At 64.6% G+C, this 56380-nt stretch carries 56 protein-coding genes and 2 pseudogenes (2 of these 58 running past the window's edge); 28 read left to right on the top strand and 30 right to left on the bottom strand.

Translation table 11 applies throughout. From position 1 onward, the window contains the following. Nucleotides 1-711: the end of a translational GTPase TypA gene (gene typA, locus EP376_RS03910; protein ID WP_127654217.1), read on the top strand. Its footprint begins 1110 nt before the window's first position; the window shows 711 of its 1821 coding nt (coding positions 1111-1821); its start codon lies beyond the left edge, outside the window; its stop codon occupies nt 709-711. Nucleotides 712-767: 56 nt separating this feature from the next. Here typA and EP376_RS03905 read toward each other — a convergent pair whose 3' ends face one another. From EP376_RS03905 to recA, 3 genes are all read right to left on the bottom strand, one after another. After that, the gene (locus EP376_RS03905) at nt 768-1055 is read right to left on the bottom strand and encodes a DUF1330 domain-containing protein (protein ID WP_127654216.1); all 288 of its coding nucleotides are present in this window, start codon (nt 1053-1055) and stop codon (nt 768-770) included. Then, a complete protein-coding gene (gene alaS / locus EP376_RS03900; RefSeq protein ID WP_127654215.1) occupies nt 1056-3713 on the bottom strand; it encodes an alanine--tRNA ligase in 2658 nt (885 codons plus the stop codon). Nucleotides 3714-3851: 138 nt separating this feature from the next. Continuing rightward, nucleotides 3852-4937, bottom strand: coding sequence for a recombinase RecA (recA, locus tag EP376_RS03895; protein ID WP_127654214.1), 1086 nt, complete (start codon nt 4935-4937; stop codon nt 3852-3854). A 191-nt stretch (nt 4938-5128) separates the two neighbouring features. On the opposite strand from recA, the gene EP376_RS03890 reads away from it, so the two are divergent. Continuing rightward, complete coding sequence (locus EP376_RS03890) at nt 5129-5725, top strand: sulfotransferase family protein (RefSeq protein WP_127654213.1); 597 nt, start codon at nt 5129-5131, stop codon at nt 5723-5725. 30 nt (nt 5726-5755) lie between these two features. On the opposite strand, the gene iolB is transcribed toward EP376_RS03890, so the two are convergent. The 12 genes from iolB to EP376_RS03830 form a co-directional block, all read right to left on the bottom strand. After that, entirely contained in the window at nt 5756-6562 is an 807-nt protein-coding gene (gene iolB, locus EP376_RS03885) for a 5-deoxy-glucuronate isomerase (protein WP_127654212.1), read from the bottom strand. After that, nucleotides 6555-6776 (bottom strand): hypothetical protein, encoded by a 222-nt coding sequence (locus EP376_RS03880; RefSeq protein ID WP_127654211.1) that lies wholly within the window; start codon nt 6774-6776, stop codon nt 6555-6557. The genes iolB and EP376_RS03880 overlap by 8 nt, the downstream gene beginning before the upstream one ends. Further along, a complete protein-coding gene (gene iolE / locus EP376_RS03875; protein WP_127654210.1) occupies nt 6769-7674 on the bottom strand; it encodes a myo-inosose-2 dehydratase in 906 nt (301 codons plus the stop codon). Before iolE ends, EP376_RS03880 begins: the two co-directional genes overlap by 8 nt. 11 nt (nt 7675-7685) lie before the next feature. Next, nucleotides 7686-9518, bottom strand: coding sequence for a 3D-(3,5/4)-trihydroxycyclohexane-1,2-dione acylhydrolase (decyclizing) (gene iolD, locus EP376_RS03870; RefSeq protein ID WP_127654209.1), 1833 nt, complete (start codon nt 9516-9518; stop codon nt 7686-7688). A 4-nt stretch (nt 9519-9522) separates the two neighbouring features. Then, nucleotides 9523-11436, bottom strand: a complete 1914-nt coding sequence (locus EP376_RS03865; RefSeq protein ID WP_127654208.1) for a bifunctional 5-dehydro-2-deoxygluconokinase/5-dehydro-2-deoxyphosphogluconate aldolase — start codon at nt 11434-11436, stop codon at nt 9523-9525. Nucleotides 11437-11439: 3 nt separating this feature from the next. Continuing rightward, nucleotides 11440-12444, bottom strand: a complete 1005-nt coding sequence (gene iolG / locus EP376_RS03860) for an inositol 2-dehydrogenase (RefSeq protein WP_127654207.1) — start codon at nt 12442-12444, stop codon at nt 11440-11442. 99 nt (nt 12445-12543) lie between these two features. Then, nucleotides 12544-13338, bottom strand: coding sequence for a 3-methyl-2-oxobutanoate hydroxymethyltransferase (locus tag EP376_RS03855; protein WP_127654206.1), 795 nt, complete (start codon nt 13336-13338; stop codon nt 12544-12546). 28 nt (nt 13339-13366) lie between these two features. Next, nucleotides 13367-14146 (bottom strand): ATP-binding cassette domain-containing protein, encoded by a 780-nt coding sequence (locus EP376_RS03850; RefSeq protein WP_127654205.1) that lies wholly within the window; start codon nt 14144-14146, stop codon nt 13367-13369. Between the two features lie 17 nt (nt 14147-14163). Continuing rightward, nucleotides 14164-15246 (bottom strand): ABC transporter permease, encoded by a 1083-nt coding sequence (locus EP376_RS03845; RefSeq protein WP_127654204.1) that lies wholly within the window; start codon nt 15244-15246, stop codon nt 14164-14166. Nucleotides 15247-15346: 100 nt separating this feature from the next. Continuing rightward, nucleotides 15347-16291, bottom strand: coding sequence for a sugar ABC transporter substrate-binding protein (locus EP376_RS03840; RefSeq protein ID WP_127654203.1), 945 nt, complete (start codon nt 16289-16291; stop codon nt 15347-15349). 87 nt (nt 16292-16378) lie between these two features. After that, complete coding sequence (locus EP376_RS03835; protein ID WP_127654202.1) at nt 16379-17197, bottom strand: TIM barrel protein; 819 nt, start codon at nt 17195-17197, stop codon at nt 16379-16381. A gap of 158 nt (nt 17198-17355) precedes the next feature. Beyond that, the gene (locus EP376_RS03830; protein ID WP_127654201.1) at nt 17356-18387 is read right to left on the bottom strand and encodes a LacI family DNA-binding transcriptional regulator; all 1032 of its coding nucleotides are present in this window, start codon (nt 18385-18387) and stop codon (nt 17356-17358) included. Between the two features lie 148 nt (nt 18388-18535). Between EP376_RS03830 and EP376_RS03825 the strand changes: the two genes are divergently transcribed. Together EP376_RS03825 and EP376_RS03820 are read left to right on the top strand one after the other, a co-directional pair. After that, nucleotides 18536-19630: a fatty acid desaturase family protein gene (locus tag EP376_RS03825; RefSeq protein ID WP_127654200.1), complete on the top strand. Its 1095-nt coding sequence runs from the start codon at nt 18536-18538 to the stop codon at nt 19628-19630. Between the two features lie 55 nt (nt 19631-19685). Further along, nucleotides 19686-20696, top strand: coding sequence for a LacI family DNA-binding transcriptional regulator (locus EP376_RS03820; RefSeq protein WP_127654199.1), 1011 nt, complete (start codon nt 19686-19688; stop codon nt 20694-20696). 60 nt (nt 20697-20756) lie between these two features. On the opposite strand, the gene EP376_RS03815 is transcribed toward EP376_RS03820, so the two are convergent. The 3 genes from EP376_RS03815 to EP376_RS03805 are packed head-to-tail and all read right to left on the bottom strand — an operon-like array spanning nt 20757 to nt 23958. Beyond that, nucleotides 20757-21914 (bottom strand): Gfo/Idh/MocA family protein, encoded by a 1158-nt coding sequence (locus EP376_RS03815; RefSeq protein ID WP_127654198.1) that lies wholly within the window; start codon nt 21912-21914, stop codon nt 20757-20759. 45 nt (nt 21915-21959) lie between these two features. Then, entirely contained in the window at nt 21960-22850 is an 891-nt protein-coding gene (locus EP376_RS03810) for a TIM barrel protein (protein WP_127654716.1), read from the bottom strand. Nucleotide 22851: 1 nt separating this feature from the next. Beyond that, nucleotides 22852-23958, bottom strand: a complete 1107-nt coding sequence (locus EP376_RS03805) for a Gfo/Idh/MocA family protein (protein ID WP_127654197.1) — start codon at nt 23956-23958, stop codon at nt 22852-22854. Nucleotides 23959-24067: 109 nt separating this feature from the next. On the opposite strand from EP376_RS03805, the gene iolC reads away from it, so the two are divergent. From iolC to EP376_RS03770, 7 genes are read left to right on the top strand one after another with little or no spacing between them, the layout of a single operon-like run. Beyond that, a complete protein-coding gene (gene iolC, locus EP376_RS03800; RefSeq protein WP_127654196.1) occupies nt 24068-25033 on the top strand; it encodes a 5-dehydro-2-deoxygluconokinase in 966 nt (321 codons plus the stop codon). A gap of 18 nt (nt 25034-25051) precedes the next feature. Beyond that, nucleotides 25052-25894, top strand: a complete 843-nt coding sequence (locus tag EP376_RS03795) for a 5-deoxy-glucuronate isomerase (protein ID WP_127654195.1) — start codon at nt 25052-25054, stop codon at nt 25892-25894. After that, a complete protein-coding gene (locus tag EP376_RS03790; protein WP_127654194.1) occupies nt 25891-26718 on the top strand; it encodes a class II fructose-bisphosphate aldolase in 828 nt (275 codons plus the stop codon). Before EP376_RS03795 ends, EP376_RS03790 begins: the two co-directional genes overlap by 4 nt. A 45-nt stretch (nt 26719-26763) precedes the next feature. Then, nucleotides 26764-27261, top strand: a complete 498-nt coding sequence (locus EP376_RS03785) for a sulfopyruvate decarboxylase subunit alpha (RefSeq protein ID WP_127654193.1) — start codon at nt 26764-26766, stop codon at nt 27259-27261. A gap of 1 nt (nt 27262) precedes the next feature. Next, nucleotides 27263-27817, top strand: coding sequence for a sulfopyruvate decarboxylase subunit beta (gene comE / locus EP376_RS03780; protein WP_127654192.1), 555 nt, complete (start codon nt 27263-27265; stop codon nt 27815-27817). Between the two features lie 7 nt (nt 27818-27824). Then, nucleotides 27825-28859 carry a pyridoxal-phosphate dependent enzyme gene (locus EP376_RS03775; protein WP_127654191.1) on the top strand — a complete coding sequence of 345 codons (1035 nt, stop codon included), beginning with the start codon at nt 27825-27827 and terminating at the stop codon, nt 28857-28859. After that, nucleotides 28856-30016, top strand: coding sequence for a M24 family metallopeptidase (locus EP376_RS03770; protein WP_127654190.1), 1161 nt, complete (start codon nt 28856-28858; stop codon nt 30014-30016). The genes EP376_RS03775 and EP376_RS03770 overlap by 4 nt, the downstream gene beginning before the upstream one ends. 7 nt (nt 30017-30023) lie before the next feature. Here the strand turns inward: EP376_RS03770 and EP376_RS03765 are convergent, their stop codons facing one another. After that, entirely contained in the window at nt 30024-30869 is an 846-nt protein-coding gene (locus tag EP376_RS03765) for a fumarylacetoacetate hydrolase family protein (RefSeq protein ID WP_127654189.1), read from the bottom strand. 150 nt (nt 30870-31019) lie between these two features. Here EP376_RS03765 and EP376_RS03760 point away from each other — a divergent pair, with 150 nt between their 5' ends. Both EP376_RS03760 and EP376_RS03755 read left to right on the top strand, forming a co-directional pair. Beyond that, nucleotides 31020-31352, top strand: coding sequence for a TfoX/Sxy family protein (locus EP376_RS03760; protein WP_127654188.1), 333 nt, complete (start codon nt 31020-31022; stop codon nt 31350-31352). Next, nucleotides 31349-31849, top strand: coding sequence for a transglycosylase SLT domain-containing protein (locus tag EP376_RS03755; protein ID WP_127654187.1), 501 nt, complete (start codon nt 31349-31351; stop codon nt 31847-31849). The genes EP376_RS03760 and EP376_RS03755 overlap by 4 nt, the downstream gene beginning before the upstream one ends. Nucleotides 31850-31924: 75 nt before the next feature. Here EP376_RS03755 and ndk read toward each other — a convergent pair whose 3' ends face one another. Then, complete coding sequence (ndk, locus tag EP376_RS03750) at nt 31925-32347, bottom strand: nucleoside-diphosphate kinase (RefSeq protein WP_127654186.1); 423 nt, start codon at nt 32345-32347, stop codon at nt 31925-31927. A gap of 184 nt (nt 32348-32531) precedes the next feature. Between ndk and EP376_RS03745 the strand changes: the two genes are divergently transcribed. After that, nucleotides 32532-32969, top strand: coding sequence for a VOC family protein (locus EP376_RS03745; protein WP_127654185.1), 438 nt, complete (start codon nt 32532-32534; stop codon nt 32967-32969). A gap of 38 nt (nt 32970-33007) precedes the next feature. Continuing rightward, on the top strand, nt 33008-34855 hold the full coding sequence (locus tag EP376_RS03740; RefSeq protein WP_127654184.1) for an ABC-F family ATP-binding cassette domain-containing protein: 1848 nt from the start codon (nt 33008-33010) through the stop codon (nt 34853-34855). A 79-nt stretch (nt 34856-34934) separates the two neighbouring features. Here EP376_RS03740 and EP376_RS03735 read toward each other — a convergent pair whose 3' ends face one another. Beyond that, a complete protein-coding gene (locus EP376_RS03735) occupies nt 34935-35423 on the bottom strand; it encodes a hypothetical protein (protein WP_127654183.1) in 489 nt (162 codons plus the stop codon). An 899-nt stretch (nt 35424-36322) separates the two neighbouring features. On the opposite strand from EP376_RS03735, the gene EP376_RS03730 reads away from it, so the two are divergent. From EP376_RS03730 to EP376_RS03720, 3 genes are all read left to right on the top strand, one after another. Next, nucleotides 36323-36925, top strand: a complete 603-nt coding sequence (locus EP376_RS03730) for a hypothetical protein (RefSeq protein ID WP_127654182.1) — start codon at nt 36323-36325, stop codon at nt 36923-36925. 211 nt (nt 36926-37136) lie between these two features. Next, nucleotides 37137-37760, top strand: coding sequence for a MarC family protein (locus tag EP376_RS03725; protein WP_127654181.1), 624 nt, complete (start codon nt 37137-37139; stop codon nt 37758-37760). A 16-nt stretch (nt 37761-37776) separates the two neighbouring features. Continuing rightward, nucleotides 37777-38355, top strand: coding sequence for a retropepsin-like aspartic protease family protein (locus EP376_RS03720; protein WP_127654180.1), 579 nt, complete (start codon nt 37777-37779; stop codon nt 38353-38355). An 8-nt stretch (nt 38356-38363) separates the two neighbouring features. Here the strand turns inward: EP376_RS03720 and EP376_RS03715 are convergent, their stop codons facing one another. Further along, on the bottom strand, nt 38364-38831 hold the full coding sequence (locus EP376_RS03715; RefSeq protein ID WP_127654179.1) for a DNA polymerase III subunit chi: 468 nt from the start codon (nt 38829-38831) through the stop codon (nt 38364-38366). A gap of 123 nt (nt 38832-38954) precedes the next feature. Here EP376_RS03715 and lptF point away from each other — a divergent pair, with 123 nt between their 5' ends. The 8 genes and pseudogenes from lptF (at nt 38955) to rsmA (ending at nt 46412) form a co-directional block, all read left to right on the top strand. Then, complete coding sequence (gene lptF, locus EP376_RS03710; protein WP_127654178.1) at nt 38955-40082, top strand: LPS export ABC transporter permease LptF; 1128 nt, start codon at nt 38955-38957, stop codon at nt 40080-40082. Next, a complete protein-coding gene (gene lptG, locus EP376_RS03705; RefSeq protein WP_127654177.1) occupies nt 40079-41173 on the top strand; it encodes an LPS export ABC transporter permease LptG in 1095 nt (364 codons plus the stop codon). The genes lptF and lptG overlap by 4 nt, the downstream gene beginning before the upstream one ends. After that, a pseudogene (locus EP376_RS03700) lies at nt 41170-42504 on the top strand (LPS-assembly protein LptD); the annotation flags it as partial. The gene lptG and the pseudogene EP376_RS03700, both read left to right, overlap by 4 nt. 55 nt (nt 42505-42559) lie before the next feature. Then, a pseudogene (lptD, locus tag EP376_RS23610) lies at nt 42560-42940 on the top strand (LPS assembly protein LptD); the annotation flags it as partial. Between the two features lie 93 nt (nt 42941-43033). Then, the gene (locus EP376_RS23175) at nt 43034-43300 is read left to right on the top strand and encodes a hypothetical protein (protein ID WP_206074782.1); all 267 of its coding nucleotides are present in this window, start codon (nt 43034-43036) and stop codon (nt 43298-43300) included. Between the two features lie 56 nt (nt 43301-43356). Beyond that, complete coding sequence (locus EP376_RS03690; protein WP_127654174.1) at nt 43357-44589, top strand: peptidylprolyl isomerase; 1233 nt, start codon at nt 43357-43359, stop codon at nt 44587-44589. A 6-nt stretch (nt 44590-44595) separates the two neighbouring features. After that, nucleotides 44596-45564, top strand: coding sequence for a 4-hydroxythreonine-4-phosphate dehydrogenase PdxA (pdxA, locus tag EP376_RS03685; protein WP_127654173.1), 969 nt, complete (start codon nt 44596-44598; stop codon nt 45562-45564). Then, complete coding sequence (gene rsmA / locus EP376_RS03680; protein WP_127654172.1) at nt 45561-46412, top strand: 16S rRNA (adenine(1518)-N(6)/adenine(1519)-N(6))-dimethyltransferase RsmA; 852 nt, start codon at nt 45561-45563, stop codon at nt 46410-46412. The genes pdxA and rsmA overlap by 4 nt, the downstream gene beginning before the upstream one ends. 4 nt (nt 46413-46416) lie before the next feature. Here rsmA and EP376_RS03675 read toward each other — a convergent pair whose 3' ends face one another. From EP376_RS03675 to EP376_RS03645, 7 genes are all read right to left on the bottom strand, one after another. Continuing rightward, a complete protein-coding gene (locus EP376_RS03675) occupies nt 46417-47097 on the bottom strand; it encodes a DUF4167 domain-containing protein (RefSeq protein WP_127654171.1) in 681 nt (226 codons plus the stop codon). A gap of 273 nt (nt 47098-47370) precedes the next feature. Further along, nucleotides 47371-48219 carry a peptide chain release factor N(5)-glutamine methyltransferase gene (gene prmC, locus EP376_RS03670; protein WP_127654170.1) on the bottom strand — a complete coding sequence of 283 codons (849 nt, stop codon included), beginning with the start codon at nt 48217-48219 and terminating at the stop codon, nt 47371-47373. Further along, nucleotides 48216-49271: a peptide chain release factor 1 gene (gene prfA, locus EP376_RS03665; RefSeq protein WP_127654169.1), complete on the bottom strand. Its 1056-nt coding sequence runs from the start codon at nt 49269-49271 to the stop codon at nt 48216-48218. Before prfA ends, prmC begins: the two co-directional genes overlap by 4 nt. Nucleotides 49272-49302: 31 nt before the next feature. Further along, entirely contained in the window at nt 49303-49773 is a 471-nt protein-coding gene (locus EP376_RS03660) for a DUF1499 domain-containing protein (protein ID WP_127654168.1), read from the bottom strand. After that, on the bottom strand, nt 49770-50729 hold the full coding sequence (gene speB / locus EP376_RS03655) for an agmatinase (protein WP_127654167.1): 960 nt from the start codon (nt 50727-50729) through the stop codon (nt 49770-49772). Before speB ends, EP376_RS03660 begins: the two co-directional genes overlap by 4 nt. Next, entirely contained in the window at nt 50729-52102 is a 1374-nt protein-coding gene (locus EP376_RS03650; RefSeq protein WP_127654166.1) for an aminotransferase, read from the bottom strand. Before EP376_RS03650 ends, speB begins: the two co-directional genes overlap by 1 nt. A 40-nt stretch (nt 52103-52142) precedes the next feature. Continuing rightward, complete coding sequence (locus EP376_RS03645) at nt 52143-53300, bottom strand: M20 aminoacylase family protein (protein ID WP_127654165.1); 1158 nt, start codon at nt 53298-53300, stop codon at nt 52143-52145. 62 nt (nt 53301-53362) lie between these two features. Between EP376_RS03645 and mazG the strand changes: the two genes are divergently transcribed. Together mazG and EP376_RS03635 are read left to right on the top strand one after the other, a co-directional pair. Beyond that, a complete protein-coding gene (gene mazG / locus EP376_RS03640) occupies nt 53363-54208 on the top strand; it encodes a nucleoside triphosphate pyrophosphohydrolase (RefSeq protein ID WP_127654164.1) in 846 nt (281 codons plus the stop codon). A 79-nt stretch (nt 54209-54287) separates the two neighbouring features. Continuing rightward, on the top strand, nt 54288-55292 hold the full coding sequence (locus tag EP376_RS03635; protein WP_127654163.1) for a Fe(3+) ABC transporter substrate-binding protein: 1005 nt from the start codon (nt 54288-54290) through the stop codon (nt 55290-55292). A 46-nt stretch (nt 55293-55338) separates the two neighbouring features. Here EP376_RS03635 and EP376_RS03630 read toward each other — a convergent pair whose 3' ends face one another. Continuing rightward, nucleotides 55339-56380 carry the 3' portion of an ABC-F family ATP-binding cassette domain-containing protein gene (locus EP376_RS03630; RefSeq protein ID WP_127654162.1) on the bottom strand. 773 nt of this gene lie beyond the right edge of the window, so 1042 of the gene's 1815 nt are visible here — the last part of the coding sequence; the start codon falls outside the window, past its right edge; it ends in the stop codon at nt 55339-55341.

The following is a 56380-nucleotide window of genomic DNA, read 5'->3' as shown; positions in this document are numbered from 1 at the left end:
ATCGAGAACATGCGTCGCGAAGGGTTCGAACTGTCGATCTCGCGCCCGCAGGTCATCCTGCGCGAAGAGAACGGCCAGAAGCTGGAGCCCATCGAGGAAGTCACGATCGACGTCGATGACGATTATGCCGGCGCCGTGATCGAGAAGCTGACCGGCCCGCGCAAGGGAGAGCTGACCGAGATGAAGCCCGCAGGCGCCGGCAAGACCCGGATCGTGGCGCTTGTCCCCTCACGCGGCCTGATCGGCTATCACGGCGAATTCATGACCGATACCCGCGGATCGGGCGTGCTGAACCGCATCTTCCACGGCTGGGCCCCGCACAAGGGCGCGATCCAGGGTCGGCGTCAGGGTGTCCTGATCTCGATGGAGAACGGCACGGCGGTCGCCTATGCGCTGTGGAACCTCGAAGATCGCGGCAAGATGTTCATCAACCCGCAGGATGCCGTCTACGAGGGCATGATCATCGGCGAACATGCGCGTGACAACGATCTCGAGGTGAACCCGCTCAAGGGCAAGAAGCTCACCAACGTGCGCGCCTCGGGCACCGATGAAGCCGTGCGCCTGACCCCGCCCGTTCAGATGAGCCTCGAACAGGCGATCGCCTATATCGACGATGACGAGCTGGTCGAAGTCACGCCGAACGCGGTGCGCCTGCGCAAGCGGCATCTCGATCCGCATGAGCGCAAGCGCGAAGCCCGCAAGGCGGGCTGAGCCCAAAATTTCCAAATTTTGGGGCCAGACCAAAATTCGTCAGAATTTTGGTCGCCCTATTCCGAGGTTTCGACAATCACCAGGTCGCGTTCGGCCGCGCCACGGGCGTGGCTGAGAGCTTCCTGGTATTCGGGGCTGTGATAACAGGCCTCTGCCGCCTCGACGCTGGGGAATTTCGCCACGACATTGCGCGCTCGGTCATTGCCTTCGAGCTGGACGTAACGTCCGGCGCGCGCAATGAAATACCCCCCGTGCTTGTTGATCGCGGGCCCCGCGAGTTCTGCGTACTTCCCGTACGATTCGGGATCGGTGACCTTCGCATGAGCGATCCATAGTGCAGGCATTCAACCCTCCTCCAGTTTTGCCCGGACCGCGGCGATCGCGGCCCCTGAATTCTCGGCCGATGCCGCGCCACCCTGGGCCATGTCCGGACGGCCTCCGCCGCCCTTGCCGCCCAGCGTTTCAACCGCGAGCCGCAGCAGGGCGACCGCATCGAACCGACCGGCCAGATCCTTGGTGACACCCACCGCCACCGCCGCCTTGCCGCCGGTATCCGCGATCAGGAGCGCGACGCCGCTGTCGCCCTGCCCCTTGAACTGATCGACGATCGGCGGCAGGTCCTTGCCGGTCACGCCCTCAAGCCGCTGACCAAGGAAACGGATTCCGTTGACCTGCTCTTCGCGGGGTCCGGCCCCGCCCGCGCCGCCGCCCATCGCCATATCGCGTCGCAGATCGGCCAGTTCGGCCTGCAGCGCCTTGCGCTCATCCAGTAGCGCGCGCACCCGCTCGGGCACCTCGTTGGCCTGCGCCTTGAGAACCGAGGCTGTCTCGCTCAACAGACGTTCGCGCCCGGCGAGGTAATCCAGCGCCGCCTGACCCGTCAGTGCCTCCACTCGGCGCACACCCGCACTCGAGGCGCTGTCACCCAGCGCCACGAAGGCGCCGATATCGCCGGTCTGGCGGACATGCGTACCGCCGCAAAGCTCGATCGAGTAGGTCCGGCCATCGGTCCCCTTGCCCGTATCGGCCTCGCCCATCGACACGACCCGAACCTCGTCGCCATATTTCTCACCGAAAAGCGCCTGCGCGCCGATGGCGCGGGCGTCATCGGGCGTCATGATCCGGGTCGACACCTGGCTGTTCTGCCGGATCATCGCGTTGACCTCGGCTTCGACGCGGGCCAGCTCCTCCGCAGAGAGCGCCTTGCCATGGCTGAAGTCGAACCGCAGCCGGTCGGGCGCATTCAGCGAGCCGCGCTGCGCCACATGTTCGCCAAGCGCACCGCGCAGGGCCTCGTGCAAGAGGTGGGTGGCCGAATGGTTGGCGCGGATCGCCGTGCGGCGCGCATGGCTCACATCCAGCTTGGCCGGCTGGCCGCGCAGGATCGAGCCTTCGCGCACAGTGGCAAAATGGATGAACACGCCCGCGACCTTTCGGGTCTCCGTCACCTCGGCGAGGCCCGTATCCGTCCGGATAAAGCCCGTGTCGCCGACCTGGCCACCGGCCTCGGCATAGAACGGGGTCTGGTTGACGACGATCTGGACTGTTTCACCCTCGGAGGCCTCGCCAAGCGTGGCGCCATCCCGGACGAGTTCCTGAATCTGGCCCTCGGCACTTTCGGTCTCGTAGCCTAGGAATTCGGTCGTGCCGCGATTTTCCGCGATGTCGAACCAGACCGGCGAATCCGCGGCCTCTCCCGATCCGGACCATGCGGCACGGGCCTTGGCCTTTTGTTCCTGCATCGCGTGGTCGAACCCGGCGACATCAACCAGGCGGCCCTTTTCGCGGAGCGCATCCTGCGTCAGATCAAGCGGGAAGCCGAAGGTGTCATAAAGCTTGAACGCCGTCTCGCCCGGAAGGTCGGCATCGTCCGGCAGCCCGTCGAGCGCCTCGTCCAACAGGCGAAGCCCCCGGTCGAGTGTCTGCTTGAACCGGGTTTCCTCGGCCATGAGCGTCTCTTCCATCAGGGCCTTGGCCTGCCCGAGTTCGGGATAGGCACCACCCATCTGGCGGATCAGTTCGGGGACCAGCCGGTGCATCACCGGATCCTTGGCGCCCAGCAGATGCGCATGACGCATCGCGCGGCGCATGATCCGGCGCAGCACGTAGCCCCGGCCCTCGTTCGAGGGCAGCACGCCTTCGGCGATCAGGAAGGACGAGGTTCTCAGGTGGTCGGCCATGACGCGCAGATGGGGCAATGTATCGCCCTCGGGATCGCGGTTCGTCACATGGGCCGCGGCCTCGACGATGGAGCGCAGAAGATCGGTCTCGAACAGGTTGTTGGTGCCCTGCATCAGCGCCGCGAACCGCTCGAGCCCCATGCCGGTGTCGATCGACTGCATATCAAGGGGGCGCATCGTGCCATCCTCGAACTGCTCGTTCTGCATGAAGACCACGTTCCAGATCTCGATGAAGCGGTCGCCATCCTCCTCGGCGCTGCCCGGAGGGCCGCCCCAGATGTGGGGGCCGTGGTCATAGAAGATCTCGGTGCAAGGGCCACAGGGGCCGGTCGGGCCCATGCGCCAGAAATTGTCATCCGTGGCAATGCGGATGATCCGCTCGTCGGGGACACCGATCTTGTTCCAGATGGCCGCGGCCTCGTCATCGGTGTGATAGACCGTGACGTGAAGCTTCGATTTGTCGAGGCCGAAATCCTTGGTCAGAAGCTCCCATGCAAAGGGGATCGCCTCGTCCTTGAAATAATCCCCGAACGAGAAATTCCCCAGCATCTCGAAAAACGTCAGGTGCCGCGCCGTATAGCCCACGTTGTCGAGGTCGTTGTGCTTGCCGCCGGCACGCACGCATTTCTGAGACGTGGTCGCGCGGGCATAATCGCGATGTTCCAGCCCGGTGAAGAGGTTCTTGAACTGAACCATCCCGGAATTAGTGAACATCAACGTCGGATCGTTGCGCGGAACCAGCGGCGAGGAGGACACGATCTCGTGCCCCTGCCGGGCGAAATAGTCGAGGAAGGTCGAGCGGATATCGGCAAGCGAAGTCATGAGCGTCTTTCGCGTGATGGGTTGACGGATGCGAGGAATAGCCCCGCCCCGGGCAGGTGTCCACAGCAGCCGCGCCACGCAACAAAAAAGGGCGGCACCGCGAAGCGGACCGCCCTCGTCTGGCGCCCGGATCGGCGCCTACATCTCGACGAGGTCATCGCCCCCGTCGGATTCGCCGTCACCGGCACTCATCTCGAAATCGAGACCATGGGCCGCGCGGATCTTGTCCTCGATCTCCATGGCCATCTCGGGATGTTCCTTGAGGAAAGTCTTGGAGTTTTCCCGGCCCTGCCCGATCCGCTCGTCCCCGTAGGAGAACCAGGCCCCGGACTTCTCGACCACGCCTGCCTTGACGCCGAGATCGAGCAACTCACCGGTCTTGGAAATGCCCTCACCATACATGATGTCGAATTCGACCTGCTTGAAGGGCGGGGCAACCTTGTTCTTGACCACCTTCACCCGGGTCGAGTTGCCCACAGTTTCGTCCCGGTCCTTGACCGAGCCGATGCGGCGGATATCCAGGCGGACAGACGCGTAGAACTTCAGGGCGTTGCCGCCCGTCGTGGTTTCCGGACTTCCGAACATCACGCCGATCTTCATCCGGATCTGGTTGATGAAGATCACCATGCAGTTCGACCGCGAGATCGAGGAGGTCAGCTTGCGCATCGCCTGGCTCATCAGGCGGGCATGCACACCGACCGAGCTGTCGCCCATATCGCCCTCAAGCTCGGAGCGCGGCGTCAGGGCAGCGACGGAATCGACCACGACAAGGCTCACCGCGCCGGAGCGCACAAGCGTATCCACGATCTCAAGCGCCTGTTCCCCGGTATCGGGCTGCGAGATCAGCAGCTCGTCAAGGTTCACGCCCAGCTTCTTGGCATATTGCGGATCAAGTGCGTGTTCGGCGTCGACAAAGGCGCAAACGCCGCCTTTTTTCTGTTCTTCGGCCACCACATGCAGCGTCAGCGTCGTCTTGCCGGAGCTTTCCGGGCCATAGATTTCGATCACACGCCCCTTGGGCAGGCCACCGATCCCCAGCGCGATATCAAGACCCAGCGAACCGGTCGACGTCGCCTCGATATCGGGCATCTGGTTCTGGCCGCCGAGCTTCATGATCGAGCCCTTGCCGAACTGGCGTTCGATCTGCGCAAGCGCCGAATCGAGGGCCTTCTGCTTGTCCGCCGTCTTCTTGCTGGTCATGTTCAGGAGATCTGCCGTTGCCATGTTTCCCATCCTTATTTCATACCCGCCGGAGGGCGGCAATTACTGCTTTGTTCACCTCTTGTTCCGCCGTTGATAGCGGACAAAACGGGAACATTTCAAGTCAATTCTCACCTATCAACGTTGGGTCAGATTGGTTAATTAGTGGTTTACCATCTTCGGGGCAGTCTCCTCGCTGTGGTCGGGAGGTCTATGTGCTTGTTTTCTGGAAGGAACGTCTGGTCTTTCTGGCTGTGCCCAAGACCGGAACCACCGCGATCGAGGGCGCACTGGCCCCGCGCGCCGGCATGGTTCTGCGCGATCCGCCGCATCTGAAGCATTCGCCGGTCTATCGTTACCGGCGATTCCTTGCCCCGTTCTTCGAGAAGGCCGGCGGCCAGGAGATGGAGACCGTCGCGGTGATCCGGCATCCCGTCGACTGGCTGTCGAGCTGGTATCGATACAGGCGGCGCGATGATCTGGATGGCCGCCCCAACAGCACCAAGGGCATGACCTTCGACGCCTTCGTAGGCGAATACACCCGCGGCAAGCCCGCGCCGTTCGCCAATGTCGGCAGCCAGGCGAAGTTCGTCTCCGATGCGGATGGCGTGATCGCGGTCGATCACCTGTTCCGCTACGAACAACAGGACAAGCTAATCGCCTTCCTGTCGGACCGCCTGTCGCTCCGGATCGATCTGCCCCGGCTCAACGTCTCTCCGACGATGGACGTTTCGCTGACCCCGCAGACCGAGGCCAAGCTGAGGCGCAAATGCGCGGCGGAATTCGAGGTCTGGGAGGCGGCGGGCAGATAGGCCCGCATTCCTCTGGGCGAAAATGCGCGATCAGGCGTCGCGTTCCATGATCCATTCGACCTCGGGCGCCGGGACAAAGCGCCATTTGCGCAGCGGCCCGGCCATCACGTTGAGGTAATACATCTCGAATCCATAGGGCGCGCCGCAGGGATGGTGTCCGCGCGGCACCAGAACGACATCGCCATCGCTGACGGCCATCGTCTCGTCCAGCGCGCCGTCATCGGTATAGACCCTCTGGATACCAAAACCCGACGCCGGGTTGAGCCGGTGGTAATAGGTCTCTTCCAGATAGGTGATGCGGGGGAAATCATCCTCGTCGTGGCGGTGGCTGGGGTAGGACGACCAATGGCCCGCCGGGGTGAAGACCTCGGTCACCAGAAGGCTGTCGGCAAAATCCTCGGCCTCCATCGCGATGTTGTTGATCAGGCGGGTGTTGGTGCCGCGGCCACGTTCGGTCAGCGTGATCCCGTCGGGCCCGATGCGCCGGGCGGCGTGGCCGCCCTTGCCGGGTGCGGAACAGACGGCGATGACGCAGTCGGTCTCGGCCACGGCCTCCCACGCCTCGTCGTTCGGGACATAGAGGCAATGGGGCGGCGTCTTTTCGAACACGTCCATCCGGTCGCCCAGAACGCCCCAATCCTGACCCGCCGCACGGATCGCGGCCTTGCCCTCGACCATGACGAGGATGACTTCGCGGTCGCCCGTGGCCTCGGCCGCCGTCTCGCCCGCGCGCAGGCGATACAGCGAGAAACCGACATAGCGCCAGCCCGCGCTTTCGGGCGTGATCTGGTGGACCTTGCCGTGGGTCCCGAAGGGTTTGTGCAGAAGGTCAGTCATCTTTCTTCTCCTTGTAGTTCTCGGGGTCGAAGACCACGAAGAACTCGTATCCGCACCACGCCGCCGCCGCGCCGAAGATCATCGCCCAGCCGGCATTGCCCGACGCCAGTTCGAGCATCGCCCAACCGCCCGTCACAACGACCACCGCCAACCGGCGCCCGACAGGCAGAAAGAACGGATGGCGGACGTTGAAGAAATCCCTGCGATCAGCCATCGATCGTGATCCCCGCGCGGGCACAGATATCGACGATGTGGTCATAGCCCATTTTCGAATAGGCCTTGGGATCGGCGCGGGACGGATCCTGTTCCGCCTCGACCACGATCCAGCCCTCGTAGTCCATCGCGCGGAGCCTGTCGGCCACCGCCTGAAAATCGATCGATCCTTCGGGATCACCCGGCACGGTGAAGGCGCCCGCGATCACCGCATCGAGGAAGCTGCGGTTCTCGGCGCGCATCCGGGCCGTCACCTCGGCGCGGACATCCTTGAAATGGACATGGCTGATCCGGTCGCCCCAGCGATCGAGCACGCCCATCACATCCGCGCCCCCGAACCGCAGGTGGCCCGTGTCATAAAGGAGCGTGACCTCTGGTCCCGTGGTCTCCATCAGCCAGTCTATATCCTCGCCATCCTCGATCATCGAGCCCATGTGGTGGTGATAGGCCAGCGTCATCCCCTGATCCGCCATCCAGCGGGCCACTTCGGTCAGCTTGGCGCCGTAGCCCGCGATCTCGTCCCGGGTCAGCTTGGGCCGATGGGACACGGGCGTCGCGATATCGCCCTGAACCGTGTTGGAGCATTCGGCATAAACAAGGCAGGGCGCGCCCAGCGCCACGAATTGCGCGACCTGCTGGCCGACGTTGGCGATCTCGGTCGCCACGTCATCGGCCATCAGGTTACCCGAACACCAGCCACCGCACAGCGCGATGTCATAGGTCCGCAGGTAGTCGCGCAGACCCTCGGTGTCATGCGGCATTCGCCGGCCCCGCTCGACGCCGGAGTAACCGATCTCGCGGGCCTCGGAGAGGGCCTGCTCCATCGTATAGGCGGCGGTCAGGTCCGGCAGATCGTCGTTCTGCCAGGCGATGGGAGATATCCCGATCTTCACGGCCATGGGGGCGGCTCCTAATCTGCGCGCTGCGTCTTCTTGTTTTCGACAAAGGCGGCGCGGGCGTCGTGGACCTGCGGCCTGTCCGACACCTCGGGCACGCCGACTTCCCACCATGTGCCACCATATTCGGTGCTGGGATAGGGGTCGGTGTCGATCACGACGACATAGGGCCCCTTGACCTCGCCCCGCTTGGCGAGCGCCTCTTCCAGCTCGGCGATGGAGCCCACCTTGACGCTTGTCGCCCCCATGGAGCCCGCATGCGCCGCGAAATCGATGGCAGAGGGAACCTCGTGGACGGTATGATCCAGAAGGCAATTGAACTCCGCCCCGCCGGTGCCCATCTGCAGCCGGTTGATGCAGCCGAAGCCGCGGTTGTCGGTCACGACCACGGTGAAGGAAATGCCCATCATCGCCGCCGTCGCCATCTCGGAATTGGCCATCATGTAGGTGCCGTCGCCCGTAAAGCAGATCACGTCGGCCTCGGGCTCGGCCATCTTGATGCCGATGGCGCCGGGGATTTCATAGCCCATGCAGGAAAAGCCGTATTCCATGTGGTAGGACCCCGGGCGGCCCGCCTTCCACAGCTTGTGCAGCTCTCCGGGCATGGTGCCTGCGGCGCACATGACGACGGTCTTGTCGTTTGCCTGCCGCTGGACGGCCCCCACGACCTGCATGTCGGTGGGCAGAGCGTTCCCGTCGCCGGGGGCAGCGGTCAGCGGATCGACCTTGGCAAACCAGTCGGGCTTGGCCCCGGCCGCGGGCGGCTCGGGCGCATAGCCGGCCAGTTCGATCGCCAGTTCCGTCAGACCCGCCTTGGCATCCGCCTGAACCGGCAGGGCCCCATGCTTCATTGCGTCATGCGCCTGCACGTTGAGCGAGATGATCCGGCGGTCGGGATTGCGGAACAGACCCCACGACCCGGTCGTGAAGTCCTGAAACCGCGTCCCGATGCCAAGGATCAGATCGGCCTCCGCGCAGCGGTCATTGGCGGGCTCCCCCCCCGTCACGCCAATCGGCCCGAGGTTCAGCGGATGATCCCAGGGCAGCGCGGATTTGCCAGCCTGCGTTTCGGTCACGGGGATGTTGTGCGCCTCTGCGAAAAGACGCAGGTCCTCGGTCGCGCCCGAGTAATGCACGCCGCCGCCCGCGACGATCACCGGCCGCTTGGCCGCGCGGATCACCTCGATGGCGCGGTGCAGTTCGTGCGGATCGGGATGGATCCGGCGCTGGTGCCAGACGCGCGGCTCGAAAAAGCTTTCGGGATAATCATAGGCCTCGGCCTGAACGTCCTGACAGAAGGCCAGCGTGACCGGCCCGCAATCGGCGGGATCGGTCAGGACACGCATCGCGCGCGGCAGCGCGGTCAGGATATGTTCGGGCCGGCTGATCCGGTCGAAATAGCGGCTGACAGGGCGGAAGCAGTCGTTCGCGCTCACCGTTCCATCGGTGAAATCCTCGATCTGCTGGAGAACCGGATCGGGCCCGCGATTGGCAAAGACATCGCCCGGGATCAACAGGACCGGCAGCCGGTTGGCATGCGCCAGCGCAGCGGCGGTCACCATGTTGGTGGCCCCCGGCCCGATCGACGAGGTCACCGCCATGGCACGGTTGCGGCGCATCTGCTTGGCATAGGCGATGGCGGCATGCGCCATGGTCTGTTCGTTGTGGCCACGCCATGTGGGCAGCTTGTCCTGCATCGGTTGCAGCGCCTCGCCCAGCCCCGCCACGTTGCCGTGGCCGAAGATAGCCCAGACACCAGCGATATAGGTCTCGCCCTCTTCGTTGAGCTGTGCCGCCAGCCAGCGCACCATGGCCTGAGCCGCGGTCAGTCGGATCGTCTTGCCCATCGGATCACTCCTTTCCTGCACGGGTCCCGGCCCGTGCCTTGTCCCATATCGCGCAGAGCCGCGCATAGCGCTCTGCCATCTGTTCAACCGCCTCGGCATCGCTCATGTCGCCCGCGAACCAGCGCCGCGCCGCATCGCCAAAGATCGTGCGCCCCACGGCAAATCCCTTGACCAGCGGTTGCCGCGCCGCCAGCGCAAAGCTTTCGGCCAGTTCGGCCTCCGGCGCATCAAGCCCCAGCACCACGATGCCGCGTGTGCGCGGATCGTTGCGGGTGATGGCGGCCGTGGCATTGGTCCAGGCGGCCTCGGTCCGGAACGGCTCCAGCTTCCACCAGTCGGGGAAGACCCCCGCGTCATAGAAGGTCTGGATCAGCGTGGCGGTCGTCGTATCGTCGACCGGGCCGACCTTCGAGGGGATCACCTCGAGCAGGAATTCCAGCCCGTTGCGCCGCGCAGCCGTGAACAGCCGCTTGACCCGCGCCACCTGCATCTTGGCCGTCTTGTAATCATCATCCGCGTGGCAGAAGACCAGCAGCTTCACCACGTTTTCCCGCGCCCATTCGCCCAGGCCGCCGAGATCCGCACCCAACTCGGGCTCGAACTCGATGGGGCGCGAGCCGGGTAGCTCCGTCGGCCGCCCGATCCAGAGCCCCGAACCGGAGGCCCGGTGCAAGGCCGACCGCCCGATCCGGTTGTCGCACAGGATGCCATAGCCGGCCTGCCCGTCTGCCACGCGCAGCGCGGCATCGAGGCACAGCTCTTTGAAGGCCGCGCCCTTGTCGGGGCAGTAGCCCGCCATCTCTTCAAGCTGGGATCTGTGATCGAAGGCAAAGGTCCGCAAGGTGGACCAATCCCCTGCCCTGTTCGTCGCCCAGTGGACCTGCTCCAGTTCCGCATCGTTGCGCAGATCGGGGCGCTTGATCCCGCGTTCAAAGAAGAATTGCAGCTCCTCCCAGCTGGGATAGGCGGGCGTACAGCCGTGGCGCGATACCGCGAAGGCGCCGCAGGCATTCGCGTATTTGAGCGCGGTCGGCCAATCCTCCCCGTCGAGCCAGCCCTTCAGAAGGCCCGACATGAAGCCGTCGCCCGCGCCCAGCACGTTGAAGACCTCGATCGGGAAGCCGGGGCCTGCCTCGCCGTCATCAAGGCTGTCGGGGATCGCGCCGGTGAAGGCGACGGCCCCCGCAGCTCCCCGTTTGCACACGAGCGTCGCATCCGACACCGCCCGCACGGCGCGCAGGGCGGCAACGGTATCCGTGGTGCCGCCGGCGATGTGAAACTCCTCTTCGGTGCCGACGATCAGATCGAAGTAATGCAGCGTCGATTGCAGCTTGGCGGTGACCTTCTCGCTTTCGACAAACCGGCTTTCGCCGTCGCCGTGGCCCGCCACGCCCCAAAGGTTGGGGCGGTAGTCGATATCGAGCGCCGTCTGAAGCCCCGCCTCGCGCGCGATGCCCAGCGCCTTGAGGGTCGCGGCCTCGACCTGCGGATGCGACAGGTGGGTGCCGGTGGCCACCACGGCCCGCGCGCGGCGGATGAAGGCCGGGTCGATATCAGCCTCCGTCAGGCCCATATCGGCGCAATTCTCGCGGTAGAAGATCAGCGGAAAGCTTTCCTGATCGCGGATCCCCAGCAGCACAAGCGCCGTCAACCGATCGGGATCGGTCTTTACGCCCTCGGTATTCACGCCCTCGCGGGCCAGCTGTTCGCGGATGAACCGCCCCATATGTTCGTCGCCCACCCCCGTGATGACGGCCGAGCGCAGGCCCAGCCGTGCCGTGCCGCAGGCGATGTTGGTGGGCGAGCCGCCGATATACTTGTCGAACGAGCCCATATCCTCCAGCCGCCCGCCGATCTGCGCGCCGTAGAGATCGACCGACGACCGGCCAATGGTGATCACGTCAAGGCTGTCGGACATGTCTCAGTCTCCTGTCTGCGACACGCGGACGGCGCGGCCCTCCTTGGCGGATGTCACCGCGGCATCGGCCAGGATCAGCGCCATCAGCCCGTCATGGCCGGTGGTGGGCGTCTCCGTCCCGTCCTCGACCGCAGCGACGAAGGCGTCGATCTCGGCGGCATAGGCCTCGGTATAGCGATCCATGAAGAAATTCAGAAGCGGCGCGCGGATGAAGCCCCCAGCCCCGGCAATCTCGATCCCCACCTCGTGGCGGTTCTGCGCCGAGGCCATGCCGCGCGAGCCCAGAACTTCGACCCGCTGGTCATAGCCATAGGTGGCGCGGCGTGAATTGGTGATGATCGCCTGCTTGCCCGAGGCTGTGCGCAGGATGATGTTCGCGCTGTCGTAATCGCCCAGATCGGCGATCGCGGGATCGGTCAGGACAGAGCCCTGCGCCATCACCGTCTCGACCTCTTCACCCAACAGCCAGCGGGCCACGTCGAAATCGTGGATCGTCATGTCGCGGAAGATCCCGCCCGAGCGTTTGATGTAATCGGCGGGCGGGGCGCCTGGGTCGCGGCTGATGATCGTGACCATCTCGACCTCGCCCAGCCGACCGCTGTCGACCTCGGCCTTGACGGCGCGGAAGTCGGGATCGAAGCGGCGGTTGAACCCCACCATGAGCGTGGCGCCCGTCTCGTCCACCACCTTCAGACAGTCGCGCACGCGGTCCACGCTCAGATCGATGGGCTTTTCGCAGAACACCGCCTTGCCCTTGCGGGCGAACAGCTCGATCAGGTCGGCGTGGGTGTCGGTTGGCGTGCAGATCGCGACGGCATCCACATCGGCGCTGTCGGCAATCTCGTCGATCTCGCGGATGTCGCAGCCATATTGCGCGGCAAGCTCCTGTGCCGCGGCCTCGACCGGGTCGGCGATCGCCACGAGCCGCGCCCGCGCACTGCCCGCAATCGCGCGGGCATGGGTCCGGCCGATCCGGCCCGCACCCAGAATGGCGAAACCTGTAGTCATTGCTGTCGTCCTTTCTGACGGGCGGCGCACCGCCCTGAGTGGTCATCTGAAAATCCTGGCTGCGGATCGCGGCCCGTCATGCGCCGAGCCGCCTGGAGGCTAGCCGGGCCGGGTCTCGATCCCCGCCATGAAGGCCGCGAACTCACCATCCTCGATGGGCACGACATGTTCGGCACCCGGATAGGTTCCGCGTTCCACATCGGCGCGAAACTCTCCGAAGGCCGCGATCCTCTCGTGTTGCAGACGATCCAGTTCGGCCCGGAAATTACGGTAGGTCTTGGCGTGGCGTGGCTTGTGGCCCCGGGTATAGCCCAGCACATCCTCGGCAAAGAGGTATTGCGCATCCGCCCCGCTTCCCGCACCCATGCCCAGCATGATCAGCGAGGTGCGCCTGGTGATCTCGGCCGACACCCGGTCGGGCACGACCTCCAGTTCGGCACCGAAACAGCCAGCCGCCTCGAGCGCCTTCACGTCTTCCCAGACCTTGAGCGCGCTGACAGCATCCTTGCCCACCGCGCGGAACCCTCCTGTCCATGTGTTCTTGGACGGGATCAGGCCCACATGCCCCACCACGGGAATGCCCTCGGCCGCCAGAGCGCGGATCGTGGGCAGGCCCGCCGCGCAATAGCAGCTGTCACCGCCGATGCGGATCGCGGCATGGGTCGCGCGAAGGTAATCCTCGGTGGTGACTTGATCGCCGGGCACGAACCCCACCTGCACGAAGCAATCGCCCGCCGCCTCGCGCATCTCGGGCGTCCAGACGTGATCGACGATCGACAGCATGTCGATCCCCGCAGCCGCCGCCGCGGCCTCGTCGAGCGTGTCGACGAACAGCATCGACAGCTGACGCTTGCCCTTGAGGGCCCGGATATCCGCAACGGTGGGACGCGCCATGATCTGGTCCTTTATCGGGGGATCGCCGTCAGGCGACCCCTTCCACGTCATACTCGGGCTGGGTCTTGGCGCCGGTGATATAGGCGACGACATCCTGCCCGTCGGTCTCGTTCTTGTTGAGGTTGGCAACGATCCGACCCCGGCGGAAGACGATAATCCGGTCCACCAGGTCCATCACCTGCCGCATGTTGTGGCTGATCAGGACAAGCGGTTCGCCCTGGTCCTTCAGGGTGCGAATGATGTTTTCCACCTGCGCGGTTTCCTGCACACCCAAGGCCGCCGTCGGCTCGTCCATGATGGTCAGCTTGGAATGAAAACTGGCCGTGCGCGCGATCGCCACACATTGGCGCTGACCGCCCGACATGTTCTGGATCGTGTTGCGGATGTTGGGGATCTTGACCCCCGTCTTTTCCAGCGCGGCCAGCGTATCCTCGCGCATCGCCTTGTAATCCAGAAGCCGAAACGGGCCGAGCCAGTCGAACTTGGTCTTTTCCCGCCCAAGGAACAGGTTGTCCGGCACGTCGAGGTGATCGGCCAGAGCCAGCGTCTGGAACACCGCCTCGATCCCCGCCTCGCGGGCATCGAGCGGGCCGGAGAAGTTCACCGGCTTGCCATCGAAGATGATCTCGCCGCGCGTGCGCTGCTCGACCCCGGTGATCTGGCGCACGAAGGTGGATTTACCCGCCCCGTTGTCGCCCATGATCGCCACATGTTCTCCGTTGCGCAGGACGAAATTGGCACCTTCCAGCGCGTGGACCCCGCCGTAATGCTTGGTCAGGTCGCGGGTTTCGAGGATAATGTCGCTCATGTCTCTCTCCTCCCTTGTCAGGACCGTGATGCGGCGCGTTGCTGCCGCCACTGGTCCAGAACAACGGCGCTGATGATGATGAAGCCCATGGCCATGATCTGGAAATAGGCGTCCAGCTTCACATAGGTGAACCCGGACTGGATCACGCCAAAGACCATCGCGCCCAGAACCGTGCCGATGATCGAGCCGCGTCCGCCCTGAAGGCTGACACCGCCGATGACCGCCATGGCGATGGCGTAAAGCTCGTAGAAAAGGCCCATGCCCGACTGCGCCGTCAGGTTCTTAGAGCTTAGGACGATCGCTGCAAAGGCGGCCAGCATCGACGCGATCATGTAGACCATGACCTTGTGCCGCTTGACGTTAATGCCCGACATGCGAGCCGCATCCTCGTTCGAGCCGATGGCATAGGTGTGCTTGCCATAAACCGTGTAGCGCAGAAGCACGTGGCACAGGATCGCCAGCAGCACGAACCAGATGACGGGCATCATGCCCGAGCCGAGCCAGGCGTAGCCTTCCGTCGGGAACGACACGGGCTGGCCGCGGGTCCACCACTGCGCGATGCCGCGGCAGATCAGGAACATGCCCAGCGTGGCGATGAAGGGCGGAATGCGTGTGAACGCGATCAGCGAGCCGTTGATGCTGCCGATGAAGGCGCCGAAACACAGACCCACGATCACGGGGACGATCACCGGCAGGTCCATGGCCCAGGGGCCGAAGACGGCGGCGGGGTTGGGGTTGCCGTTGACCAGTTCGGTCTGGGCGAAGGACATCACGATCATCGCCGTCGCCGCGGTCAGCGGCCCCGATGACAGGTCGATCCCACCCGAGATGATCACCTGCGTCACGCCCAGCGAAATGATCCCGATAATCGCGACCTGAAGGATGATGATCCGAAGGCGCGCCTCGTTGAAGATCGTGTCGAACCGGTCGTTCGTATCGAAGAGAAAGCTCTGACCATCCATGTAGGGCAGGATCTGCCCGAGCGCCTCGAACACCGCGACGATAAGGACCAGCGCGATGAAGATGTTCATTTCGTTGGGCCAGGCCCGCTTGGACCGGTCATATTTCAGACCGCCGATACCGTCAGCATGATCCGCCATGCGTCGCTCCCCTGTTGGTTTTCACCTTATTGCCGCGCCACGAGGGCAGCGGAATGGGCAGGGCGCGCGCGGCGCCCTGCCCGTTTGCACGCGTTCAGGATCAGTTGCGATCGAGGAAGTTCTCGAGGTTGTCCATGGTGACGAGCTGGAACGGAATGTAGACCTTCTGCTCCACTTCTTCCCCACGGGCCAACGCCAGGGCCGCATCGACCGAGCCTTCGCCCTGACCGAAGGCGTCCTGGAAGACGGTGGCGTCAAGATCGCCCGCCTGCATCGCCAGAAGCGCGTCCTGGGTGGCGTCGACGCCGACCACGACCACGTCTTCCATGGAAATGCCGGCCGCTTTCATCGCCTGGATCGCACCGATGGCCATTTCGTCGTTGTTGGCGAACACGACCTGGAATTCCTCACCGGAGGAGAGCCAGTTGGTCATGAGGTCCTGCGCTTCGTCGCGCGACCAGTTGGCGGTCTGGCGGTCGATGAGCGAGATGAAGTTGCACATGTCCATGCCGATGACGTCGTCGACGTCCTTGGTGCGCTGAACGGCGGCCTGGTTGGACAGCTGACCCATCATCAGATAGCCCGAGGCACCTCCGGCATAGCCCATGGCCCGCAGCATCTTGCAGGCCTCGAAGGCGGCCAGAGTGCCGGATTCGATTTCGTTGGACGCAACGAACGCCTGGTTGTCGGGCAGCACATCGACGTTGATCGGCTCGCGGTTGACATACACCAGCGGAATGCCCGCGGATTCCGCGGCGGCGGTCATCGCCTGGGTGGCCGAGGTGTCGACGGCATTGACGATGATCGCATCCACGCCGGAGGCGATGAAGTTGTTGATCTGGTCAAGCTGGCGGGCCACGTCGTCCTGCGCGTCCTCGACCTGCAAATCCACGCCATCGAGGCTGTCGGCGTATTCGACCATGCCATTGCGCATGACGGTCAGGAAGTTGTCGTCAAAGCGCGCGATCGAGGCACCGATCGTTTCGGCCATCGCGGTGGTGCCAAGCAACGTCGCCAGACCGGCAGCAATAAGAGTTTTCTTCATTGTGTTCCTCCCAGAACGGGTGCCGGCTCACCCAGTCATCTCACGCCGGTGCGCCCCGGATCGGGGCTTTGACTCATCCCCGTATCGTCATGCCACTTCCGCGGCGATCTGATCGCGGATGAATTCGAAAGACCCGGCAAGCTCGCCCGCCGGATCCGCGCTCTCGTGAACGGCAGGGGCAAAGGCCTCCACCGAAATCGGCCCCTCGTATCCGCCACGGATGAGGGTCGAAATCTGTTCGATATTTCCAAGCCGGTCGCGCGCATCCACGTGGATACGGTGCGCATCCGTCATCTCGCCGACCGAGAGCGTCGGATCTTTCACGCCCGAGATATGCACGATGCCCGTCATCTCGGGGAAGACCTCGGTCTCGCCGGCCAGATGATGATGGAACGTGTCGTGGACAAGGCGGAACCTGTCGGCATGGCCAAGCGCGGTGATCGCGTCGACCGCCTCGGACTTCAGCCTGAGCGACGAGATCTCGAAGCCCAGAGGCTCGACCAGACCCATCAGATCATACTGGGCAAGCATCGGACCCAACTCCCGCAGGGCGACGCGAAGATTGGCCTGCCTCTCCCCGTTGCCACGCCCGCCGCCATCGTTGCGCGGGATCAGGGCGATGGCCTCGGCGCCGCAGGATGTTGCGATCTGCATCAGCGCTTCGGCCTCGCGGGCCTTGTCGTCCGACCAGATGTTGAAGGATTTCACCTCGGCCAGCGCCAGAATGCGCAACCCGCGATCCGCGGCCGCCTGTCCCACCTCGGCGGGATCAGCCCCGTCGAAAAGAGCGCCCGGCAGATCGTTGCGAAACTCGACACCGATACAGTCCAAATCCGCCGCCATATCCAGAAGGCCGTCGAAACGGGCCCGCGGAACGGTCATGTGGTTGATCGCGAAGCGCAGCACTTCAATATCCTCCCAGGTGCCGGCATGGCCGGCCGGGACCGCCCTCCCCGGCGATCCGCTGCGCCAATCTGTCTGCTATCCCCCCCTTCGGTCAATCGCAGCGGATCGCATTCTGTCAAATCATGATAGATCTCGATCATAAAGATGATGGTTTTCCATCATACCGATTCCGGCAGGTAAAGTCGCGGCTCGAGGAAGTATTGCCCCGTGAGATCGACAAAGCCCGACCGCGCCGTAGCGATCATCATCTCCATCGTGTCGCGGCAGACCTCGCCCAATGGAGTGCCGATCACCATCGAGACGAACCGGTCGGACAACCCGGCCCGCGACTCCGGCGTGAGTTCGTTCACGACCAGCGCCACAGCCCCCGGCTCGCGCGCTTCGCGCAGGGCGGCGATCGCGCCCTCCATGCCGCCGCCCGCAACATAGATGCCCCGCAGATCCGCGTGGCGTGCCAGCAGATCGAGCGTCGCCTCGTAGGTCAGCTGCCGGGTTTCGAGATTGACGAGCGTATCAAGGACACTGAATTCGGGCGCATATTCCCGGAAATAGCTTCGGAAACCTGTCTCGCGCAGCTCATGACCATGCCAGCGATGGCCGCCGACGAAGACCGCCAGCTTGCCGCTCCGGGTCGCGGATTTGTGGACCATGTAGCCAGCAATTCGTCCTATTTTCAGGTTGTTAAGCCCGATATAGGCCTGTCTCACTCCTTGGGCGAAATCATTCAGAAGCGCAAAGACCGGGGTGCCTGCCTCCTGCAATTCGATGACGGCATCGGTAATGGAATGATGGGTGATCGCAGAGGCCGCAATCCCGTCGACCTCGTCCGCGATGGCCCGCATCTCGGCGATGAAATCGGCCGGACTCTGCGAGGCGGAGAACCGGATCACGGGCTCCACATGGGCGGTCGTGATCGATTGGGCGGCCTCTTCGATGGCCTGCCGGAACTGGCGGTAAAAGGCCTGCTTTTCCTTGTGCAGCACGAAGCCCAGCCGCATCCGTTCAACGTCGGGCGCCAGCCGTTGCGCGATCAGACCGGCGGCGTGATAGCCGACCTCGCGCGCGGCCTCCAGCACCCGGCGCGCCGTCTCCTCGCGGACACGGGATCGTCCGTTCAGCACCCGGTCGACGGTCGCCACGCTGACGCCTGCCACCCGGGCCACATCCGTGATGGTCGGCCGTTTTCCCATCACACACCCTCCTGTTCTTGCCCGAAATGACGAAATTCCATCATTCATGATGGCCCGAGTTGATGGATTTTGACAAGAACCCTCCGACACCCTCTTATTGCAGGGCGAGGCTGGCCCTAATCTGGGCCGCGTCACAGGGAGGATCGAGATGACGAAACGTGACTACAGTCTCCTCGGGCTCGATGGCGAACGCGCGATCGAGACCGGCCTTGCCACGGCCGAGTGGTATCATTCGGACATCTCCCGCAAGGAGATGAAAGCCTTGATGAAACGCGAGGATGGGCCCGCGACTCGCGACACGATCATCTGGATCGGCGCGATGGTCGTCCTTGCCGGGATCGGGATCGCGCTTTGGCCGTCGTGGTGGTCGGCCCCGTTCTGGATCGCCTACGGGGTGCTTTATGGTTCGGCCTCTGATTCGCGCTGGCATGAATGCGGTCACGGCACGGCCTTCAAGACGCGCTGGATGAACGACGTGGTCTACCAGATCGCCTGCTTCATGATCGTGCGCAATCCGCATACCTGGCGCTGGTCCCATGCACGCCATCATACCGACACCTACATCGTCGGCCGCGACCCCGAGATCGCGATCATGCGCCCGCCGGATTTGGCGCGTGTGATCCTCAACCTGATCGGGCTTCTGGGGCCGATCATGGGGTGGAAACAGATGCTCTTCAACGCGACCGGGCAACTGAGCACCGAAGAGAAATCCTACATCCCGGAAACCGAACAATCGAAGGTGATCCGCGTGGCGCGGATCTGGACGGCGATCTATGCCGCGGTGATCGTGCTCGCGCTGGCCATGGGGTCGATCCTGCCGCTGATGGTGATCGGTCTGCCCAGCATCTATGGCGCCTGGCATTATGTGCTGGTGGGGCTTCTGCAGCATGGCGCGCTCGCCGACAACGTGATCGATCACAGGCTCAACACGCGCACCGTCTACATCAACCCGATCAGCCGGTTCATCTACTGGAACATGAGCTTTCACATCGAACACCACATGTTCCCGATGGTGCCCTATCACCGGCTGCCCGAGCTGCATGCCCGGATCAAGGATGACTTGCCCGAGCCGACCCCCTCGATCCTTGCAGGCTACCGGGAGATGGTGCCCGTCCTGCTGCGTCAGCTGAAGAACGAAGAGGTCTATCTGCGCCGCACCCTGCCCGGCACGGCCCGGCCCTACCGCGAGGACCTTCACGAAGCGGCCCTCGGGGGCGCCCCCCTCGCCCAGCCCGCCGAGTAGGACTTGCCCCCCTGCGCGTGCCGGATCATTCTGGCGCGCGACAGAAGGAGCGGGCATGTCGGTGACCCTGAAAGACGTGGCAGAACGGGCGGGCGTATCACGCTCGGCCGTGTCGCGCACCTTCACCGCCGGGGCCTCGGTCTCGCCCCGGATGCGGGCGCGCGTCGAAAAGGCCGCACAGGAGCTGGGCTACAGCCCCAACCTGATCGCCCGCAGCCTGACGACCCGCCGGACCGAGTTGATCGGGCTGGTGGCGGACAACTTCCGCAACCCGATCTTTCTCGAGGTTTTCGATCTGTTCACCAGCGGCTTGCAGGCGCGCGGGCTGAGGCCGCTTCTCGTCAACCTGTCGAGCGAGACCGACCCAAGCGGTTCCCTCGAAATGCTGCGCGCCTATTCGGTGGATGGCGTCGTCGTGGCCTCCTCGACGCTGCCCCCGACATTCGCCGAGGCCTTCAGCGCGGCCGGCGTCCCGGTCGTGCATGCCTTCGGCCGGGCCTCGGCGCGGCCCACGGTCCCGGTCGTGGGGATCGACAATAGAGATTGCGGCCGGCTTGCCGTCGAGACATTGGTCGCGCGCGGCTACAGGCGGCTGGGCTTTCTTGGCGGCCCCGAGGCGGCCAGTTCAACGCAGGATCGACTGGCGGGGTTCCGCGAAGCGCTCGAGAGGCACACGTCAGTGACGGCGCAAATCCACTTCGCCCGTGCCTACAGCTTTGCCGCCGGGCGCGAAGAGATGGCCCGGCTTCTGCCCCTTGGGCCGGCGGAGGCCTATTTCTGCGGCGATGACGTGTTGTCGATCGGCGCGCTCTCGGCGGTGCGGGAGGCGGGCCTCGACGTGCCGGGGGACATCGGCCTTCTGGGCCTCAACGACATGGAGATGGCGGGTTGGCAGAACATCGCGCTGACCACGATCCGCCAGCCGATCGCGCGCATCGTCGATGCCGCGATCGAACGCATGGCGCTCTTGCTGGAGGCGCCGGAGACGCCGCCCGATGTGCGGCTCTTCGCCTGCGATGTGGTCGAACGCGGGACACTGCGGCCACAAAATTCCAGAATTTTGTGAGCCCCCGGTGCCGGACCTGTCCGGCACCGGGGCAACAAATTTGGCCAAATTTGTTGCGCCTCACCGGAACATCGGCGGACGCGCATCGACCCAGGCCCCGTCGGACTTGCCCGATTGGGCGACGGCAAAGACCGCTGCCATCGAGCGCAGACCATCCTCGGCCCGGGGATAAAGGTCGGCCGCGGGATCGCAGGGCCGATCTTCGTTTCGGGCGCGGATCGCCTCGGCCAGATCGCTGTAGATATTGGCGAAGGCCAGCGGCATGCCCTCGGCATGACCCACTGTCACCCGGCTCGTCCGGTCGGCCTCGGGCGACAGGTTGCCCTCGCCCCGTTCGATCACCTGAAGGCGCTCACCCAGCGGCATCCAGTACAGCTGGTTCGGCTGTTCCTGCGCCCAGCGAAGGCCACCCTTCTCACCAAAGACCTGAAGCGTCAGGCCATGCTGATTGCCAAGCGCGATGGACGAGGTCCAGAGCCGGCCAACGACGCCGCCCGACATCCGGAAATTGACCATCGCGTCGTCTTCAAGCTCCCGGCTCTCGATCGCGCTGACCGTGTCGGCCGAAAGACGCTCGACCTCCTGCCCCGTGACGAAGCTGGCCATATGCATGGCATGGATCCCGCAATCGGCGAATTGCGCCGAGACACCGGCCTGCGCCGGATCATAGCGCCAGCGCACGCGCGGATTATCGGCGTCAGCGGCATTCGCATGGTGGCCATGGGCAAATTCCGCCTTCACGACCCGGATCTTGCCCAGGTCACCGCGCGCCACCATGGCGCGCATGTGACGCACGAGGCTATAGCCCGAATAGCCGTAATTGACGGCACAGATCCGACCCGTCTCGCGCGCCAGGCCCACGATCTCTTCAGCCTCCTCGACGGTCATCGTCATCGGCTTTTCGCACAGAACGTGGAAGCCCTTGGAGAGGAAGGCCTTCGTGATCTCGAAATGGGTGGCGTTGGGCGTGGCCACTGTCACCAGGTCGATCCGATCGTCGCGGCCGGCCTCGCCCTCCAGCATCTCGCGCCAGTCGCCATAGGCGCGGTCGGGCGCAAGGCCCAGCCGCTGGCCATAGTCGCGCCCGGCCTCGGCCCTGTGGTCCAGCGCGCCGGCCACGAAATCGAATGCCCCGTCCAGCCCCGCACCCAAGCGATGCGCCGGGCCGATCTGGCTGCCTTCGCCGCCGCCGATCATGCCCCAGTTCAGTTTCGTCATGATATCCTCCCGGGCCGGCCTACGCCGGCAGTGACCCAGATGTGGTTAGAACCCGATGCTTTCGAGATAGGCCCGGTTGGCCTTCGCATCGTCAAGCGGCGCCACGTCGAGCGTGGGATCGCAATCCTGTTCGACCGTGCACCAGCCCTCGAACCCGGCACCGACCAGAAGGCTCCGGACCGCCTCGAAATCGACCGCGCCATCGCCGAGATTGCAGAAGATACCCTGCCCGCACGCGTCATAGAATCCGGTCCGGTTCTCGACGACCGTGGCCTTCACCGCCGGATCGATATCCTTGAAATGCATGTAGGAGATCCGGCTCATGTGCCGTTTCATGAAGGCGAGCGGATCATAGCCCGCATAGACGTGGTGCCCGGTATCGAGGCAAATCTTCAGAGTGCCCGCATCGGTCTCGTCCAGCAGACGTTCCAGCTCGGGCTCGAAATCGATGAACCCGCCCGCATGGGCGTGGATCGACACGGTCAGCCCGTAATCCTCGGCTCCCATCTTGGCGACGGTGGCGATCCTGTCGCGGAAGGCGGCCCATTCGGCCTCGTCCATCTGTTCCGCCTCGTCGGGGCGCCCGGCGGTCGGGGCGCGCCGGGGCGAGATGGAATCGATCAGCACGAGGTGCTTGGCCCCATGCGCCACGAGCGACCGACAGGTGCGCACCGCGCCATCCATCACCTCGTCCCAGGCGCCCGCGTCGTGGAACGGCCGGAAGACGACCCCGCCGATCAGCGTCAGCCCCTCCTGGGCCAGCGCTTCGCCCAGAATGCCCGGGTCTTCGGGCATGAAGCCCACGGGCCCCAGTTCGATCCCCGAATATCCTGCGGCCGCGCATTCGCGCAGAACCTCCCGCCAGGACGGGTTGCGCGGGTCATCCGCGAATTCGACGCCCCAGGAACAGGGCGCATTTCCCACTTTTATCATGATGTTATCCCAAGAAGTTCGAAGGACTTTGCCAGCTTCGTGTATTGTCCGAGGCGCGGGCCGCGGCGATGACGGACTGCACCTCCAGCCCGTCCCTGAAGGTCGGCCAGACCGGCGCGCCGCCATCGATGGCACGCAGGAAATCATGCGCCTCGATGATGATCTGATCCTGGTAGCCGGTGCCGTGCCCGGGCCCCTGGCAGAACGGCAGGTAATCGGGGTGGGCGGGGCCGGTCAGGATCTTGCGAAACCCGCGTTCGGCCAGCGGTGCATCGGCATGATATAGCCAGATCGCGTTCTGATCTTCCTGATCGAAACGGATCGCGCCTTTCGTGCCGAAGACCTCGTAGGCATAGCCCATCTTGCGCCCCGTCGCGACACGGCTGGCCGCGATATGGCCATGCACGCCCGTCGCGAACCGGACCATCATCTGAACCTGATCATCGTTGGTGACCTGCACGCCGTCGCGTTCGGGGATCACCGTCTCCATCACGGCGTTGACCTCGGCGATCGGGCCCATCAGCGCCAGCGCGGCGTTGATCGGATGCGGCGCAAGGTCGCCCAAACAGCCATTGGCCGCCCCCTGATAACGCCACGCGGCAAGGCCCGCCTCAGTTGCGAAATCTTCCATATGCTCGCAGCGAAAGCCCGTCACCTGCCCGATCCGGCCCTCGGCGATCAGTTTTCGCGCGAACTGGGTCGCAGGCGTGCGGCTGTAATTATAGGCCACCATGTTGGCCACCCCGGCGGCCTCGGCGGCGGCGACCATCTGCGCGGCCTCCGTCACATCAAGGCCCATCGGCTTTTCGCACAGAACGGGCTTTCCGAGGGCAAGCGCGGCCTGAGCGATCTCGAGATGGGTCGACTGGGGCGAAGCGATGATCACCGCCTCGACGGCCGGGTCCTCCACGAGGCTGCGCCAATCGCCGGTGCCGCGGGCAAATCCGAAGGCGCGTGCATAGCGCTCGGCGCTGGCGTCAGAGCTTGCGGCGATGACCTGAAGACGCGGGCGCAGACGGGTTTCGAAGACCGCACCGACGGCCGCCATGGCCACGGAATGCGCCTTGCCCATATAGCCGCCGCCAACCACGCCGATCCCGATCTCGGTCATCGCGTCCTCCCGTCAGATTCGATTTGCAACCGGTTGCAAAATTCGTATCGTTCGCCGCGAACCCACGCAAGCGCCCAATGCGGCGTGCGAGTAAAAAGGGCACCATGTCATGCATGAGATTCGTGGAAACAGGTTTCTCGTCATCGGCCGGGCCGGCATGGATCTCTATGCCGATCCGCCCGGCACGACGATCGAGGCGGCCACGCAATTCACCGCGACGCTTGGCGGATCATCGGCCAATATCGCAGCCGGTCTCGTGCGACAGGGGGCGCAGGCGGCGCTCCTGACGCCGGTGTCGGACGATGCGGTGGGCCGGTTCGCGCAGGCCCAGCTGCGCGCCTACGGCGTCGACGACAGCCATGTGACGGCGGTGGGCGGCGAGGCGCGCAATTCGCTCGCCGTGGTCGAGACGCGGCTCGAAAACACCCAATCGGTCATCTATCGCAACGGCGCGGCCGATTTTGAACTGACCGAAGAAATGGTGGCCGGTGTCGATTTCTCGGGCTTCGATGCCGTGGTCACCACGGGCACCGTCTTCGCCGCCGGGCCGTCGCGCGGCGCGGCGTTCCGCGCCTTCGAGACCGCGCGCCATCACGCAATCCCCGTGATTTTCGACATCGACTATCGGCCGTACAGCTGGTCGTCCCCGCGCGAGGCCGAACTGACCTATTCCCGCGCCGCCGAGATGGCCGACATCATCGTCGGCAACGATGTGGAATTCGGCTTTCTTGCGGGTGACTATGACAAGGGCCTCGATGCCGCCCGGAGCCTTGCACGTACCCGTGACCGGATCGTTGTTTACAAGATGGGTGAAGAAGGCGCGATAACCATTTGTGATCGCGAGGAATTCAGAACCGGAATCTACCGGACCGAAGCCTTGAAGCCGACGGGCGCGGGCGACGCGTTCATGGCGTCGTTCCTCGCGGCACTCGCCTCTGGCCGGGCGCTGAAGGAGGCGGTCCTGCGCGGCTCTGCCGCCGCGGCCATCGTGGTCGCCCGCGTCGGATGCGCACCCGCGATGCCGACCGAGACCGAACTCACCCAGTTTCTTGCCACTCACGACGCCCCGATCTGACCCCCGAAAGGACAGGCCATGCATATCCCCCCCTTCGACAACCAGAACAAACCCATCGTGGATGCGGGCGACACGACGGTGCCGCTCAATTACTTCAACATCGTCAAGCTGTCCCGCGATCAGGCCTTCGACTACCAGGTGCCGGGCTACGAGACCTGCATCGTGCCCGCGACGGGCACCGTCGACGTGGAGGTCGAAGGCGAAAGCTGGCAGGCCATCGGCGGACGCGGCGTCGATGTCTGGGACGGGGAGCCCGAGGGCGTCTATGTCCCGTCCGGCGCCAAGGCCCGCATGATCTGCACCAGCGACACGGCGGAAGTCTTTGTGGCCGGGGCGAAATTCGATGAGACCCTGACCCCCTTCGCGGTGCGCGCGGATGAACTCGACCTTGTACAATACGGCTCTGACGACACCAAGACGCATCGCAAGATCAAGCATATCCTTGGCCAGAAGCAGGCCGACCGCGTCGGCCGGCTCCTTGTCAGCGAGTTGTTCACGGTGGGCGCAGGCGGCTGGTCCGGCTTTCCCAGCCACAAGCACGACACCGACCGCCTGCCCGATGAGACGCGCCACGACGAGACATATAATTTCCGCTTCCGTCCGAACCACGGCTCCGGGCTACAGATGCTCCAGCGGGAGGATGGCAAACCGGGCGATGCCTATCATATCGTCGACGGCTCCACGATCTGCATCGACAACGGCTATCACCCCTGTGCGGCCCTACCGGGATACGAGATGTATTACTTCACCATCCTTGGTGGGCTGAGCCAGCGCAGCCTTGTGCAATATTTCCAGCCGACCCACGCCTACCAGATCGAAACGATCCCGGGCATCAAGGACATGATCGCGAAATTCAAATGACACTCGTGACGTTACGCGACGTTCTTAAACCAGCACTTGAAGAAGGCCGCGCCGTCGCGGGCCTTGTCTGCCTGGGGTGGGAGGATGCCCGCGCCTATGCGATGGCGGCGCAGGACGAGGGCCTGCCCGTCATCCTTCAGGCGGGTCCAGGGGCGCGGGCGCACATGCCGATCCCCGTCTGGGGCGCGACGCTGCGTAATCTTGCCGAAGAGGTCGATGTGCCGGTTGTCATCCATCTCGACCATGGCAAGTCGGCTGACGAGGCCCGCGCAGCGATCGATGCCGGTTTCACCAGCATCATGTATGACGGCTCCCTCGACCCCTTGGACAAGAACATCGAGGATACCGCCCGCATCGCCGAGATGGCCCATGCGGCGGGCCTGTCCTGCGAGGGTGAGCTTGGCGTCGTGGGCTATGTCGACGGCGCGCCCTCGCGCGGCACCGACCCCGACGAGGCCGCCCGTTTCGCCGCAGCGACGGGGGTGGACGCACTCGCCATTTCGGTCGGGAACGTGCACCTTCAGACCGAGGCGGCACAGGGCCTCGACCGCGCGCGGATCGACGCCATCGCCGCGCGCACCTCCCTGCCTCTGGTCATTCATGGCGGATCGGGCGTCCCCGCCGCCGAGCGCCTGCGCCTGGCCCGGGAGACACCGATCACCAAGTTCAACATCGGAACAGAGCTTCGCCAGACCTTCGGGCGCGCCCTGCGCAACCGTCTGGAGCAGGACCCCGACACCTTCGACCGCATCGCGATCCTGGGCGGGATCGAGCCCGACCTTCGCGCGGCGGCGCGTGCGGTCTTGCGCGGGCTTGCGGGCTAGGCATTCATCGCGTTTAGTCGGGGACGACATCCCGAAAGGCCGCCCATGTCCATCCATGCCCAGATCGTCGATGACCTGATCTCGCGCGAGATCGGCTTCATCACGACGGTTCCCTGCAAACAGCTGGCCGGCGTCATCGCCGAGATCGAGGATCGCGACGGGATCCGCCACGTGCCCGCGAACAAGGAAGACGAAGGCATGGGCCTGTGCGCCGGGGCCTGGCTTGGCGGGGTGCGGCCCTGCATCATCATGCAGAACACCGCCCTTGGCGTGACCATCAATGCGCTGGCAACCCTGATCCAGTTCTACCGGATGCCGTTGCCGATGCTGATTTCCTACCGGGGCGAGGTCGGCGAACCGGTCGCCTGCCAGGTGGAAATGGCGGTCCATACCAAGGCGTTGCTGTCCCAACTTCACATCCAGACATACCATTTCCACAGGCGCGAAGACGCCGAGGAGCTGCCTCGGATCCTCGATCATACGTTCATGAGCAGCAAACCCGTGGCGATCCTGACGGATGCGACATTCTGGGGGGATTACTGACATGATCCGGGCCGAGATCCTGCGCGAGATCGCGCCCCTGCTGCGCGAAGCGCTTGTCGTGTGCAACATCGGCATTCCCAGCCAGGAACTTTACGCAATCGACGACCGGGACGGCAATTTCTACATGCTCGGCACGATGGGCCTTGCCTCGTCGATCGGGCTGGGGCTTGCGCTGTCGCAGCCGAAACCGGTGATCGCCATCGACGGCGACGGCTCGATCCTGACAAATCTGGGCACCTTGCCCACGATCGCGAACAACCCCGCGCCGAATTTCATCCTCCTGATCATCGACAACGGCGCCTATGGCTCGACCGGGGATCAGCCGACCTACACCGGCGCGCGCACATCGCTGGCGCGCGTGGCCGAGGCCTGCGGTTGCGACCGGGTGATCGAATGCATGGGCGAGGAAACGGGCGAGGTTCTGCGCGAGGCGCTGGATTGCGGCGAGATGACGATCATCGTCGCCAAATGTGACAGCGGAAACGAGAAGATGCCCGTCATCCCGCTTGATCCGGTGGTGATCCGCGAAAGGTTCATGAAAGCGGTGCGACGGTGACAAGCCCATGAACCTCCTTACCAACCCCTATCGCGGCATGGGTCTGAACCATCCCGATCTGGATCCGATGCCATGGCCCAGCACCGATGCGGCCCGGCCGCGTGCTTTGCTCGACCGTTGCCCCGAGGCCCGCAAGACGCCGCTTGTCCAGGCACCGCAACTGGCAAGCCGCGCAGGCGTCGCCCGGTTCGACATCAAGGACGAGAGAGGCCGCATGGGCCTCGGTTCGTTCAAGGCGCTTGGCGCCGCTTATGTGATCGCGCGCGACGCCGAGGAAGGTCGCGCAAAAGGCGCGACCTATGTTGCGGCAAGCGCGGGCAATCACGGCCTGTCGGTCGCCGCGGGGGCCCGCGTCTTTGGCGCGCGCGCCGTGATCTACCTCGCCCGGACGGTGCCCGAGGCCTTTGCCGCGCGGCTCAGGTCCGAAGGGGCGGAGGTCGTCCGCGAGGGCGAGATCTACGAGGCCAGCATGGAAGCCGCGGCCCGCGCGGCCGAGGTCAATGGCTGGTGTCTTCTTAGCGACAGTTCCTGGCCCGGCTATTACGAACGGCCGCATGTCCTGATGGAAGGCTATCTCGCCCTCATGGAAGAGACCATCGCGGCGCTTGAGGCTCCGCCGACCCACATCTTCCTTCAGGCCGGTGTCGGCGGTCTGGCAGCCGCCGCGGCGGCGCTGGCGCGGGTGGCATGGGGCGATGCGCCTCAGATCATTGTCGTTGAGCCAGAGGCCGCCCCCGCGCTTTTTGCGTCGATCATGGCAGGCGGGCCCGTGGTGGCCGACGGGCCGGTTTCGGCGATGGGCCGGCTGGATTGCAAGGAGCCGTCGCTGATCGCGCTGAAGGGGCTTGCCCGCGATGCCGACATCTTCATGACGATCTCCGAAGAGGAGGCCGCATCGGGCCTTGCCGAGACCGAGGCTGCCGGTCTGCCCTCGACGCCGTCGGGGGCGGCGGGGATCGCGGGCTGCCTTTCCGGGGCCGGTGAGTTGGGTCTTGGCCCCGGGGCACGGGTATTGTGCATCCTCAGCGAGGGGCCGGAATGACCGATCCGTCGGGCTTTGCGCCGACGGAATATCAGGCACGTTGCGACGCGGCGCAGCAGATGATGGACGCGGCAGGCCTCGACGCGCTGTTGCTGACGACCGAGGCCGATCTGCGGTATTTCAGCGGCTTCCTGACCCGGTTCTGGGAAAGCCCGACGCGGCCGTGGTTCCTGATCCTGCCCGCGCAAGGAAAACCCGTGGCCGTGATCCCCGAGATCGGCGCGCATCTGATGGGGCGGACGTGGATCGACGACATCCGCACATGGCGCGCGCCCGATTATTCCGATGACGGGGTGAGCCTGCTGGCAGGCACCTTGCACGAACTGGCGGGGCCGCGCGGGCGCATCGGCCTGCCCTCGGGGATGGAAAGTCATCTGGGCATGCCGCTGGCCGATTTCCGCAGGCTGGAACGGGAGCTTCCGGATGCCAGCCTGACCGACGACGCGGGCATCCTGCGCGCGCTGCGCCTGATCAAGTCCCCGGCGGAAATGGCGCGGATCGAAGAGGCCTGCGCCATCGGCGACCGGGCCTTTTCGAGGGTGCCCGAGATCGCCGGACGCGGCGTGCCCCTGTCGAAAATCTTCCGCGATTTCCAGCGTCTCTGCCTCGAGGAAGGGGCGGATTTCGTGCCCTATCTGGCGGGTGGCGCGGGCCAGACGGGGTATGGTGATGTGATATCGCCCGCCACGGACCTGCCGCTGGAGCATGGCGATATGCTGATGCTGGATACCGGGCTGATCCGGGCCGGGTATTTCTGCGACTTCAACCGCAACTTCTGTGTCGGCCCCTGCCCTGCACCGCTCCAATCCGCGCATGATCGCCTGATCGACGCGGTCACAGCCGGGGCCGAGGCCGCCCGTCCCGGTGCCCTTGCCTCGGATATCTTTGCCGCGATGGATGCGGTTCTGACCGGTGGCAGCGGCGATCCCGGGGCCGGGCGCTATGGCCACGGCTTGGGGATGCAACTGACGGAATGGCCCTCGATCCTGCCTGCCGACCGGACCGGGTTGCGCCCGGGCATGGTCCTGACGCTGGAGCCGTCGATCGCGACCGGCCCCGGCACCTTGCTGGTGCATGAAGAGGTGATTGCCGTCACCGACGGCGCGGCGCGGTTTCTGACCGCGAGGATGGAAGGGCCGGTCCCGGCCCTTCCATAAGCTGGCCTTACGTATCGGCGATGACGTCCTGCCGCTGTTCGCCCAGACCGTCGATTCCCAGAGTGACCACGTCACCCGGCTTGAGATAGCGCTGCGGCTTCATGCCCATGCCGACGCCCGGAGGCGTGCCCGTCGAGATCACGTCGCCGGGGTGCAGCGTCATGAAGTTGCTGAGATAGGAGACGAGGTGCTTGACGCCATAGACCATGGTCTTGGTCGAGCCGTCCTGCATCCGTTCGCCGTTCACGGCGCACCACATCGCGAGGTCCTGAGGATCGGCGACCTCGTCGCGTGTCACGAGCCACGGGCCGATCTGGCCGAAGTTGTCGCAGCTTTTGCCCTTGGTCCAGTTGCCCGCACGTTCGATCTGGTATTCACGCTCGGACACGTCGTTGGTCAGCGCATAGCCCGCGACGTAATCCAGCGCGTCCTCTTCGCTGACATACTTGGCAGGCTTGCCGATGATGACGGCAAGTTCGACTTCCCAGTCGGTCTTGACCGACCCGCGCGGCACGATGATCGGATCGTTCGGGCCGCAGATCGCCGAATTGGCCTTCATGAAGATCACGGGCTCGGGCGGAACCTCCATCCCGGATTCGGCGGCGTGATCGGCATAGTTCAGGCCGATGCAGATGAATTTCGTCATGCCTGCAACGCAGGCACCCAGCCGGGGCGAACCATCGACGACCGGCAGGGTCTCGGGGTCGATCGCGGCAAGTTTCGCAAGGCCTTCGTCGAAAAGAACCTCGCCCGCGATATCGTCCACATGGCCGCTCAGGTCACGGATGTTTCCCTCCGCATCCAACATTCCGGGCTTCTCGGCCCCGCGCTCACCAAATCTGAGAAGTTTCATGTCTCAAGTCTCCCTCAATTCCGTTGCACTTTCTATATCGCCCGATTTTTCCTTCTGACAGCCCCGTTTTCGCCCCCGTCGTCGGCGGATCGACGCGCGTGCCCGTCGTGCCGCGTGGACCGGCTGCACGTCGCCGGGTAATCTGACGGCATGAGTTCGATCGACACGATTCCCAATCTCGGGCCCGCCAGCGTCGCGCAATTCGCCCGCGCCGGCATCCATACCGCCGAAGAGCTGCGCGATCTGGGCGCGGACGCCGCCTATGCGCAGCTGTTGCAGGCGGGCGTCCGGCCCCATTTCATAGGCTATTACGCCCTGGTGATGGGTCTTCAGGGGCGGCCATGGAACGATTGCCGCGGCCCCGAGAAAGACGCCCTCCGCCGAAGGTTCGACGCTTTGCGGTCGGACAATTCGGATCAGGGCCGGTCCGAACTCGAGGCCTTCCTCAACCGGATCGGCGTTGTCGAAGGGGCGCGCGCATGATCCGGGCTGCGATGATGGTTCTGACCCTCGGGCTTGCGGCCTGCTCGAATACCTCAGAACGGGCCGCGGTGAGCGACGATACCTTTGCCGACGTCGGGCTCTTTCCCAATGAAACGCCCGAACTGCGTGCGCTGATCAACGAATACGCGGAATTTCACCAGATCCCGTCAGAGCTGATCCACCGCGTCATCCAGCGCGAAAGCGATTACCGGCCCGAGGCGCGCAACGGGCCTTATTGGGGCATGATGCAAATCCTGCCTCAGACGGCCGCGCAGATGGGTCATGACGGCCCCCCGTCGCAACTCCTCGATCCCGAGGTGACGCTTCGCTATGCGGGCAAATACCTGCGCGGCGCGTGGCTCGTCTCGGGCGGCGATATCGACGAGGCGGTCATGTGGTATGCGCGCGGCTATTACTACGAGGCACGCGACAATTGCCTTCTGATCGAGACGGGCCTTCTCGAGCGCGAAGTCGCGCGTCATTGCCGCGAGGCCTGATTACCGGCTGACCCCAATGAAAAGGGCCGCCCCGGTTTCCCGGGACGGCCCTTTCGATTCGCGGGATCGGTAGGCTTAGCCGACCAGTTCGAGACCCGAGAAGAAGAAGGCGATCTCTTCTTTCGCGGTTTCCGGCGCGTCGGAGCCGTGGACCGAATTTTCGCCAACGCTCTCGGCGAACTCGGCGCGGATCGTGCCGGGGGCCGCATCGGCGGGGTTCGTGGCGCCCATGACGTCACGATTCTTGAGGATGGCGCCTTCGCCTTCGAGAACCTGAACGACGACCGGCTCGGAGGCCATGAACTCGCACAGCTCGTCATAGAACGGACGCTCGGAATGGACGGCATAGAACTGGCCGGCCTGCGCCTTGGTCAGGTGAATGCGCTTCTGCGCGACGATGCGAAGGCCCGCATCCTCGAACTTGGCATTGATCTTGCCGGTCAGGTTGCGGCGGGTGGCATCGGGTTTGATGATGGAAAGCGTGCGTTCGGTCGCCATGGGACTTGCCTCGTTGCTGAATTGCGCGGGCGCCTTGGCCCGCCGGAAAATGATGCGCGCCCCCTAGCATGGGGTCGGGGTGAAGGAAAGAAGCGAAAGCAGGCCCGGTTGCCCGGCCCGAGTTGATGCGCGGCAGGATCCGTGCTTGTCTGTCCTAAATCGATTTAGAGAGCCGAGGCCCGCCATGACCGCATCATCACCCCCCTTCACCCTCGCCGGTCTGGATCACGTGGTCTTTCTGGTCGACGACATGAACAGGGCGCTGGCCTTCTATGGCGAGGTGCTGGGCTGTGTGCCAGGCTATTCCTACCCCGCGCTGGGGATGGAGCAGGTCTGGTGCGGCAACGCGCTGATCGTGCTGTGGGACACCACACATGAGGGCGCGGGCAATGCCATCCCGCCGGTGGCGGGGGGCCGCAACGTCGATCACGTCTGCATCGCCACCTCGCCCTTCGAGCCCGCGGCCATGCGCGCCCATCTGGCAGCCCATGGCGTGACGATCGAACGCGAGGCCACCCACGGCGGCGCCCGCGGCGTGGGCCTGTCGTTCTACATCCGCGACCCGTTCGGAAACCTGCTGGAGGTGAAGGGCCCGGCGGAATACGCGGACGGGCGCGGCTGAGCCTTTCCCCTGCCCCGGCGCTCTGCTAAGCGCGCCTCATGCTTAAGATCCGCAACATAGGTTACTCGGTCGAAGGCCGCTCGCTTCTCGAGGATGCCTCCGCCACCATTCCCACCGGCCACAAGGTCGGCGTCGTGGGCCGCAACGGCACGGGCAAGACCACGCTGTTCCGCCTGATCCGGGGCGAATTGACCCTTGATACCGGGACGATCGAACTGCCCCGCGGCGCCCGGATCGGCGGCGTCAGCCAGGAGGTTCCGGGCAACGAGGTTTCGCTGATCGACACGGTTCTGGCCGCCGACACCGAACGCGCCGACCTTCTGGCCGAGGCCGAGACGGCGCAGGATCCGAACCGCATCGCCGATATCCAGACGCGGCTGTCCGATATCGACGCCTGGTCGGCCGAGGCGCGGGCCGCCTCGATCCTGCGGGGCCTGGGCTTCACGCCCGATGAACAGCTGATGCCGTGTTCCGCCTTCTCGGGCGGCTGGCGTATGCGGGTCGCGCTGGCGGCGGTCCTGTTCTCGGAACCTGACCTGCTGCTCCTCGACGAGCCCACCAACTACCTCGATCTCGAAGGCGCGCTCTGGCTGGAAAGCTATCTTACGCGCTATCCGCATACCGTGCTGATCGTCAGCCATGACCGCGAGTTGCTGAACCGGTCGGTGGGCGCGATCCTGCATCTCAACGATCGCAAGATCACGCTTTATTCCGGCGGCTACGACAGCTTTGCCCGGCAGCGGCGGGAACAGGCCGCCCTCCTGGCCTCGGCCGCCGCCAAGCAGGACGCCAAACGCCAGCACCTTCAGGCATTCGTCGATCGCTTCAAGGCCAAGGCCTCAAAGGCCAAGCAGGCGCAAAGCCGGGTCAAGATGCTGGAAAAGATGGAAACGATCCGGGTGCCCGAGGATGCCGCCCGCACCGTCTTCACCTTTCCCAAACCCGAGGAGCTGTCGCCCCCCATCGTCGCGGTCGAGAACGGATCCGTGGGCTATGGCGAGGTGACGGTTCTGTCGGGGCTGAACCTGCGCATCGATCAGGACGACCGCATCGCGCTTCTGGGCCGCAACGGCGAGGGCAAGTCGACGCTGGCCAAGATGCTGTGCGGCAAGCTCGATCTCTTTACCGGCCGCATCACGCAATCGTCCAAGCTGCGCATCGGCTTCTTCGCCCAGCACCAGGTCGAGGAGCTGCGCGTCGACGAAACGCCGCTCCAGCACATCATCCGCGAACGCCCCGGCGAGCAGCAATCGAAACTGCGCGCGCGCCTTGCGGGGTTCGGCCTGATGGCCGCCCAGGTCGAGACCGAGGTGGGCCGCCTGTCGGGCGGACAGAAGGCCCGGCTGTCGCTTCTGCTGGCGACGCTCGATGCGCCGCATCTGCTGATCCTCGATGAACCGACCAACCACCTCGATATCGAAAGCCGCGAGGCGCTGGTCGAGGCGCTGACGGCCTATTCCGGCGCGGTGATCCTTGTCAGCCACGACATGCACCTGCTGAGCCTCGTGGCCGAACGGCTCTGGCTTGTGAAGGATGGCCGCGTCGCGCCCTATGACGAGGACCTCGCCGCCTATCGCCGGATGCTTCTGGGGCAGGACAAGCCCGCCGACAAGGAGAAGTCCAAACCCAAGCCCAAGAAGGCCACCCGGGACGAGATCACGGCCCTGCGCTCCGAGGTCCGCAAGGGCGAGGCCCGCGTCGCCAAGATCTCCGAGATGCGCGACAAACTCGCCACCAAGCTCGCCGACCCTGCCCTCTACGAAGACGGTCGCGCGGGCGAGTTGGAGACATGGAACAAGAAATACGCCGAGGTCATGGACGGCCTCCACCGCGCCGAAGCCCTCTGGATGGCCGCGCTTGAGAAGCTGGAAGCGGCGGAGGGATAGGCAGCGACGTGCCTGACGTTCGGCCTCGGAGACACGGATGGGGCGTCCTGCCTCCGTCATGTCTGGTCAACGCGTTTCCCTAGGCGCGGACATTCCCGTTTCTGCGGGTCACGTTCGGGTAGGTCTCCACGATCCGGCTGTCCACCCGCAGGGCGATCGGCATGCCGGTCTTGTCGCTCCAGGCTTCGACACGATGGACCGAGCCATCCAGCAGGCGATCAATTGCCCGATTGTAATGGATCGGCGCCAGCCAGACAGCCTCTGACCCCTCGGGGAGGACTCTCGCGAGGTATGTGGTTGTGTCGCCGTCGTCATGCATCTTGACGGAAACCTGAACCGGCCTTGGGTCACGACTTCGGATGATCCACCTCAAACGCAGGGCATGTCGCAGACCCGCAAGTGAACTGGCTGTCAGGATGAGACCGGCGACGCCTGCAATTCCACGAACGAACGCAGGCACCGTTTCGTCCGGGAAGAACGCAGGAAGGCTGTCCGGGGCGACCGCGATCCAGAGACCCAGAACGCCAGACGGCAGGATCACGAAGAAACTGAACAAGATATGGACCATAGTGCCCCGAGCCGTCGGAGGAATATGGACCTTTCCTACCACGGGAATATGTTCCCATTTGGACGACGACCCAAAGGCCGCGGGAACATCGGGAAGGCCCTGGAGAGGGTCGGGCAGAGGTCGGAGATTGGCGAGATTGCGGCCCTCGGGTCCGAGGCCCGCAAGAGCGAGGACCACGTCGCCAGGATCATCCAGATGCACGACAGACTTCCCACCCCGCCCTTCGGGAAGACGGCCGCGCGGGCAAACTGGAGACATGGAACAGGAAATACACCGAAGTGATGGACGGCCTCCACCGCACCGAAGCGCTGTGGACGGCCGCGCTTGAAAAGCTGGAGGGGGCCTTTTGGAGGTTTCCGGGGCAAGCCCCAAGGCAGCTCTCGGCCCTTAGCGGTTCCTCATGTTACTTGCGGCCAAGGTCCAGTTTGACTGCAGTCTACCAGTTCGTCCGGGTGCAGCAAACGGCCACTCCCACGACCAGCCAAAGACGTGCCAAAACCACATCGGCTTTGCCTTTCGGGTCTGCCTTGGTCAACCTTTTGACAAAGCGGCAGTGCGCCAGACGGTTCCGAAACGACCGGTATTTTCTGATCTCGTGTCGAAAATGACTTAGAAGCCTAGCATAGATACCGGTATCGTCAGAATAATCCTAGCACACTATACTTCATTCGTACGTAACAGCTGTGGCACTGACGGATGACCTGCAAACTAGAGATTGGACTATGTGGTATCGTCGGAGGATAGTCTGGGTAGGTGGAGCTCTGGCCGGCGCTGCTCTATCGATATTCGTTGGCCCATTTTTTGCACCATTTCAGCATTTGGGCGCGCCCCTTTCCTACCCTGGATGTGCACTGATTAATGGTCTTCACAGTGAGAAGCTCGGGAACCCAGAAGTATTGATGACTGCATATCAGACCACCAATCGCCAGGCCGATGCAGTGGAGAATGATTTACAGCTTAACCGCTCTTGGGTACGTGACCACGAGCGCAGTTTGCAAGAAGAGCCAATACGCTTCGACGAAAGAATCAGAAACTACCACGAGCGGATAGAGTATTGTTCGAGCCTATCACTCCCAATATCAGTGGAAGAATACGAGCGCCTCACAGCGAGACAGTTGGAAGTCTGGACAGAGTGGCGGGATATCCGCCTAGGGCGTTGGCCGCAAGACAGAACCATAGAGGAACGTAACCAGAGATTTTTTGAACTAGACGAGTTGCTTGGTGAAATAAACGAGCAGACGGGCGAATTTTCCGATGTAAGAAGCGCCATCCAAGACTGTGAAAGTGATCCACCAGAACCACCACTCCAATCCAGTCTTGAAAGGAGACTAGCGTTTCTCGAAAGTGATTTGGACGAGCGTCGCGAAATAGTCTCAAAACTAGAAACCGAATTTGAAGAGCTTGCAGAAGCGCGGAGTGATCTTTTTCGCGATCTTGAAGCAAGGAGAGGGCTACGCGAAAATTTGCCCGGGGTCTGCAAGCAATACTTCCCACCGTTTTGAAAAATACCTCCAGCTCAAAGAATGAAATAGCTCCGTGGAGATTGCAGTTTTGTCCCATCCTCGCGGAAGCCGACGTTCGTAGAACGGCAGCTTTGCCCGCCCGGAAGACCTTTGTGCAAGTCTCAGCGACCGTCCGCTCCGCGCAGGGACCGCCCCAGCGAGCGCCAGCCCCCCCTTGCTCCGCTCGCCTTCCCGGTCCATCACGGGCTCCATGGATCTCGTCACCCTCATCCCTGCCTTCACGGCGCTGTTCGTGATCGTCGATCCGATCGGGCTGACGCCGATCTTCATCGCGCTCACGCAGGATATGACGCCTGTGCAGCGCCGGCGGGTGGGCGTCCGGGCGGTGGCGGTGGCGGCGGGATTGATGCTCGTTTTTCTGCTGGCCGGAGAGGCGGTTCTGGCATTCCTCGGCATCTCGATGCCCGCGTTCCGGGTCGCGGGGGGCGTGCTGTTGTTCCTCACGGCACTCGAGATGCTGTTCCAGAAGCGACAGGCGCGGCGGCAATCCAATGCCGATGACGGGTCGGAGCCGGATCACGACCCTTCGGTCTTCCCGCTCGCCCTGCCCCTGATCGTCGGGCCCGGCGCGATCACCACCGTGATTCTGTTGACCGGCGAGGCAGAGGGCCCGGCCGAGGTGGCGGCGATCGGCGGCGTGGTGCTGACGATCCTCTTGATCGTGCTGGTGGCCTTCCTGTCGGCGGGGCTGATCGCGCGGGCGCTTGGCCGAGTGGGGATCAACGTGGTGACCCGGGTTCTGGGGATGCTGCTGGCCGCGCTGGCGGTTCAGTTCATCATCGACGGGCTGCGCTCTTCCGGCTTTGGCGTCTGATCCCTATATCGGGGTCATGAGCGGAGACAACATAGCACAACTGGCCTATCTCGGCCTTCTCGGCGCGGCGGTGGCGGGATGGTTCTTTGCCGCCAACCGCGAGTCGCTGGGCAAGGTGACGCAACAGGCGATCGTCTGGGTCCTGATCTTTCTGGGCGTGATCGCGGCGGCGGGCCTGTGGTCCGACATCCGGCGCGACGTGACGCCCACGCAGGCGGTGCTCACCGATGGTCGGATCGAGGTGCCGGTGGGCCGCGACGGCCATTACCACCTGACGCTCGAGGTGAACGGCACGCCCATCGATTTCGTGGTCGACACCGGGGCGAGCCAGATCGTTCTCACGCAGGATGACGCCCGGCGGGTCGGTATCGATCCCGCAACGCTCGCCTACGTGGGCCGCGCACTGACGGCCAACGGTCCGGTTGGCACCGCCAATGTCTGGCTGGACGAGGTCCGCCTCGGCGGCTGGTCCGAACAGGGGGTGCGGGCCGTGGTGAACGAGGGCGATCTGTTCCAGTCGCTTCTGGGGATGACCTATCTCAGCCGCATGGCCCGGATCGAGATCGTCGAGGGGCGCCTGATCCTGACGCCCTGATCCGCGTTTCAGCCGCCCGATTCCGCATTTTTCATCCAGCGGCCACCCTCTTGCGCCCAGTATTGCGCGACCACACCCGCGCCGGTCAGGTCGCGCCATTGGCTGCGCGCCTGCTGCACGGCCTCCGGGTCATGCCCGTCGAAGAGGATGCACACCCGCTCGAGCGCGGCGCATTCACCGGGCGTGACCCCTGCGCCGCCCACGGCCATGAGACAGGCCGGCGTATTTGCGGCCACCTGGCCTTCGACGCACAGGAGAACGGGTTGAAGCGCATCATAGGGGCCGCCTGCGCGGCTATGCGGCAGGAACATGTCGTCGATCCCCGTCCACAGGTGTTCGTCGAGACGGTCGAGCAGCCCGGCCTCCCTGCCCCGGACCTCGACCATCCAGCCCGCCGCGCGCGCCTTGCCGATCAGGGCCGGCAGCGTCGCCTCCAACGGCTGTTCCGTCAGATGATAGAAATAGGCCGCACCCATGAACTGCCCTCCTTTGGCATTGGCCTAGCGCGCCACGCGCCGCTTGGCCAGATTGCGGTTCAATCCCCTGTCGCGATGGGATAGGCTCGGGCAGGTTTCGGCGCCCAGTAAGAGGACGGCAGAGTGTCGCGCATCGACCGGTATTTCCTGGCGCAGCTTCTGGTGGCGTTCGGCTTTTTCTCTCTCGTCCTGATCCTTGTCTATTGGGTCAACCGCGCGGTCATCCTCTTTGATCAGCTGATCGGCGACGGCCAGTCGATGGCGACCTTCCTTCTGTTCTCAGCGCTCGCGCTTCCCAGCCTGATCAGCATCGTCCTGCCGATCGCGGCCTTTGCGGCGGGGGTCTATGTGGCCAACCGCATGACCTCGGACAGCGAATTGATCGTGCTGCGGGCAACGGGCACCTCGTCCTTCAGGATGGCGCGCCCGGTCCTGGTCTTCGGCCTGATCGTCGGCGTGCTGATGTCGGCGCTCGTGCATGTGCTTGTCCCGGCCGCCGCGACCGAGCTTGACCGGCAGCGCGCCGAGATCGCGCAGAACGCGACCGCGCGGCTGCTTCAGGACGGACAGTTCCTGTCGCCCACCGATGGCGTCACCTTCTATGTGCGCGAGATCACGGATGCGGGCGAGTTGCGCAACATCTTCCTGTCGGACAATCGCGGCTCGGGCGGGGAACAGATTTTCACCGCAAGCAGCGCCTACCTGATCCGGACCGATACCGGACCACAGCTGGTGATGATCGACGGTATGATCCAGTCGTTGAATGCCGAGACATCGCGCCTCTCGACCACGGCATTCGGCGAGCTGTCCTACGACATCGGCACGATCATGCGTCTGCCCGACACCACCCGCCGACAATCGCGCGAAGTGCCCACGCTGGAATTGCTGCGCCCGACCGAGGCGCTCGCGACCGAGACCGGCCGGTCCGCCGAGCGGCTGTTCGCCGAGGCGCATGAACGCGTGGCGCAAAGCCTCTTGCCGGTGATCGGTGCGCTGATCGGCTTTGCCGCTCTTCTTGTCGGGCAGTTCAGCCGGTTTGGCGTCTGGCGCCAGATCATCGGTGCGATCCTTCTGGTGATCATCGTCAAAGGCATGGAAAGCGCGGCCGCCGCCCAGCTGGCGACGCAGCCGGGCCTATGGCCGCTGGCCTATGTGCCGTCGCTCACCGGTGCGGTCTTCGTGACGGGGCTTGTGGTCTGGTCGATGCGTCCCCGGTTCCTGCGCCGCGCCCTCAGAAGGGCCACGGCATGACCCTGCATTTCTACATGGCCCGGCGGTTTCTGCGCTCCCTTCTCGGGGTGCTGGCCATTTTCCTTGTCCTGACGCTCCTGATCGACCTGGTCGAACAGGCCCGGCGGCACGGTGACACGCTGGAGGGGGCGGGCGCGCTGATATCGCTGAGCCTGCTGAACCTGCCGCAAGCGCTCTACCGGATCCTGCCGCTCGTGTTCATTCTTGCGACCCTGTCGCATTTCCTTGGACTCGCCCGTACCTCCGAGATGGTCGTCGTCCGGGCGGCCGGCCGTTCGGCGGTCGTGGCGCTTGTGCCGCCGGTTCTGGTGACGCTGCTGGTGGGCGGGCTTGGGGTCGCCATGTTCAACCCGCTGGTTGCCGCGACCTCCCGGGCCTACGAGACCCGGATCGGCGAGATCACGGGCGAGGAAAGCGTGCTGGCGCTGGCCGGCGACGGGCTCTGGCTCAGGCAGGGCAATGCGCTTGGCCAGACCGTGATCCACGCAGCCGGCGCCAATCTTGACGGCACGGAACTGTCGGATGCGATGTTTCTGAGTTTCGGGGCCGACGGGTCGCTTCAGCGTCGGATCGATGCCGATGCGGCCGTTCTGACGCGGGGCGCATGGCAATTGACAGGCGCCAAGTTGTGGCCGCTTGCGGGCGCGCCAAACCCGGAGGCCGAGGCCCGCGCGCACCCCAGCCTGACATTGCCATCCGATCTGACCGCCGACGAGATCCGCAATTCCTTCGGCACGCCCTCCTCGATCTCGATCTGGGAATTGCCCGCCTTTATCGACCGGCTGAACGAGGCCGGGTTTTCGGCCCTGCGGCACGAGGTCTTTCTCAACATGGAACTGGCGTTGCCGGTCTTTCTGGTGGCGATGGTCCTGATCGGCGCGGCCTTCACCCTCCGCCATCAGCGAGGCGGGCGCACCGGGCTCTATATCCTGACGGCCGTGCTTCTGAGTTTCAGCACCTACTTCCTCAGGAACTTCGCCCAGATCCTGGGCGAGAACGGTGAGATCCCCGTCCTTCTTGCAGCCTGGGCACCGCCGCTCGCGGCGATCGGGCTGGCCGCAGGGCTGATCCTGCACCTGGAGGACGGATGATCCTCCGGCGCCTGATCGCGGCCCTCGTTGTCGCGCTGTGGCCCATGATCCTCTGGGCTCAGGGCACGGCAAGCCTCGTGGCCGATACGGTGACGCTCGACGGTTCGGGACGGCTTGTGGCGCAGGGCAACGTTCAGGCCTTCTATGACGGCAGCACTTTGTCGGCGGCGCAGATCGTCTATGATCCCGGCTCCGACAGGCTTGTGATCGAGGGGCCGATCTTTCTGCGCAGCCCCGATGGCCAGATCATCACCGCCGAGCGTGCCGAACTGGACCCGTCGTTCGAAAACGGGCTTCTGAGAGGCGCGCGCATCGTTCTCGATCAGCAATTGCAGCTGGCCGCCAATCAGATCGCCCGGATCGACAATGGCCGCTATTCCGCGCTGACGCGGGCCGTTGCAAGCTCGTGTCAGGTGTGCCCCGGCCGCGCGCCGCTTTGGGAAATCCGGGCCGACAGCTTGCTGCACGACACCGAGGCACGACAGCTCTATTTCGAGAATGCCACCTTGCGGGTGCGCGGAGTTCCGATCCTCTGGGTCCCGCGCATGCGGCTCCCGGATCCGAGCAACCCGCGCTCGACGGGCCTGCTGATCCCGCAAATCCGCTCGTCCGACCTTTTGGGCTTTGGCCTCCGGGTTCCCTATTTCATAACGCTGGGTGAAAATCGCGACCTGTTGGTCGCCCCCTTCGTGTCATCCGAGACCCGGACCCTCGAGGCCCGCTACAGGCAGGCCTTTCTCGAGGGCGGGCTCCGGATCGACGGCGCCATCAGCCGCGATTCGATCCGCCCCGACGAATGGCGCTGGTACCTGTTTTCAAACGCCATTTTCGATATCGGCGCGGGGATCGAGCTTCGGTTTTCCGGTGAATCCGTGTCCGACCCGTTCTATCTCCGGGATTATGGCTATGACGACCGTGACAGGCTCGCCAACAGACTGTCGCTCCTCCGGGTGGGCGACACGAGCCTCTTTCAGGCACGCGGCACGCTCTACGAAAGTCTCCGGCTCGATGAACCTGACGCCTCGCTCCCCCCGATCGTTCTTGGCTTTGCCTATGAGGAGACGATCGACACGCGGCTTTTGGGGGGCAGGCTCAACTGGGGGGTGAGCGGCGACGCCACCCTGCGCAGTATCGGGGCGCAGGCCGATGACAGCCGGGACGTGGCCCGTCTCGGCGCCGAACTGGGCTGGCAAGACAGCTGGATCGCGCCCGCGGGCCTGATCGTCGATGCCGAGGCAGAGCTGCGGCTGGATTACTACAACGTCGAAGACGACCCCGAGGCGGGACAGGGCTGGCGCGCGGGGCCCGCGGCCGCCGTGACGCTGCGCTGGCCGCTCGTGCGCCCGGGGGGGGACAGACCGCGCCGCTCTGACCATCGAACCCGTCGTGGGGATCGGCTGGTCCGAAAGCTACGGCTTCGCGCCACCCAACGAGGATGCGACCCTGTCGGAACTGGACGAAGGCAACCTCTGGTCGCTGAGCCGGTTTCCGGGCGACGATGCCCGCGAACGCGGCCTTCGTGCAAGCGCGGGTCTTCAGATGAGCAGGACGGGCCCCGCAGGCGGCTATCAAAGCCTGACATTCGGGCGCATCTATCAATCCCGCGCCCAGCCCGATTATTCACGCGCCTCGGGTCAGGCGGAACCGTTCTCGGACTGGCTTGTCTCGGCGAAAATCGACGCGCCCGGAGGCTTCGGCATCGACGCAAGATCGCTGTTCGACAATTCTTTCGAATTCAACAAGACCGAGGCCCTCATCTCCTGGCGCAATGACCGGATCGATCTGTCGGCGGGCTATGTCTGGCTGCCCGCTGATCCCACACGCGAACGTGACGAGGTCGCTTCGGAATGGTCCGCAGACGTGGGCTTCCAGCTGACCCCGAACTGGTCGGTCAGTGCCGAGGGCCGCTACGACGTCTCGGCCGACGAGCTGGCGCGGGCGGGTTTCGGCGTGGGATATCGCAACGAATGCGTCACGGTGGACCTTTCGGTATCCCGCCGCTACACCATTATCGAAACAGTCGAACCAGCGACGGAATTCGGCCTCTCGGTCAACCTGACAGGCTTTTCGGCGGGACGTTCGAATGCCGGGCCCGCAGGACATTGCCAAGGCAATGGCGGGCCATGAGGAACCAAGAGCGGCCGCCGGGACGGCAAGTCGCCAGATGTGAAGGAAACCGGCCTATGCGCCTTCTCCGTTTGCCCGTCTTGCAGCTGGGCCTCTCGCTTTTTCTGGCCCTTGCAGCGCTACCGGGGCAGCTGCCTGCGCAGGGGCTGTTTTCACCGATCATCACGGTCAATGACCGCGCGGTATCGGGCTGGGAACTCGATCAGAGAATGCGCCTGCTGGAGGCCTTTGGCACGCAGGGCGATCTGGGCGAGATCGCGCTCGAACAGCTGATCGAGGACCGTCTCAAGACCGCGATTCTGGAACGCGCCGGCCTGCGGCTGAGCGACGAAGGCATCGAGACCGCGATGCGGGATTTTGCGGCGCGCACGAACCTGTCGCTCGAAGAATTCCTGCAAACACTGGCGCAGGAGGGTGTCGCCGAAGAAACCCTGCGCGATTATGTCGTGGTCGGGATCAGCTGGCGGGACTTTGTTCGCCTGCGGTTTCAGGACCGGGTCGATATCTCGGACGCAGAGGTCAGCGCAGCGATTGACCGGCAAGCCGGCGGCGCAACGGAAATCGAAGTGCTCTTGTCCGAGATCATCATCCCGGCCCCTCCGCCCGAGGCTGCTGAGGCGCGCGTGACGGCGGAACGGATTTCTCGGCTCACCTCGACCGCCGCCTTTTCCGCAGAGGCGCGGCGCGTGTCGGCCCTGCCCTCGCGCGAGGATGGCGGGCGGCTCGACTGGGTCCCGGTGAACAATTTCCCGGCCAGTCTGCGGCAACTCATCCTTGGCCTCGGCACCGGCGAGGTGACCGCGCCCATCGCCATCCCGAATGGCATCGCGCTGTTCCAGCTGCGTGGCATTCGCGAGGTCAGCCGCGCGGCCGAACCGCCCGCCGCGCTGGAATACGCGGCCTATTACATCGCAGGCGGACGCAGCGAAGCCGGTCTGCGTGCGGCCGAAGCGGTGCGGAACCGTGTCGATCATTGTGACGACCTCTACGGCGTCGCGCAGGACCAGTCGCCCGAGGTTCTGGACCGTGACACGCTCCCGCTGTCGGAGATCCCCCAGGACGTGGCGCTCGAACTGGCCAAGCTGGATCGCGGCGAGGTGTCGACCGCGCTTACGCGGGCAGACGGACAGACACTCGTCTTTTTGATGCTCTGCGACCGGATACCCGCGGGCGGCGAAGAGATCGACCGGGAAACGATCCGCACCCAGCTGGTCAGCCAGCAGCTGGCCGGTTTCGCCGATGCGCTTCTTGCCGATGAACGGGCCGCGGCCACGATCGTCCGGTATTGAACCGCGATGACCATTGTCCTGACCTGCGGGGAACCGGCCGGGATCGGGCCGGAGATCGCCTACAGGGCCTGGCAGTCACTGCGCGATGACATCGATCTTGTCTGGATCGGGGATCCGCGACACCTGCCCGAGGGGGCAGACTGGCAGGCGGTGGACCATGCGTCGGACGCCGCCGCCATCTCGCGCCGTGCTCTGCCCGTTCTGGCGCGCGATTTCGGCAGCCCGGCCATGCCGGGCAAGCCCGATCCCACCCATGCGCAGGGCGTGATCGACGCCATTGCCGACGCCGTGACGATCGTCCGCGCAGGAGACGCACAGGCGCTCTGCACCGCACCCATCCACAAGGCCGCACTGATCGACGGGGCGGATTTCCCCTATCCCGGCCATACCGAATACCTTGCCGCGCTGGCGGGCGGGGCCCATGTGGTCATGATGCTGGCCTGCGACGCGCTGCGCGTGGTGCCCGCGACCATCCACATCCCCCTGTCCGAGGTGCCCCGCCAACTGACCGCGGAGGGCCTTGCCCGAACAATCCGCGTGACAGATGCCGCCCTGCGCCGGGATTTCGGCATCGCCGCGCCCCGCATCGCCATCGCGGGCCTCAACCCCCATGCGGGCGAAGACGGCAAGATGGGCCGGGAGGAGATCGAGATGATCACACCCGTGCTCGAGGCGCTCAGGCGGGACGGGCTCGACCTGATCGGTCCGCTGTCGGCCGACACGATGTTTCACGCAGGCGCGCGGGCGGGCTATGACGCGGCCATCGCCATGTATCACGACCAGGCGCTGATCCCGATCAAGACCATCGATTTCGCGGGCGGCGTCAACGTGACATTGGGCCTGCCCTTCGTGCGCACCTCACCCGATCACGGCACCGCCTTCGACATCGCGGGCAAGGGGCTGGCCGATCCGACCTCGATGATCGCGGCGATCCGGATGGCGGCCCGGATGGGCGCCGCGCGGGCCCGGGCATGAGCGCGATCGACAATCTTCCCCCTCTGCGCGCGGTCATCGCCGAGCACGGGCTTTCGGCCCGCAAGGCGTTGGGCCAGAACTTCCTGCTGGACCTGAACCTGACGGCCCGCATTGCCAGATCGGCCGGCGATCTGAGCCAATGCGACGTGCTGGAGATCGGTCCCGGACCGGGCGGCCTGACCCGCGGTCTGCTGGCCGAAGGGGCGCGCAAGGTTCTGGCTATCGAAAAGGATCGCCGCTGCATTCCGGCGCTCGAACAGATCGCTGCGGCCTATCCCGGCCGCCTCGAGATCGTGGAAGGTGATGCGCTTGAGGTCGATCCGCTGGCCCACCTGACCCCGCCGATCCGGGTGGCCGCCAACCTGCCCTACAATATCGGGACCGAGCTTCTGGTGCGCTGGCTGACGCCGGCGGATTGGCCGCCCTTCTGGGACAGCCTCACGCTGATGTTTCAAAAGGAAGTCGCCGAACGGATCGTGGCAGAGCCAGGTTCCAAGGCCTATGGACGGCTCGCGATCCTCGCACAATGGCGCGCCGAGGCCCGCATCGTCATGACACTGGGGCCGGAGGCATTTTCGCCGCCGCCCAAGGTCTCGTCCGCGGTGGTGCACCTGACGGCGCTTTCCGAACCGAGGTTCCCTGCGGATGCGGCCACGCTGTCACATGTGGTGGCGACGGCTTTCAACCAGCGCCGCAAGATGCTGCGCGCGGCGCTGAAGGGGCTGAGCCCCGATATCGAGGCGCATCTCAATGCTGTGGGCATCGCGCCGACCGAGCGCGCCGAACGCGTGCCTCTGGAGGGATTTTGCGCCCTCGCCCGGTCACTGCGACAGGAAATGGACGGCTAGGCGCCTATTCGGCGGCCTCGGCCGGTCCTTCATCGGCGGCGCTGTCGGCCTTTGGCTTGCGGGCACGCGGTTTGCGGGGCTTGCGCTCCGCTTCGGCGGCCTTTTCCTCGGGCGTCTCGACCAGACCGCTGTCGCCGTCATCGGCCTGAAGGAAGCCGACCGAGCTGATACCCAGATCGACATCCGGCTGCTCAGAGGAGCCCGGATCGGGCTGAGGCTCTGGCTGGCGGCGGGGTTTGCGCGCGCGTTTCTGCGGCGCGGGCTTCTGTTCCTGCTCGGACTGGGCAGGTTGGGGTTCTTCGTCGCGGTGAGGCGCGTTGTCCTCCCCGCCATTGGCGACCTCTTCCTGCGTCTTCAGACGGGCCTGACGTTCGCGGTCACGCTCTGCCTGGCGGTCGCGGTTGGCCTGCTCCTGATCAAGGCGCTGGCGTTCGACCTCTTTCTGGGCGCTGGCCAGAAGGCGGGTGTAATGCTCGGCATGCTGGGCATAGTTCTCGGCATTCACGCGATCACCCGACAGCTGCGCGTCACGATGCAGCTGATTGTATTTCTCGATGATTTGCTGAGGCGTGCCGCGCACTTTGCCCTCGGGACCGGAACTGTCGAAAACCCGGTTGATGATATTGCCGCCCGAGGGGCGGTTGTTGCGGTTCTTGTTCCGCGACCGTGACTTGGATGATCTCATGTAACTGTCTGTCCAGTTTTGAAGATTGCTGCCCGGTGACATCGGTCACATCGGGATGATGGCTGCGTCCCTGCTTTGCCATTTCGGGCACGCCATACGCGTGCTCTGTTTCGTCGTCGATCTAGCTGTGATCTGGCGGCATACCTGGGGGAGCAAAAAGCGCCCTCGCCCCTTTGGCTGATAATGACTAATCACGGCTCTGCCCCGAGGGCAAGCAAAAATTCCCTTGAATTGTCACGCCATGGCGGGGCTGCAACCCCGAAGCCGCAGACCCTAGAAGGGAATGTCGCTCCAGCTTGCGACGATGACCCGGTCACGGCCATCGAGATCGGGAATCACGGCGATGACGTCAAAGCCCCGGATCGCGGCGATCGCGGTGACATCATCGGCCTGATCGGGGCCGATCTCGACGATGACGCGGCCGGTTTCGGTCAGGTGCGGCCCGATCGAGGAAAAGATGGTGCGATAGCAGGCGAGCCCATCGGCCTCGTCGGTCAGGGCCAGTCGCGGCTCGAAGTCGCGGACTTCGGGTTCCAGCTCCTCCATCTCGGCGCGCGAGATATAGGGCGGATTGGCGACGATCAGGTCGAACACGCCCTCGATCTCGGACACCCAGTCTGACACGATCGCGTGGCAGCGATCCTCCAGCCCCAGCGCCCGGGCATTGGCCTCGGTCACGCCGATGGCATGGGGGGAGATGTCGACCCCGGTTCCTTCGGAATCGGGCATCTCGTCCAGCAAAGTCAGCAGGATACAGCCCGAGCCTGTCCCAAGGTCGAGCACGTGACCAAAAGGCACGGCCAGCGCGGCCTCGATTAGGATCTCGGTCTCGGGGCGCGGATCGAGCACGTCCGGCGTCACGAGGAAATCACGGCCATAGAAGGACCGGTGCCCGATCAGATGTGACACCGGGCGCCGTTCGGCCCGCAGATCGATCAGTCCGCGAAAACTGGCGAGCGCGTCCGGATCGACGGGTTCCGACAGCAGGAGCGTCAGGCGCCCAGGCTCCACCCCCACGGCATGGGACAGCAGCCTGCGCGCATCGCGCGCGGCATCGGGAACGCCTGCCGCGAGCAATCTTTGCGTGGCCTCCGCCAGGGCGACATTCGCTGTCAGGTTCATGCTTCCATCTCCGCGAGTTGCCGGGCCTGCGCCTCGGTCTGAAGCGCATCGATGATTTCGTCGAGATCACCTTGCAGGATCGCATCGAGTTTATAAAGCGTCAGATTGATCCTGTGATCCGTCATCCGGCCTTGCGGGAAATTGTAGGTGCGGACCCGCTCGGACCGGTCGCCCGACCCCACCTGAGCGCGCCGGTCGGCAGAGCGTTCGCCGTCGATTCGGCTCCGCTCGAGATCGTAGAGCCGCGACTTGAGCACATCCATCGCCAGTTCGCGGTTGCGATGCTGGCTTTTCTGGCTGGAGGTGACGACGATACCGGTCGGAATATGGGTGATGCGCACGGCGGAATCGGTCGTGTTCACGTGCTGGCCCCCCGCGCCCGAGGATCGCATCGTGTCGATGCGAATGTCGCTTGCGGGGATGTCGATATCGACATTCTCGGCCTCGGGCAGAACCGCGACGGTCGCGGCGGACGTGTGGATGCGCCCGCCCGATTCCGTCTCGGGCACGCGCTGAACCCGGTGGACACCGGATTCGAATTTCAGCCGCGCGAAGACGTTGTCTCCCGAGATGCGGGCGATCACTTCCTTGAGCCCGCCAAGCTCTGTCCATTGCTCCTCGATCACGTCGAACTGCCAGCCGCGGGCCTCGCAATAGCGCTGATACATGCGCAGGAGATCCGAGGCGAACAGGGCGGCCTCGTCGCCGCCCGTGCCCGGCCTGATCTCGATGATGGCGGGACGGGCATCAGCCTCGTCGCGGGGCAGAAGCGCCAGCTTCAGCGCGGCCTCCGCTGCCCGCAGCCTGTCGCGCAGATCGGGAAGCTCTTCTTCGGCCAGCCCCCGCATCTCGGGGTCGGAGAGCATCGCCTCGGTCTCGGCCACCTCGTCGACCAGCGACCGAAAGTTGCCGATCGTCTCGACCACGGGGCGCAGATCGGAATATTCGCGGGTGATGCCTGCGATCTCGTTCCCGGGCACACCGCCGGAGAGCTTGGCCTCGAGGTATTGAAACCTCTGGATGATCTGATCGAGCGTGGCGTCCTGTATCATGACCTTGCCTTCGCGCAGGCCCGGCCCCGCGTCAAGTCTCGGGCCAGCCCAGATCGGGCGCCTCTTCGGTGCCGAGATAGGCCTTGGACCATGCGCTCAGACGCGCGGCATTCACGCCGAGGTCTTCGAGCCCGAACCGCTGCCGCGCCACCATGCACAGCTGGCCGTCGCGGATACCCACGGTCGTGTAATCGGGAAACCCCATAAGGCGGGACCGCGTGATGAAGGTCATCAATTCCGTTTCCGGCTGCCCGAAGGCCAATTCGGTGCGGGGCCAGTCCATCGCGATCTGACGCATCCGTTCAAGATCGGGCTCGCCGCTCGTGGCCCAACGGCTGCCGGGTGCGGGGCAGAAGGCTGCCCATCTCTCGCCCGGCTGGAACCCCGGGGCCGCCACATCCACGTGCCACTCTGCCTCGCGCGACGGGGCAAGCCTGAACCACAATGCCATCGCCAAGGTCACAACAATGATCAACAGGATAATGATACCAAGAGTTTTCATCGATTGTTCCAGCAGTAGAGACACAGGATTTCGGTGGCGACATGCGCCCCGGCAATGGCGGTGGCACCGGTGGTGTCGTAAGGCGGAGAGACCTCGACCACGTCACCTCCGACAAGGTTGATGACCGCGATATCGCGCAGGATCGCGGCGGCCTGCCATGAGGCCAGACCGCCCCAGACCGGCGTCCCGGTCCCCGGCGCAAAGGCCGGATCGAGGCAGTCGATATCGAACGTCAGATAGCTGGGCCCGTCGCCCGCGATCTCGCGGATGCGGGCACCTGTCCATCCCGGGCCCTGTTCGTGAACGGTGCGCGCGTCGATGAATTCGACGCCAAGGTAATCGGCGCATTCGGTGCGGATGCCCACCTGAACCGATCGCGCGGGATCGACCAGACCCAGCTTCACCGCCTTGTACATGAAGGTGCCGTGATCGATCCGGTTCATGTCGTCATCGGGCCAGAGGTCGGAATGCGCGTCGAACTGGACAACACCCAGCGGCCCGAACTTCGCGGCATAGGCCTTCAGGATCGGAAGGGTGATCGAGTGATCGCCCCCCAGCGTGATCGTCCCCGGGCCTGCCCCGATGATCCCCGCGATATGCGCCTCGAGCGTCGCGGGAAACGCCGCGACATCGGCATAGTCGAAGGCCAGATCGCCGTAGTCGACGATCGCGAAATCGGACAGCGGATCGAAGCCCCAGCCATAGGGCGGATCATACGTCTGAAGCGCGCTGGCCTCGCGGATCGCGCGGGGGCCGAAGCGCGTTCCGGGACGGTTCGTCACGGCCTGATCGAAGGGCACGCCGGTCACGACAAGATCGACCCCGGCGAGATCCTTGGAATATCGCCGCCGAAGAAAGGAGGTCGCCCCTCCGAAGGTGTTCTCGAACGAGAGCCCCTTCAGGTCATCGCGCGTAAAGGCCTGATCGACCTGCGCTTTCGCATCTTCCAGAGCCATCAGCCGATCCTTACCCCGTCACGCACCAGCGCATCGGTCACATCCCGGATCGCACCGCGCAACCCCGTCACGATCAGATCTATCTCTTCATCCGAAATCACAAGGGCCGGCGACATCACATTCAGCGCGCCAAGCGGCCGCACCATGACGCCGCGCGCCTCGGCCGCATCGGAGACGCGCTTGCCGATATCGACATCGTCGCCGAAGGGCCTGCCCGTCGCCTTGTCGGCAACGTTCTCGACGCAGCCGATCAGAGTATGGCCCCTGACGTCGCCCACGATGGGCAGGTCCGACAGGGTCGCCAGCCCCTCCTGAAAGCGGCGGCCGGCCCGGATGGCGCGGGCAAGGATATCCTCGCGTTCGATGATCTCGATGTTCTTCAGCGCCGCCGCACAGGCGACCGGGTGGCCCGAATAGGTGAACCCGGAGGTGAACCACTCCTGCCCCTGCATATCGGACCAGATCTGATCGGAAAACAGTACTGCGCCAATGGGTTGATAGCCAGAGCTCAACCCCTTGGCGCAGCAGATGATGTCGGGCACGACGCCATAGACATCCTCACTCGCGAACCAGTGGCCCAGACGACCAAAGCCCGTCACGACCTCGTCTGCGACGAAGAGGATGCCGTGCCGCCGGCACACCGCGGCCATCGCAGCCAGGTAGGCAGGCGGCGGCACCAGAACCCCGCCCGAGGCCTGGATCGGCTCGGCAAAGAAGGCCGCGATCCGCTCTGCCCCGATCTCGGCGATCTTCGCCTCGAACTCGGCCACCAGATGGGCGGTCAGATCGCCCCCTTCCATGCCCTGCGGCCTGCGATAGAGGCTCGGCGCGCTGAGGTGGTGGATCGTGTCGTCCTCATAGGTGAAACCCGGCACCCGGTCGCCGTCGCGCAGCCCGATCGACATCGAGATGAAGGTCGAGCCGTGATAGGAATTATCCCGCGCGATCACATGGGTGCGCCCCTCGAAGCCCCGTGCCGCCTGAACGTACTGGGCCAGCCTGTAGGCCGAATCTATGGCCGTCGATCCGCCGGTGGTGAAATGCACCCGGTTCAGATCGCCGGGCGCCAGTTCGGCCAGCTTCGCGGCCAGCCGCGCGGCGGGATCGTTCGACAGATCGACGAAGGTCGAACTGAAGGCGAGTTGCCGCGCCTGATCGGCGATGGCCTCGGCCATCTCGTCGCGGCCCAGCCCGATATTGGTGCACCACAGGCCGCCCACCGCATCAAGATAGCGGTCGCCCCCCTCGTCCCACAGCCAGCATCCTTCGCCCCGAACGATGACCTTTGGGCCGTCACGGGTGAAGCTGTCGAAATGGGTCCAGGGGTGAAGCGCATGCGCCTGATCGAGGCGCGACAGTGGAAGATTAGTCATGTGCGCCAGATGGCCCCCGTCGCCGGCCAAGGTCAAGCGGTCAGCCGCGCAACGGCAGGGTCTCTTCGATCATCCGGGCAAAGAACGAGGCGCCGAAAGGCGCTGTCTCGTCGTTGAAATCATAGCTTGGATGATGCAGCGCTGCGCTGTCGCCATTGCCGACAAAGACAAAGGCGCCGGGAATACGATCGAGAAAATGAGAGAAATCCTCGCCCCACATCTCGGGCGCCTCGCGAATCTCGGCCTGCCCGACCTGGGCCGCGACATGGGCCGCGAAGGTCGCGCAGTCGGGGTCGTTGATTGCCGCGGGCTCGCCAGGAACATAGTCGAGCCGCGCCGTGACGCCGAAACTCGCCGCCTGCCCGGCCACGACCTCGGCCATCCTGCGCCGCACCGTCTCCTGCACGCCCCTGTCGAAGCTGCGCACGGTGCCGTTGATCCATGCATGTGACGGGATCACGTTGTCGGCGCTGCCACTGTGGATCTGCGTGACCGACAGCACCACCTTTTCGAGCGCGTGGATATTGCGGCTCACGATGGTTTGCAGCGCCTGCACGATCGCGCAGGCGGCAATGACCGGATCGGTCGTCTCGTGCGGCTTGGCCCCGTGACCGCCCTGCCCGTCGACATGGATTTCGAACGTGTCGACCGCCGCCATGATCGGCCCTTTCGTCGTCGAGAAATGACCGGCGGGCATGCCCGGAAAGTTGTGCAGCGCATAGATCTCGCGCAGGTCGATATCGTCGAACACGCCAGAGGCCAGCATCGCGGCAGCGCCCGTCCCCTCTTCTTCGGCGGGCTGAAAGATCAGGACGGCCGTGCCCGCGAAATTGCGCGTCTGCGCCAGATACCGGGCCGCACCCAGAAGCATCACGCTATGCCCGTCATGGCCACAGCCATGCATCGCGCCGGGCACCTGCGAGGCATGTTCCAGACCCGTTTCTTCGTCCATGGGCAGCGCGTCCATATCCGCCCGCAGACCGATGGCGGGCCCGGCATCATGCCCGTGGATCAGCGCCACGATCCCCGTCCCGGCGATCCCTTCGCGAATCTCGTCGACCCCGAATTCGCGCAGCCGCGCGGCCACGAAACGCGCGGTCTGGTGGCACTCATGGCCGATCTCGGGCCAGCGATGCATGTCGCGGCGCCAATGGGCGAGTTCGGCCGACTGGGCGGCGATGGAATTGATCACGGGCATGGCTGGACTCCCCTTCGGACGGGGGTCAGGCTTGCACCCGACCAAAGCCGAGAGCAAGTGCCATGTCCGACCCGACCGCCCCCCTGATCCACGACACCTCAGACGACGCCGAGGTCCAGATGGCGCGGCTGCGCCACATCATGGCCTGCCTGCGCGACCCCGAGACCGGCTGCCCGTGGGACATCGAACAGGATTTCCGCTCCATCGCGCCCTATACGATCGAAGAGGCCTACGAGGTGGCCGATGCGATCGAACGCGAGGACTGGCCCGAACTTGAGGGCGAGTTGGGCGATCTGCTGCTCCAGACCGTCTATCACACGCAGATGGGCGAAGAGGCCGGGCATTTCAGCTTTGCCAGTGTGGCCCGCGCCATATCCGACAAGATGGTGTCCCGGCATCCGCATGTCTTTGGATCGAAAAGCCGCGAGAAAAGCGCCGAACAGCAGACCCGCGACTGGGAGGCGATCAAGGCCGCGGAACGCGCGGGCAAGGATCAGGCTGGCGTGCTCGACGGGGTGGCGATCGGCCTTCCGGCCCTGTTGCGGGCGCACAAGCTTCAGAAACGGGCGGCGCGGGTCGGCTTTGACTGGCCCGAGATCGATCAGGTGCTCGACAAGGTGACCGAAGAAGCGCGCGAAATCGCCGACGCCCGTGAGACCGGCGACGCGGACGCCATCTTCGAGGAGATGGGCGATCTGCTGTTCGTCGTGGCGAACCTCGCACGGCATCTCGGCGTCGAACCCGAGGCGGCCTTGCGCGCCGCAAACGCAAAATTCACACGCCGTTTCAGGTATATAGAGCGCGAACTTGGCAAGCGCGGCAAAACTCCGGCGCAAAGCGATCTGGCCGAGATGGACGCAATCTGGAACGCCGCACGCGCCCTCGACAAGGCGGATCGAAAGGCCTGACGACGAAATCGATCATTGACCTGACAAAAATACTCAGATTTATCCCATGATACTCGCAACACGTTCAACGGAGCAATCCATGAAACCGAGCCTCGCCCTTCTTGCAGGCACCGCCCTCTGCGCCGCCGCCCCCGCCACGGCCGACGTCAACATCTATACGACCCGTCAGCCCGAGCTGGTTCAGCCGGTGATGGATGCCTTCACCGAGGCCACCGGCATCGCGGTGAACCTGGCCTTTGTCGATGGCGGCATCGTCGAGCGTTTGCGCGCCGAAGGGGCCCGCTCCCCCGCCGATCTGGTCATGACAGTGGATATCGCCAACCTGCGCCAGATCGTCGAGGCGGATGTGATCCAGCCCGTCGAGAGCGCGGTTCTGACCGCTGCCGTCCCGGCCGAGCTGCGCAGCCCAGACAACCTGTGGTTCGCGCTGACGGAACGGGCGCGGATCGTTTATGCCTCGAAAGATCGCGTGGCCGAAGGCGAGGTCACGACTTATGAGGATCTGGCCTCCGACACTTGGGACGGCCGGATCTGCACCCGCTCGGGCGTTCACAACTACAACCTTGCCCTTCTGGGCGCGATGGTCGCGCATCACGGCGAGGATTATGCCCGCGAGTGGGCCGCCGGCGTGCGCGAGAACCTTGCCCGCAAGCCCGAAGGCAACGACCGCGCGCAAGTGCGCGCGATCTGGGCCGGGGAATGCGATATCTCGCTCGGCAACACCTATTACATGGGCCAGATGCTCGAGGATCCGGAACAGACGGAATGGGCGAATTCCGTGCGCATCGTCTTTCCGACGTTCGAGAACGGCGGAACCCATGTGAATGTCTCGGGCATCGCGATGACCAAGGCCGCGCCGAACCGCGACGAGGCGCTGCAGTTGATGGAATTTCTCGTCTCGCCCGAGGCGCAGGAGATCTATGCGCAAGAGAACTATGAGTATCCCGTCCTCGAAGAGGCCGAAGTGTCGGACATCGTGGCCGGATGGGGCAGCTTCGAGCCCGACACAGCCGATCTGGCCGAGATTGCCGATCAGCGCGGCGTGGCGCTGCGGATCATGGAAGAGGTGAATTTCGACGGCTGAGGCCGGTCGCCGGCCTGCGTGAGAACCCAAAGGGCCGGAGGCTGGATCAGCCTTCGGCCTTTTCCTCGAGAAGGAGCCACTCCTCTTCGGCGGCGGCAAGTTTTGCCTGCCGCTCGGTCAGCGCCTCGGTGGCCTTCTTGAACTTGACCGGCTCACGCGAGAACAATTGGGGATCGGAAAGCAGGTCACCAAGCTTTGCAATCTCGGCCTCGAGACGGGCGATCTCGTCGGGCAAGGCGGCCAGGCGGTGCTTTTCCGTAAAGCTGAGGGAGGGCTTTTTCTCGACCTTAGATGTATATTTTTCCGTTTTTGGTGAATGACTTGCGGGGCGTTCTTCAGGTTTTTCCTCAACCTCGCCGCGCTGCGTACGGTAGTCAGACCAGCCCCCTGCATAGACAACGGCGCGGCCATTGCCCTCCATCGCGACCGTCGTGGTCGCCGTGCGGTCGAGGAAATCCCGGTCGTGGCTGACCAGAAGCACCGTCCCGTCATATTCCCCGAGGATGTCCTGCAACAGATCGAGCGTTTCGATATCCAGATCGTTGGTCGGTTCGTCGAGAACCAGAAGGTTCGATGGCTGCGCCATCAGCCGCGCCAGCAGGAGCCGCGCCTTTTCACCGCCCGAGAGCGACCGCACGGGCGCACGGGCACGCGATTCGTCAAACAGGAAATCCTTCAGATAGCCCACCACGTGGCGCGGCGTGCCCCGCACCATGACCTGATCGGCCTTGCCCGACACCCGCATCGCCGGATCGCCCACGAGCGAATCCCACAGGCTCATCTCCGGGTCGAGCGCGCTGCGCGACTGATCGAACACCGCGATATCGAGGTTGGTGCCGTGGGTCACCTGCCCCGCGTCGGGCTCCAGCTGGCCCAGCAGCATTCGGATCAGCGTCGTCTTGCCGACGCCGTTGGGGCCGACAAAGGCCACCCGGTCGCCGCGCTGCACGGTCAGCGTGAAATCGGTTACGATCTTCTGCCCGCCGAAAGTCTTGGAAAGGCCCTTGGCCTCGATCACCTTGCGGCCCGATTTCTGACCGGCCTCGAAGCTCAGCGCCGCCGCACCCTGCCGCTTGATCTGGGCGGCG

This window comes from Alexandriicola marinus (genome assembly GCF_004000435.1).
Classification (GTDB): domain Bacteria; phylum Pseudomonadota; class Alphaproteobacteria; order Rhodobacterales; family Rhodobacteraceae; genus Alexandriicola; species Alexandriicola marinus.
Note: the sequence above shows the minus strand (reverse complement) of the source record. Positions and strands in the feature narration are given on the sequence as shown.

Coding starts and splice junctions, on each gene's coding strand:
- EP376_RS03650 (WP_127654166.1), bottom strand. CDS start 52,102: ATGACTAATCTTCCACTGTCGCGCCTCGATCAGGCGCATGCGCTTCAC.
- iolG (WP_127654207.1), bottom strand. CDS start 12,444: ATGACTACAGGTTTCGCCATTCTGGGTGCGGGCCGGATCGGCCGGACC.
- alaS (WP_127654215.1), bottom strand. CDS start 3,713: ATGACTTCGCTTGCCGATATCCGCTCGACCTTCCTCGACTATTTCGCC.
- iolC (WP_127654196.1), top strand. CDS start 24,068: ATGCATGAGATTCGTGGAAACAGGTTTCTCGTCATCGGCCGGGCCGGC.
- EP376_RS03765 (WP_127654189.1), bottom strand. CDS start 30,869: ATGAAACTTCTCAGATTTGGTGAGCGCGGGGCCGAGAAGCCCGGAATG.
- ndk (WP_127654186.1), bottom strand. CDS start 32,347: ATGGCGACCGAACGCACGCTTTCCATCATCAAACCCGATGCCACCCGC.
- EP376_RS03905 (WP_127654216.1), bottom strand. CDS start 1,055: ATGCCTGCACTATGGATCGCTCATGCGAAGGTCACCGATCCCGAATCG.
- EP376_RS03880 (WP_127654211.1), bottom strand. CDS start 6,776: ATGGCTGATCGCAGGGATTTCTTCAACGTCCGCCATCCGTTCTTTCTG.
- EP376_RS03690 (WP_127654174.1), top strand. CDS start 43,357: ATGCGCCTTCTCCGTTTGCCCGTCTTGCAGCTGGGCCTCTCGCTTTTT.
- mazG (WP_127654164.1), top strand. CDS start 53,363: ATGTCCGACCCGACCGCCCCCCTGATCCACGACACCTCAGACGACGCC.
- iolB (WP_127654212.1), bottom strand. CDS start 6,562: ATGACTGACCTTCTGCACAAACCCTTCGGGACCCACGGCAAGGTCCAC.
- EP376_RS03645 (WP_127654165.1), bottom strand. CDS start 53,300: ATGCCCGTGATCAATTCCATCGCCGCCCAGTCGGCCGAACTCGCCCAT.
- EP376_RS03715 (WP_127654179.1), bottom strand. CDS start 38,831: ATGGGTGCGGCCTATTTCTATCATCTGACGGAACAGCCGTTGGAGGCG.
- EP376_RS03790 (WP_127654194.1), top strand. CDS start 25,891: ATGACACTCGTGACGTTACGCGACGTTCTTAAACCAGCACTTGAAGAA.
- EP376_RS03740 (WP_127654184.1), top strand. CDS start 33,008: ATGCTTAAGATCCGCAACATAGGTTACTCGGTCGAAGGCCGCTCGCTT.
- comE (WP_127654192.1), top strand. CDS start 27,263: ATGATCCGGGCCGAGATCCTGCGCGAGATCGCGCCCCTGCTGCGCGAA.
- EP376_RS03730 (WP_127654182.1), top strand. CDS start 36,323: ATGACTGCATATCAGACCACCAATCGCCAGGCCGATGCAGTGGAGAAT.
- prmC (WP_127654170.1), bottom strand. CDS start 48,219: ATGAACCTGACAGCGAATGTCGCCCTGGCGGAGGCCACGCAAAGATTG.
- EP376_RS03735 (WP_127654183.1), bottom strand. CDS start 35,423: ATGGTCCATATCTTGTTCAGTTTCTTCGTGATCCTGCCGTCTGGCGTT.
- EP376_RS03635 (WP_127654163.1), top strand. CDS start 54,288: ATGAAACCGAGCCTCGCCCTTCTTGCAGGCACCGCCCTCTGCGCCGCC.
- EP376_RS03825 (WP_127654200.1), top strand. CDS start 18,536: ATGACGAAACGTGACTACAGTCTCCTCGGGCTCGATGGCGAACGCGCG.
- EP376_RS03865 (WP_127654208.1), bottom strand. CDS start 11,436: ATGTCCGACAGCCTTGACGTGATCACCATTGGCCGGTCGTCGGTCGAT.
- EP376_RS03755 (WP_127654187.1), top strand. CDS start 31,349: ATGATCCGGGCTGCGATGATGGTTCTGACCCTCGGGCTTGCGGCCTGC.
- EP376_RS03745 (WP_127654185.1), top strand. CDS start 32,532: ATGACCGCATCATCACCCCCCTTCACCCTCGCCGGTCTGGATCACGTG.
- iolE (WP_127654210.1), bottom strand. CDS start 7,674: ATGGCCGTGAAGATCGGGATATCTCCCATCGCCTGGCAGAACGACGAT.
- EP376_RS03820 (WP_127654199.1), top strand. CDS start 19,686: ATGTCGGTGACCCTGAAAGACGTGGCAGAACGGGCGGGCGTATCACGC.
- EP376_RS03775 (WP_127654191.1), top strand. CDS start 27,825: ATGAACCTCCTTACCAACCCCTATCGCGGCATGGGTCTGAACCATCCC.
- iolD (WP_127654209.1), bottom strand. CDS start 9,518: ATGGGCAAGACGATCCGACTGACCGCGGCTCAGGCCATGGTGCGCTGG.
- EP376_RS03855 (WP_127654206.1), bottom strand. CDS start 13,338: ATGGCGCGTCCCACCGTTGCGGATATCCGGGCCCTCAAGGGCAAGCGT.
- speB (WP_127654167.1), bottom strand. CDS start 50,729: ATGGCTCTGGAAGATGCGAAAGCGCAGGTCGATCAGGCCTTTACGCGC.
- EP376_RS03770 (WP_127654190.1), top strand. CDS start 28,856: ATGACCGATCCGTCGGGCTTTGCGCCGACGGAATATCAGGCACGTTGC.
- EP376_RS03830 (WP_127654201.1), bottom strand. CDS start 18,387: ATGGGAAAACGGCCGACCATCACGGATGTGGCCCGGGTGGCAGGCGTC.
- EP376_RS03785 (WP_127654193.1), top strand. CDS start 26,764: ATGTCCATCCATGCCCAGATCGTCGATGACCTGATCTCGCGCGAGATC.
- EP376_RS03815 (WP_127654198.1), bottom strand. CDS start 21,914: ATGACGAAACTGAACTGGGGCATGATCGGCGGCGGCGAAGGCAGCCAG.
- EP376_RS03720 (WP_127654180.1), top strand. CDS start 37,777: ATGAGCGGAGACAACATAGCACAACTGGCCTATCTCGGCCTTCTCGGC.
- pdxA (WP_127654173.1), top strand. CDS start 44,596: ATGACCATTGTCCTGACCTGCGGGGAACCGGCCGGGATCGGGCCGGAG.
- lptG (WP_127654177.1), top strand. CDS start 40,079: ATGACCCTGCATTTCTACATGGCCCGGCGGTTTCTGCGCTCCCTTCTC.
- EP376_RS03760 (WP_127654188.1), top strand. CDS start 31,020: ATGAGTTCGATCGACACGATTCCCAATCTCGGGCCCGCCAGCGTCGCG.
- rsmA (WP_127654172.1), top strand. CDS start 45,561: ATGAGCGCGATCGACAATCTTCCCCCTCTGCGCGCGGTCATCGCCGAG.
- EP376_RS03675 (WP_127654171.1), bottom strand. CDS start 47,097: ATGAGATCATCCAAGTCACGGTCGCGGAACAAGAACCGCAACAACCGC.
- prfA (WP_127654169.1), bottom strand. CDS start 49,271: ATGATACAGGACGCCACGCTCGATCAGATCATCCAGAGGTTTCAATAC.
- EP376_RS03845 (WP_127654204.1), bottom strand. CDS start 15,246: ATGGCGGATCATGCTGACGGTATCGGCGGTCTGAAATATGACCGGTCC.
- EP376_RS03850 (WP_127654205.1), bottom strand. CDS start 14,146: ATGAGCGACATTATCCTCGAAACCCGCGACCTGACCAAGCATTACGGC.
- EP376_RS03840 (WP_127654203.1), bottom strand. CDS start 16,291: ATGAAGAAAACTCTTATTGCTGCCGGTCTGGCGACGTTGCTTGGCACC.
- EP376_RS03805 (WP_127654197.1), bottom strand. CDS start 23,958: ATGACCGAGATCGGGATCGGCGTGGTTGGCGGCGGCTATATGGGCAAG.
- EP376_RS03795 (WP_127654195.1), top strand. CDS start 25,052: ATGCATATCCCCCCCTTCGACAACCAGAACAAACCCATCGTGGATGCG.
- recA (WP_127654214.1), bottom strand. CDS start 4,937: ATGGCAACGGCAGATCTCCTGAACATGACCAGCAAGAAGACGGCGGAC.
- EP376_RS03660 (WP_127654168.1), bottom strand. CDS start 49,773: ATGAAAACTCTTGGTATCATTATCCTGTTGATCATTGTTGTGACCTTG.
- EP376_RS03725 (WP_127654181.1), top strand. CDS start 37,137: ATGGATCTCGTCACCCTCATCCCTGCCTTCACGGCGCTGTTCGTGATC.